The sequence below is a fragment of the Stenotrophomonas sp. YJH_SMC_81 genome, from assembly GCF_059370875.1.
Genome location: NZ_JCAFUB010000003.1, coordinates 169,928 through 226,226, shown reverse-complemented (window position 1 = coordinate 226,226; position 56,299 = coordinate 169,928). Strand labels below are relative to the sequence as shown.

The window sequence follows — 56,299 nt, the reverse complement described above, 5'->3', positions numbered from 1 at the left end:
CAGCAGAAGCCGGTTTCCTGTGGGGAGTCGGGGTGGGTCCGGTTGCGGGGGACGCCGTAAACCCGTCCCCGCAGTCCGACACCGCCCCGCCAAGCCACAGACAACCCAGAGCCGCTTTGGCTTTGGCTTTGGCTGTTGCCGGCCAGCGGCCGGCACTACCGCGGGTGCAGGGCGCAGCCCTGCCGACCCACACTCCCCTGCGCACGAAAACGATTTCACTGATTTCAGCAAACCGTCATCCCTTCGCCACGCCAGTACCATATTGCGCAGCAGCATGCGCCTGCGGGCGACCCGTGCTAAAAATCGCCCGCCCATCGCTTAGATCGATCCAAGACGACGCTGCGATGGCCGGGAGTTGGGGGAGCAGCAACAGGACGTACCAGGCCACGCGCGCGGCGCCACTGGCAGTTGCTTGGCGACAGCGACAAAGTCACTTCAAATTAGATCGATTCAAGTTGTCCGTGCCACGTCACCGGATCAATCCATGAGAGAGGGAGAGATGGGAATGAAGCATTCAACACGTACGCATGGCCAGGACGCATTGTCGTTGGCCATCGCGCTGGCCCTGGCCGCCGCCGTCATTCCGGCTGGCGCCGCCGCGCAACAGGCCACGTCCACCGGCGGGCAGGATGCCACCACCCTGGACAGCGTCCAGGTCACCGGCTACCGCTACGCCATTGAAAAGAGCCTCGAGCAGAAGCGCGACGCCAACGCGGTGGTCGAGGTGATCACCGCCGAGGACGTCGGCAAGTTCCCCGACAAGAACGTGGCCGACGCACTGCAGCGCGTGCCCGGCGTGGTCATCACCCGCAGCGGTGGCGAAGGCAAGAGCGTCAGTGTGCGCGGCCTTGCGCCGGACCTGACCCTGACCCAGTTGAACGGCAACTTCGTCGCCTCGTCAGAGACCAACAACGAAGCGACACGCTCCTTCAACTACACCCTGCTGCCATCGAACATGTTGTCCAGCGCGGAGCTGTTCAAGTCGCCGGAAGCACGCATCGACGAAGGCGGCATCGGCGGCACGGTCATCCTGCATACCCGTCGCCCGCTGGACATGGAATCCAACTCCGGCTATGTGAACCTGGAGGGCACCACCTCCGATACCAGCCACGATGTCGATCCGCAGGCGTCCGCGCTGTACTCGTGGCACAGCAAGGATGAGCGCTTCGGCGTCCTCGTCGGCGTGACCCAGCAGAAGCGCACCACCCGCACCATGGAAGCCAGCACCGAGGACTACCAGTGGTACGGCAATGGCACCACGGCCCGCGATGCCAACGGCAACCTGCTGGAGCAGGATGGCATCCACTACTGGTGGGGCCAGTCCGGCTTCAACAACCAGGCTGGCAAGAACTACAGCGAATTCTTCATGCCGACCTCGGTGAACTTCGCGGTGAAGGAAGAAAAGCGCGAGCGCAAGGGCGGCCAGCTGACCTTCCAGTTCAAGCCGGTCGACAACGTCACGATGACCGCGAACTACTTCCGCTTCGAGTTGCAGGGTGACTACACCCAGAACATGCTGAAGGTGCCGGAGTGGAACCTGGCCCGCTACAACCAGGACGGCAACTGGGCCGGCGGCCGCCTGCTCAACGGCCTGGATTTCGACCCGAGTGGCAGCATCGTCACGGGTGCGCAGTACCAGAAGCTGGCCGGAAAGACCTATTACTGCAGTGAGGAAGAAGCAGCGGCAGCCGGCCTGGAACCCGGTGGCTGGGGCCCGGACGACTGCACCATCCCCACTCCGCAGCTCACCGGTGGATACAGCAAGGAAAAGGCACTGTCGCAGACCGCCGACCTGACCATCGACTGGGATATCAGCCCGCTGTGGAAGGCCTCGTTCACCGGCGGCCGCACCTGGTCCGAAGGTGGTCCGTCGATGAATTTCCGCATGTCGGCCAAGCCGCGCCGCAAGGTTGGCAACCAGTGGCAGTCCGGCAACCAGTACACCGCCTGGGACCTGACCGGCACGCCGTCGGTGCAGTTCTCGCCGGACCTGCAGCAGCAGTTGATGGCGGGCGTGGCCGAAGTCGATACCGGCTCGACCGATTCGTCGTGGATGCAGACCGAGGTCAAGCAGAACTACTTCCAGGCCGACGTCACCAAGCTGTTCGAGGCCGGCTGGCTGGATTCGATCCAGTTCGGCGCCAAGTACCGCGATGGCAAGGTCCACCGCAACACCGGCAACACCTATTGGGTGTGCCCGGGCCTGGATCCGTCCGACTATGACAACAATCGCTACCAGGCCGGCTGCGATCCGACCGCAGGCGATGCGCAGCCGGGCTTCTTCCTGTCCAACCCGATCAGCAACATCACCGGCGCATTCAACGCCAACGTGTTCCCGGGCATCAACTACCCGGCCTACATCGACTACCTGAACAAGACCTACGGTGGCTCGCACAACCGTACCGAAGAAGACTTCGTCTACGACGTCAACGAGAAGATCCACTCCGGCTACTTCCAGGCCAACTTCCGCACTGAGCGGGTACGCGGCAACATCGGCGTGCGCGTGGTGCGGACCAAGCAGTTCGCCCAGTCCAGCGATTCGGTCGAGCGCTTCAACGACTATTTCGTCGACAACGCCAGCGGCGCGCCGATGAGCTGCGATGATCCGGCCGCCGACCCGAACCTGCGCTGCCAGGGTGGCTTCGTCCGCCTGCCCGACCCGCAGGTGCGCGACAAGGTGTATGCCCTTTCGTCGCTGGAAAAGACCTATACCGACGTGCTGCCCAGCTTCAACATTGCCTGGGACATCACCGACAACCTGGTGCTGCGTGGCGCGGCATCGAAGGTGGTCGCGCGCCCGAGCTACACCAGCATCGCCTATCCCGGTGGTCTGCGTTACATCAGCGAAGAGTACGCCAACGACCGCCGCGTCACCGGCGGCACCGACACGCCCGGCTGGTACGGCTCGGGCAGCAACAAGGCGCTGGAACCGTTCAAGGCGGTACAGTTCGACCTGGGCCTGGAGTGGTACTTCCAGCCGGGCGCGGTCGCAGGTGTTTCGCTGTTCCGCAAGAACGTGGACAACTTCACCGTGCCGGTGGTGCGCGACCAGCAGATGAACGTCGGCGGGCAGTCGGTCACCGTGCAGAAGTACGAGACCCAGGCCAATGGCCGCGATGGCGTGTCCCAGGGCGTGGAACTGTATGGCCAGTACACGTTCGACTTCGGACTGGGCGTGCAGGCCAACTACACCTACAACGACACCAACCTGGCCTCGATCGTGCTGGATGGCGAGGAAATCGGCTCCTCGCCGCTGGTCGGCAGTGCCAAGAACCAGGCCAACGTTACGGTGTTCTACGAGAACGACAAGTTCCTGGCGCGCGCCTCGTACAACCGTCGTGGTGAAGTGGTCGGCGGCCTGAACAATGGCATGACCACCTACACCAAGCCTTACAGCCAGCTTGACCTGAACGTGGCCTACAACCTCACTCCGGACTGGACGGTGACCGCCGCCGTACTGAACGCCACCAAGTCCGAGCTGCGCAGCTACATCGGCAACGACAGCCAGGCCCGCCTGCTGTCCAACCTGTACGCCGGCCGCCAGCTGTACTTCGGCGTGAACTGGAAGTTCTGAGGCAGCGCCGGGCCTGGCCCGGCGCAGTCTTGCCCGCCCCGGCGGGAATGGTCCTCCACGGCAGCCGCGCTGGTACAGGCGGCTGCCGTTTTCATGGGTGCCTGCGCCGCCGTTCAGCCACCTGCTTGACCCTGCCATCGTTGGAAGGTGCACACTGGTTTCATCTCACGAGCACCGAAGGAGCTACAGATGGAATTCCATGTTGACGGCATGACCTGCGGCGGCTGCGCGCGCAGCGCGACCCGCGCCATCCAGCAGATCGATCCGAACGCCAGTGTGGTGGCCGATCCGCCGACCGGCCTGGTCAAGGTGCAGACCACCGCATCACAGGAGCAGGTGTTCGCCGCGCTGAACGATGCGGGGTTCCCGCCGCGCACTGCCTGATCCCCTGCTTTCTGCCACAGAGGAGCCCGCCCCCTGCACTGTCACTGGGCGGGCTTTTCAGTGCATGCGAACATGAAAACTCAGTGCTTGCGTGCGCGGCGGCGCACCGCGCCGGTCTTGGCCGCTTCCACCGGCAGCGGAGCCTCATCGTCTTCACCCAGCCGCTGCAGGATCGGGCATTCCGGGCGCTCATCGCCGGCACAGCAGCGGATCAGCGATTTCAGCGTGTCGGCCATCTGCCGCATGTGCTCGATGCGCTGTTCCAGGTCGGCGATGTGCTGCTCGGCCAGCTGCTTGACGTCGGCACTGTGGCGCGACGTGTCGTTCCACAGGCCCAGCAGGTCGCCGATCTCGGCCACCTGGAAGCCGAGATCGCGCGCGCGGCGGATGAAGCGCAGGCGATGGATGTCGGCCTGCGAATACGCCCGATAGCCCGACTCCGTTCTATCCGCCGCAGGAATCAGGCCGATCTGTTCGTAGTAGCGGATCATCTTCGCCGACACGCTGGAGGCCTTGGCGGCGTCACCGATGTTCATGCGGTTCTCCTTCAATGGGTCGTGGCGTGGGCATCCGCCATCGGCGGCTGGAAGCGGCGCAGGCGCAGCGCGTTGCCCAGCACGAACACACTGGACAGCGCCATCGCACCGGCCGCGAACACCGGCGACAGCAGCACGCCCCAGGCCGGGTACAGCACGCCGGCAGCGACGGGAATCAATGCGGTGTTGTAGGCGAACGCCCAGAACAGGTTCTGCCGGATGTTGCCCAGCGTCGCCTTCGACAGCGCAATGGCATTGGGCACGCCCTGCAGGTTACCCGACATCAGCACCACGTCGGCCGACTCCACCGCGATATCGGTGCCGGTACCAATGGCCAGGCCGACATCGGCTTCAGCCAACGCAGGGGCATCGTTGATGCCGTCGCCGACGAAGGCGACGCGCCCATGCGTGGCCTTCAGCCGACGCACTGCCTCGACCTTGCCTTCCGGCAGCACCTCGGCCACCACTTCATCGATGCCGAGCTGGCGCGCGATCGCCTGTGCGGTCCCGGCGTTGTCGCCGGTGATCATCGCCACCTTCAGGCCCAACCGATGCAGCGCCGCGATCGCTGCGGGGGTGCTCGGCTTGATCGGATCGGATACCGCAATGATCGCGGCCAGGCGTCCATCGATGGCCACGTACATCGGTGACTTGCCCTGCGTGCCGAGTTCCGCCGCCAATGCTGCGAATGCGGTGATGTCCACGCCCAGGTCGCGCATGAAGCGATCGGCACCGACCTCCACGCGTGCACCCTCGACACTGGCCCGCACGCCCATGCCGGTGACCGATTCGAAGTCGACCATGCCCGGCAACGTGATGCCCTGCCCGGTCGCGGCATCAACAATCGCGCGGGCGATGGGATGCTCCGAGCGCGACTCCACCGCGGCCACTGCCGCCAGAACCCTGTTGCGATCGAAGCCGGCAGCAATCTCCAGATCGGTCAGGCGCGGGCGGCCTTCGGTCAGCGTGCCGGTCTTGTCCACCGCCACCACCTGCGCGTCCTTCAGCAGCTGCAGGGCCTCGCCCTTGCGGAACAGCACGCCCATTTCGGCGCCACGACCGGTTCCGACCATGATCGAGGTCGGCGTGGCCAGGCCCATCGCGCACGGGCAGGCAATGATCAGTACCGCCACCGCATTGACCAGCGCGAAGCTCAGTGCCGGCGATGGTCCGAAGATCAACCAGACCGCGAAGGTCGCCAGCGCGGCCAGCATCACCGCCGGCACAAACCACAACGTGACCTTGTCGACCACCGCCTGGATCGGCAGCTTCGAGCCCTGCGCCTGTTCGACCATGCGGATGATCTGCGCCAGCAGGGTCTGCGCGCCCACGGCCGTGGCCCGCACCGTCAGTGCGCCCTTCTGGTTGACCGTGCCACCCACCACGCTGCTGCCCGGCAGCTTCTCGACCGGAATCGGCTCGCCGCTGATCATCGATTCATCGATGTAGCTGCGGCCCTCAACCACCTCGCCGTCGACCGGCACGCGCTCGCCCGGGCGCACTTCCACCAGGTCGCCGCTCTGCACTTCATTGACCGGGATTTCGACCGCGCGGCCGTCACGGATCACATGGGCCACCTTGGCCTGCAGGTTGACCAGGCGCTTGATCGCTTCGGAGGTGCGGCCCTTGGCCCGGGCCTCGAGGAAGCGGCCGAGCAGGATCAGCGCGACGATCACCGCCGCCGCTTCGTAGTAGACGTTCACCGTGCCCGGCGGCAGCAGCCGCGGTGCAAAGGTCGCTACCACCGAATAGCCGAACGCCGCGGCGGTGCCCACCGCCACCAGTGAATTCATGTCCGGGGCCAACCGCAGCAGCGCCGGGAAGCCCTTCTGGTAGAAGCGGCGCCCGGGGATGGCCAGCACCAGGAGCGTCAGCACGAACTGCAGGTACCAGCTGGCCTGCATGCCGAGGGTGGACATCACCCATGCGTGCATGCCGGGGATCAGGTGCGAACCCATTTCCAGTACGAACACCGGCAGTGCCAGCGCGGTGGCCACGATCAGGTCGCGCTTCAGTCCGGCGCGCTCGGCATCCTTCTTTTCCGCAGCCTGATCATCGGACTGCACACCCGCCTCGATCACACGTGCGTCATAGCCGGCCTTGTCGATCGCGGCGACCAGCGCAGCCACGTCCGCCATGCCACGCACCGTGGCGCGCTCGGTGGCCAGGTTGACGCTGGCCTGGCTGACGCCGGGCACGGCCAACAGCGCGCGTTCGACACGGCCCACGCAGGAAGCGCAGGTCATGCCTTCGACCGCCAGCTCGGTGGTCGCCGCGGGCACGTCATAGCCCACCCGCTCCACCGCCTGGACAAGCGCCGCGCGATCCACCGGGCCCGACGGACGAATGTCCGCCCGCTCGGTGGCCAGGTTCACCGAGACACTGCCCACGCCCTCGACCCTGGACAGTGCTGCCTCGACCCGGCCCACGCAGCTGGCGCAGGTCATGCCCTCGATGGGCAGGCTGATGGTGGAGGGGCTGGCGGGGGCGGCAGCGGCGCGCGGCGTGCTCATGATCGGATTCCCGGGTTTCCTTCTGGATGCGGACAGGCTAAACCTTGCCATCGTGGGAAGGTCAAATCCAGCCTGTCCGCATGCCTGAAGGGAGCGCCGCCCCCGGCGTCCCGTTTCCGCATCCACGCATGGCGTGGATCCAGCGGCGGAGGTCGGTCTCCTCAGAAGGTGAACACATACTCCAATGCGAACTCGCGGCCGACCGCGCTCAGCAACCGGGTCGGGGCGAAGTCATAGTCCAGCTTGTACGGGTCCTTGTGGTTCCAGCTGGCCGAATTGAACACGTTGTTGACGTAGACATTGACCTTGGCGTGCTCGGTCACCTGGTAACCCACGTTGACGTTCCAGGTGATGAACGGGCCGACCCGGCCGAAGTAGCGCGAGGTCTGCTGGCCCGCGTTGGGGTTCGGGTTCACCGAGCCATCCGGCAGCTGTGCCGGTTCCAGGCAGTTCAGCGACGGGCTGTCACTGGGCACGTAGCCGTCGGCGAACGGCAGGCAGCCGCCGGGATTGTCCAGGCGGTCGGTGCCCCAGTGATAGCGCACGCCCGGCACCGAACCCACGCGGTCGGCATAGACGTTGGCGTTCCAGTTGCCGCGCTGCCAGGCCAGGCTCGCGCGCAGCTTGCTGCGCAGGTCCCGGTCGCGCCGTTCCGGGTTCGGGTCGTTGGCGTAGCGCTGTTCCTTGGTCGAGATCTGGTTGGTGTAGTTCAGGCCCAGCTGGAAGCTGCCCCACTGCGCGGTTTCCAGGCGATAGCGTGCAGTCAGGTCGATGCCGCGCACTTCCCGGCTGGCCAGGTTGAACGGGCCGCGCTCGATCGATACCAGGCGGCCGCTGCTGTCGCGGTTCACGCGGGCCAGGATGCCGGCGCAATAGTCGCCACCGGCCGGATTGGCCCACGGCGTGCCATCGATGTTCTTGCCGGTCAGGCAGCCGGCCTCGCTGGCCAGCACCTCGTCGGCGCCGACGTCGACGATCATGTCTTCCAGCTTGATCGCCCAGTAGTCGGCGCTGACCGACAGGTTCGGCATCACGTCCCAGACGAAGCCGACCGTCCACGAATCGCCGGTTTCCGAACGCAGCAGCGGCGTGCCACGCCGGTTCACGTCGAAGGTGTACCAGACATCGGTGTTGCCCACGCCACAGTTGTTGACCAGGTAGGCACCGCTCTGGATGCAGCGCAGGCGGTCATAGGTCTGCACTTCGGAACTGCTCGGCTGGCCCAGCAGGTAGTGCATGTCCGGCGCGTGGAAACTGGTGGCATACGAGCCACGCACCAGCAGCGATTCGACCGGGCGCCATTCCAGGCCGACGTTCCAGGTGGTCTCCTTCTGGCTGCCGATATCCAGCGCTTCACTGCTGTCATCGGCCTTGTAGTTGCCATAGCGGTCGTAGCGGGCGGCGGCGGTGGCCGTCACGCTCTCCAGCAGCGGGATCTTGAACTCGACGCCGGCCGAGTAACGGGTGCGCTCGCCGCCACCGCGATCGACGTTCTGCAGATCGAAGTCGATGCCGGCGCGCGGGTCCGGGCTGAGGTGATAGCCCTGCTGCGCGACTTCGGCCACGGCGGCGAACGAGATCGGGCCGGCCCAGCCCTGGAACAGCTCGCCGGTGATGTCCGCCGAGGCCTGGTTGACCCACGATGACGCGCGGTTCCTGGCGACCGTGCCCATCTGCCAGTACTGGTCCGGCGTGAGCGGATTCCACCAGCGCGATTCGTTCAACGCGTAGATCGCCTCGCCATCGGCGGTGGTACCCAGGCGCGGGCCGAGGAAGAAGTCGTACGACTTCTGCTCGTCCACCACGTTCTGCCGTTCTTCCACGCGATAGTAGGAACGCCCCACCGTGGCGCTCCAGTCGAAGCGGTCGGCAAGGCGGCCACGCAGGCCCGCGCTCCAGTCCCATGACAGCTCGCGGTTGGTGTTGCGCAGGGTGTCCAGGCCGCCGACTTCGTTCGGGGTGAACTGGCGCACGCCCAGGATCGGGCGGTTGCGGTTGGCATCCCGGTAATAGCCGTTGTCGTCGTCGATCAGCGAGACGCTGGGCGGGTTGGTGCCCCAGATCGCTTCGGAGCGGTACACCGCCAGGTTGGTCCAGGCCTGCAGGTCGCTGCTGAAATCGAAGGTGGCATACAGGTTGCCGGACACGTTCTCGGCACCACCGGTCAGCAGCCAGTTGGCGTAGTCGGCGCTCATGCCGCACAGGCGGCCGGTGTTGGTGATGGTGTTGGTAGCGTAGTTGTAGACCAGCCGATCGGCAGTGTAGTACTCGCGGTCGAACTTCTCGCAGGTGCCTGCAGGCGGTGCCAGGCGCTGGCCGTTGGTCGGGTCGATCAATGCCAGGCCCGAGGTGGGGCGGAAGCCGACCTTGCGCTGCTCCATGTTCCAGGAGGGATACGGTGCGTCGTCGGCGTCGTCCATCTGCGGTCGGTCGCGTCCGAACAGCGGATCGCGCTTGGTGTACTGCAGCGCGTAGGTCACGCTCCAGTTGTCGCCGGTCTTGCCGCCGGCCCAGGACAGGTCCCAAGTATCTCGCCCACCTTCTGTGGAGGTACCGCCACGCACGCGCACTTCGTCGCCGTCGTAGTTGGTCTTGAGGATGACGTTGACCACGCCGGCGATCGCATCCGAACCGTAGATCGCCGAGGCGCCGCCGGTCAGTACTTCGATGCGCTCGACCGCGGCAGCGGGAATGTTGCCGTAGTTGGAGAAGTTGGTTTCACCGCCATACGGCAGCGGGTAATCGGCCACGCGACGGCCGTTGACCAACAGCAGCGAGCGGTTCGGGCCCATGCCGCGCAGGTTCAGGCCACTGGCGTTGGGCGTGTGCGAGCCCCATTGCGAGGCGGCTTCAACGGTGCCGGTCGCTTCGGTGAGCGTCTTCAGCGCGTCATACACGCTGACGAAGCCCTCTTTCTGGATCTGCTGCGCGGTAATCACGTTGACCGGGGCCGGGCCTTCGACCGCGGCGCGCTTGATGCGCGAACCGGTAACGGTGACCGCATCCAAGTCCTTGGTGGACGAACTGGCCGCTTCCTGTGCACCCGCGGCCAGGGGCAACAGGGCCAGGACCAGTGCCTGGGACAGCAGGTGACGACGCTTGTGGACGATCTGAGCCATGGGTGGTTGCTCTTCGAAGATGTGGACGCACGGGCGGACGGTGGCGCGGCACTACGACGGATCCAGGCGCCTGGATCGGTTCACGACCGATATGGCACCTCCCCTGTGGATCGATCCAAACTAAAGCACAGCTGAACCACGCCGGGCATGCGGCGATGCAGCAACACCCTACGCAATGCCGCTATCAGCCGCAGGTATCAAGAACAATCAAAGGGTTGCGAAACATCGCTGAGAGAACAGCGCACACGTCAATGACACGATCGCGACAACCGCGCGCGGAACGGTTTTGTCCGCGTCGTCGCGTGCGACTGTAGAGCCGAGCCCGTGCTCGGCTGATGTCGTTTGCCGCAAAGCGCAGCCGAGCGTTGGCTCGGCTCTACAGCAGAAGCGGGCTACCTTGCGCCGTCCAGCGCCTGCCGCAGCGCGGCCACGGTCGCGGTGGCGGTCTGGCTCCAGTCCGGGTCCAGGCCGCGCAAAGCCGGGTTCTGGAACTGCATCGCCGAGCGGCGCAGGCCCTTGGCCGAGGCGTGCAGTTCGGTGCAGCCGGTCCGTCGCGCAACGGCGGCGATGTTGGCCGGGCCCAGCCCGGCGCCGGCCATCACCGTGATACGTCCCGCCGCCTGGGTGACCAGACCCGCCAGCACATCGGCGCCGGCCTCTGCGCTGACCTGGCCGCCCGAGGTCAGCACGCGCTGGCAACCCAGTCCGATCACCTGCTCCAGCGCCGCCGGCAGATCGCGGGCCGCGTCGAAGGCACGATGGAAAGTCACCTGCAGCGGCCCGGCGGCCTGCACCAGTTCACGGCACAACGCCAGGTCGATACCGCCCTGCACATCCAGCGCACCGATCACCACGCCATCGCAGCCCAGCGCGCGGCACTGCGCGATGTCACGCAGCATCAGTTCGGTTTCCAATGCGTCGTAGTGGAAATCACCCGGGCGCGGGCGCACCAGCACGAACAGCGGAATCGACAGGCGTTCGCGGGCGATCGCGATGGTGGCAAACGACGGCGTGGTGCCACCCTCGGCCAGGTTCTCGAACAGTTCGATGCGGTCGGCACCGCCGGCCTGCGCGGCCAGCGCCGAGGCCAGCGAGTTGCTGGCGATCTCCAGGGTCAGCCGCGTGCTCACGCCTGAGTGCTCATGTAGATCGACGGCGAGTCGCGCAGGTCGTCCTGGCGCTGTCCATCGCACACGGCGTAGACGAAGCCGCGGTGCAACGCGTAGGCACCCACCTCGCCCTGCTTGTTCATAGCCAGGAAGCACACCTGCAATGTTCTGCTCGCTTCGGGGCGCTTGCGCACCACGCGGTCGATGGCTTCGCGGCAGGCCTGCGCGGGCGAGCGCCCTTGGCGCATCAGCTCGACCACCAGGAACGAGGCGGCGTTGCGGATCATCTCCTCACCCACGCCCGAAGCAGTGGCCGCGCCCACTTCGTTGTCGACATACAGGCCGGCGCCGATGATCGGGCTGTCGCCGACCCGGCCGTGCAGCTTCCAGGCCATGCCGCTGGTGGTGCAGGCACCTGCAAGATGGCCCTTGGCATCCAGCGCCAGCATGCCGATGGTGTCGTGGTTGTCGCTGTTGCCGGGAATACCACGGCGCTCGGCATTGATCTGCGGCTGGTACTTCTCGGTCTTCAGCCACTCGCGCCAGGCCGCTTCGGCCTGCGGCGTCAGCAGGTGCCTGCGTTCAAAGCCCTGCTGCACCGCGAACTGCTGCGCGCCCTCGCCCACCAGCAGCACGTGCGGGCTGTTTTCCATCACTTTGCGGGCCACCGACACCGGATGCAGGATGTCGACCAGCGCGGCCACCGCACCACAACGGCCATCGCCATCCATGATGCTGGCGTCCAGGCTCAGCACGCCGTCGCGATCCGGGTTGCCGCAATGGCCGACGGTGGGGTTGCACAACTCGCTCTCGGCCCAGCGTGCACCGGCTTCAACTGCATCCAGTGCGCTGCCACCCTGCGCCAGCACCTTCCACGCGGCCTGGTTGGCCGGCACGCCGAAGTCCCAGGTCGAAACCACCCTGGCCCCACCCTGCGTGCGCGCCTGCACGCCCGGCAAGGCCACCATGCCTGCGGCCAGTGCGCCGGCCTGCAGGAACTGCCTGCGATCCACCATCTTCCCCTCCCAGTCTGCAATACACGGCCGGCCCGATGCCGGCCACGCCGATCAGTCGTGCGTGGGCTGCCGTGCGGCGTACCAGACCGCTGCGCCGAGAACGCCCAGCTGGCCATGCTCCACGCGCCATACCGGCACCTGGCGCAGCACCTCGGTCAGCACGCCCTTGTTGAGGAAGCGCTCACGGAAGCGACCATCGGCCAGGAAATCCTGCACATGCGCGGAAATGCCCCCGGCCAGGTACACCGAACGCGCACCCACCGCGATCGCTGCGTCGCCTACCAGGCTGCCCAGCCAGGCACAGAACACCTGCAGCGTTTCCACCGCCAGCGCATCCTCACCGCTGCGCGCGGCACCGATCAGTGCCTCGGTACTGCTCCACACCGGAGTGACGCCGCGCAATTCGCACAGGCACGGATACAGGTTCATCAGGCCACTGCCGGACAGCACGCGCTCGTTGTCCACGTGCGGCCAGCGCTGCAGCAGCTTGTCCAGCACCTGCAGTTCCAGCGCGTTGCCGGCGCCGAGCGCGGCATGGCCGATCTCGCTGGCCAGCACCGGACGCTCGCCGTCGGCAAAGCGCAATGCTGCACCCAGGCCGGTACCGGCGCCCAGCACCAGCGCCGGGAACGCCTGCGCCGGGTCAGCATCGCCATTGAGCGGCACCAGGGTGTCAGGCTGCAGGTAGGGAATGGCCAACGCCACCGCTTCAAAATCATTGATCAGCTGCAGCTCATGCAGCCCGGACTGCACCCGCGTGGCCGACAGCGAGACCGTCCACGGCAGGTTGGAATTGATCAGCACATCGCCATCGAGCAGGCCGGCGATGGCGACCACGGCGGCCTGTACCGGCTGGCCGAGGCCTGCGGTGAAATCAGCAAGGATCGCGGCCAGGCTGGGATGCTCGGCGCAGGCGTAGGTGCGATGGCTGCCCAGCAGTGGTGCCTGGCCGGGTTGCGTTTCAGCCAGCGCCAAACGGGCGAAAGTGCCGCCGACATCGGCGACAACGAGACTGCGCGGAAGACCGCCGCGGGCGGAGTCGGTGGAAACCGGGGACGCTGCTGCGATGGTCACGCTGGCCTGCTTGGATCGATTGAATCGCCCCGATTCTCAGGCATCGGAGCGGCTTTGCCTAGCGCGCCGGCGGTTCAGGTTGGCCTACATGCCTTCCTGTTCGGCTACCTGCACGCCATCAACCAGCACGCGCAGGCGCTGCGGGCGGAAGCCGGCGAACAACAGCGGCCGGGTGCGCTCGACCAGCACCTCATGGCCGGCGATGTGGCGCAGCCACGACTGTACCAGCGAGAACGAGAAGTGGGTGCCCGGATGCAGCGGATGCTGCACCCAGACCTTCTCGGTGGCGCTCTGCAGCAGCATCGCGCCGGTGAACCAGTGGCGGCTGAGGGTCACCGGCGTGGTGCCGGCCATGAAGCGGATATCCATGCGGGGTCCTTTCGCTGGAGAGGCCTTGCGGCGTGTCAGGGCTGGGCAGTCTGCAGGCTGTAGCGGGTGGTGGCGGTGAACACCACGCCATCGGGCTGGGTGGAGCGTACCTCTACCTTGTGGCTGCCCACGGCCAGGTCGGTCGGCAACGCCCCACGCCACAGGTGCGGCGAAGCGGTGGCCTCCGGCGAGCGGTCGTAGCCACGCAGGCTGTCAGCCAGATCGTCGGCCACGTTCTCTACCATCAGGCGCGGGTCGGGCTGGCTGACCTGCTTCATCGGCTGCCATGCGCCGCCATCAACGCGGTACTCGACCACGCTGGCGTCCTCGCCCATGTAGACGTTGGCGTACACACCCCACGCCGGATAGGCCCCCTGGCGCAGCACCTTCGGCGCATGCAGGCCGATCTGCTCGCTGGCCGGCTTGCCGGCCACCCGGTACTGCAGTCTGTAGCTGCCATTGGCGGCGATGTCCAGCAACGCGTAGCCCTTTGGCGTGCCATCACTCATGGTGCTGTCCGGCACGCCGGCGGCATCCTTCACCCCCGACCAGAACGCGCCGCAGTTGGCACCGACGTTGTATTCGTGCAGCGGCTTGTCACCGTTCCAGCCGTCGGCCTTGCCGTGGTAGACGTGCTGCTGGGTGTGGCTGTGGCCACTGAGCACCAGCACGTTGCGGAAGTCCTTCAGCAGGTCGAACAGGCGCTGGCGGTCAGCATGACGGAAGGTCTCGCGCCCCGGCGCGGCGTCGAACAGCGGGATGTGCATGCCCAGCACCAGCAGGCGGTCCTTGTGCAGGCCCTTCAGGTAGCCGGCAAGGAAAGCGAACTGGTCTTCGCGCAGGCCACCGACATACTTCGGCCTTGCGTTGGGGTCATACACCACGTCATCGAGGAACACGAAACTGGCACCGCCCTCTTCCACCGCGTAGGTATCCGGGCCGTAGATATTGCGCCAGCTGTCCAGCGAATGCTCATCGCTGGCGGCATCGAAATCGAGATCGTGATTGCCCGGCACATGGAACCACGGCACGCCCAGCGACGTAGTGACCTTGTTGATTGCCGGATACAGGGTCAGGTCATCGTTGACGATGTCACCCAAGGTGGTGCCCATGCGCGCCTTGGTCTGGCCGACCAGCGGCGACACGATCGACTGCTGGTAGTAGCCGATGTCCTTCAGGCTCGCGGTCTGGGAGTCGGTGAAGACCAGCATCTGGAAGCCGCGACGGCTGTCATGGCGATCCGGCTGCAGCGCGAAATCCCAGTTGCGGGTGACATCGCTGGTGGCGGCGATGCCGCCGTACTTCAGCGCCGGCGAGCCGTTCGGGCGGAAGTGGCGCCAGAACGAAGGCAGGCCGTCTGCCGCCTTCGGGAACGAATACGCATCGGGCTTGATCACGAACACGGTCTGGCCGTCACGCACCGGCAGGCTGTAGCTGCCGTCGGCGGCGGTCTTGACGATGGCCTCGCCGTTGGAGACCTGCACCCCGGCCAGGCCCGGATCGGTCGCACCGCGGCCCGGCTTGCCGTCACGCTCCAGATAGACCTTGCCGGTGACCACGGTGTCCGCAGCCCAGGCCGGCGAGGTCAGCAACAGGCAGCACAGCCAGGCGGCAGGCAGTTTCATGGGAGGCATCCGGCAGAAAGAGACGCGGTATTGTAGAGCCGAGCCACGCCCGGCTGCATTTCCAGCGGGTAGTGCCGGCCGCTGGCCGGCAGCCCCTCGATGCCCGAAGATGATGAGGTTGCCGGCCAGCGGCCGGCACTACCACGCTTCAACGATGGCGTTTTTCCAGCACCGCCCGCGCATCGTCCAGCGACAGACCGCGCGCGCGCAGCAGTACCAGCAGGTGGTACAGCAGGTCCGAAGCCTCACCGAGCAGTGCCTCGTCATCCTGCGCCACCGCCGCCAGCGCGGTCTCCACCCCCTCCTCACCCACCTTCTGTGCGATGCGGCGGATGCCGCCCTCGAACAGGCGGGTCGTATAGCTGCCCGGCGGGCGCTGCGCCTCACGCATCGCGACCAACTGGTCCAGCCCGCCCAGGAAGTCCTTCGGCGCCTGGTCGAAACAGCTCTCCGCACCCGTGTGGCAGGTTGGCCCCGCCGGGCGGGCCATCACCAGCAGCGTGTCGGCATCGCAGTCGACGCTGATCGACTGCACCACCAGCACGTTGCCGGACTGCTCGCCCTTGGTCCACAACCGCTGCTTGCTGCGGCTGAAGAACGTCATGTGGCCGATGGCCAGCGTGGCCGCCAGCGATTCTGCGCTGACATAGCCCAGCATCAGCACCTGCAGGGTATCGGCATCCTGCACCACGGCCGCCAGCAGGCCGTCGCCCTTGCCCCAGTCCAGCGCCTGCAGCGCATCCAGCGATGGCCTGACTTCAATAGACATCCCGCACCTCGATCTGCTGTGCGCGCAGGTAGCGCTTCAATTCCGGAATGGCGATGGCGCCGCTGTGGAACACGCTCGCCGCCAGCGCACCATCGACGTCGGCCTGGTCAAAGGCTTCGGCGAAGTGCTCCATCGCACCGGCGCCACCGGAGGCGATCAGTGGCACCTGGCACAGTGCCCGCGCCTGCTGCAACTGTGCGAGATCGTAGCCGCGGCGCACGCCATCGCTGTCCATGCAGTTCAGCACGATCTCACCGGCGCCCCGACGTTGCGCCTCGACAATCCAGTCAAGGGTGCGCAGTGGCACCGCCTGGGTCTTGTCCGGGTCTCCGCTGAAGCGGCGCACCCGCCATTGGCCATCCGCTTCGCGCACCGAATCGACACCGACCACCACGCATTGCACGCCGAACTCGTCGGCCAGTTCAGTGATCAGTTCCGGGCGGCCCAGCGCGGGGGAGTTGATCGACACCTTGTCGGCACCGGCGAACAACACGCGACGCGCGGTTTCCACGCTGTCGATGCCACCGGCCACGCAGAACGGAATGTCGATCAGCCGCGCGATGCGCTCGATCCAGGCAACGTCGACCGAACGCGCCTCGGGGCTGGCGCCGATGTCATAGAACACCAGCTCGTCCGCCCCTTGGTCGCGATAGCGCTGCGCCAACTCAGCGATGTCGCCCATGTCGACGTGGTCGCGGAAGCGCACGCCCTTGACCACGCGGCCATCGCGCACGTCGAGGCAGGGAATGATGCGGCGGCTCAACATGCCAGCGCCTCCGCCAGGTCCATGCGCTGCTCCAGCAGTGCCTTGCCGAGAATCGCACCACCGCAGCCAGCGGCACGCGCCTCGGCCACATCGGCCACGTCACGGATGCCGCCGGACGCCTGCACCGCCACCCCCGGCAGCAAGGCCGACAGGTGCTGGTAGAGGCCGATATTGGGCCCGGCCAGCATGCCGTCGCGGGCGATGTCGGTGCACAAGAGATGGCGCATACCGGCGCGCGCGTAGCGCTGGGCCAGGTCATCCAGGGTCACCCCGGCGTTCTCGGTCCAGCCGTGCACCGGCAGCTGCCACTGCCCCTGTGCGTCCTGGCGCGCGTCCAGCGCAATCGTGATGCGCTCGGCGCCGAATTCCTCCAGCCAGCCGACCACTTCATCGGGACGACGCACCGCCAGCGAACCGACCACCACGCGGCCGGCACCAGCATCAAGGATGCGCGCCACATCGTCGCGGCCACGCACGCCACCACCGGTCTGCACCTGCAGCGGCGCGTGCGCGCGGATCGCCGCCAGCAGCGGCGCCAGCGTATAGCCACCAGCGCGTGCAGCATCCAGGTCGACCAGATGCATCCACTGCGCGCCCTGCGCGGCGAAGGCCTGCGCGCGCGGCAGCGGATCGTCGCCGTAGGAGGTTTCCTGCGCGTAGTCGCCCTGGCGCAGCCGCACCACGCGGCCATCGCGGATATCCAGCGCGGGGTAGACGATGAAACTCATGCAGCAGTGCCCTCGAGGAAATTGCGCAGCATCAGCGAGCCGGTTTCGCCGGAACGTTCGGGATGGAACTGCGCGCCGTAGTAACGCCCCTGCTCCACCACGGCGGTGAACAGCCCGCCGTGGTCGCAGGCAGCGACGGTGTGGGTATTCAAGGGTGCCGCATAGCTGTGTACGAAGTAGGCGCTGGCGCGTTCCGGCACACCCTGCAACAGCAGCGACTCACGTAGCGGCAGCAGGCGGTTCCAGCCCATGTGCGGCACGCGGATGCCACAGGCCGGCACCAGCTTGCGCACCACGCCCGGAATCAGTCCCAGTGTCTCTACGCCCGCTTCCTCGGAGCGTTCGAACAGCAACTGCATGCCAAGACAGATGCCCATCAGCGGCACCTCCAGCCGCTGCAACGGCTCCACCAGGCCCTGCGCGTGCAATCGCTGCATGCCGGGACTGGCGGCGCCGACGCCGGGCAGGATCACCCGCCGCGCCCCCACCAGGCCGTCCGCGTCGCGCACCAGCCGCACCGTCGCGCCGAGCCGCTCCAGTGCGTAGCGCACCGAGCCCAGGTTGGCACCACCGGCATCGATCAGCGCGACGTCGCTCACAATGCCCCCTTGGTGCTCGGCAGTGCCGTGCCCTGCCGGGCCAGCGCCGGGCGCAGTGCGCGCGCCAGTGCCTTGAAGCAGGCCTCCACCTTGTGGTGATCGTTGTCGCCGCGTACCTGCAGGTTGAGGTTCAGGCCACTGGCATCGCACAGCGAACGGAAGAAGTGCGGCACCAGCTCAGTCGGCATGTCGCCCACCCGCTCGCGCTTGAACTCGCCCTCGAACACGAAGTACGGGCGGCCGCTGAAGTCCAGCGCGGCGCTGGCCAGGGTCTCGTCCATCGGCAGGGTGAAGCCGTAGCGGCCGATGCCGCGCTTGTCGCCCAGCGCCTCGCGCAGGGCCTGGCCCAGGGCCAGCCCGGTGTCCTCGATGGTGTGGTGCTCATCGATGTGCAGGTCACCCTCGGCCTGGATATCGAGGGCGAAGCCGCCGTGCTTGCCGATCTGTTCGAGCATGTGGTCGAAGAACGGCAGGCCGGTGGCGATGCGCGCATCACCGGCGCGATCCAGGTCCAGCTCAACGCGGATCTTCGTTTCTTTGGTGTTGCGCTGGACCACGGCGGTGCGCGGCGCGTCGGCCAGCGCGTGCGCGATGCCCGGCCAGTCCCATTCGCCACCGAACTGTTCGGTACGCAACTGGAAGCCCCGGATGTTGAGGTTGTCGGCGAACTGCAGGTCGGTGATGCGGTCGCCAACCATGGCCGAGCGTGCCCAGTCGATGCTGCGGTCCTGCAGGTAGCCAGTCATCAGGCCGATGCCCGGCTTGCGGGTCGGCGCATTGTCCTGCGGCCAGCTGCAGTCGATCAGCACGTCACGGAAGGTGATGCCCTGGCTCTCGAAGATCTGCAGCATCAGGTCGTTGGGGCCATCGAAGCTGGCGCGTGGGTAGCTGTCGCTGCCCAGGCCGTCCTGGTTGGTGACGATCACGAACTGGTAGCCGGCATCACGCAGCTTTAGCAGGGCCGGGATCACCTGCGGCACGAAGCGCAGCTTTTCGTAGGCGTCGATCTGGAAATCGGCCGGCTCCTCGATGAGGGTGCCGTCGCGATCGATGAACAGGATCGGGGTCATGCTGCGGCCCTCCGCGCCGACAGGGCCGCAAGCACGCGGTCGTTTTCTTCGGGGCTGCCGATGCTGATGCGCAGGGCATCGCCCAGCTGCGGCGCGGCGCGCTGGTCACGCACCACCACGCCCGCAGCCAGCAGCGTATCGAACGCGGCCTGGGCATCGGCGAAGCGGACCAGCAGGTAGTTGCCGGATGAGCGGTAGACGCGACGCACGCCGGGCAGGCCCAGCAGCGCCACGCGCAGGCGTTCGCGCTCGGCAATCACCGTGGCTACGCGTTCGGCGGTCCTGGCCAGCGTGGCGGGTTGCAGCGCCTGTACCGCCAGTTCCGCGCACGGCGTCGGCACCGGGTACGGCGCCTGGCAGCGGCGCAGCACAGCAATCAGCTCCGGGGCGGCCATCAGGGTGCCGATACGGGCAGCAGCCAGCGCGTGCGCCTTGGACAAGGTGCGCAGTACCGCCAGGTTGGCGTGTGCGGCCAGAAGCGTGGTGGCCGATGCGCGCCCTGCGTACTCCACATAGGCCTCGTCCACCACCACCAGCGCCTGCCCGCGCAGCGCAACCGCCACACGCTCGACCTCTTCCAAGGCGATGTCACTGCCGGCCGGGTTCGACGGTGCGCACAGGAACACCAGCTTGGCACCCTGCGCCTTGGCCGCATCGATCACCGCATCCAGATCGGCGCGCAGGCCATCCTCGCTGTCCACCAGCGGCACTTCAATCAATGCGGCACCCTGCAGGCGCGCGCAGACGGCGTACATGCCGAACACCGGCGGCGTGACCAGCACGCCATCGCGACCCGGCACGCACAGCGCGCGTACCAGCAGATCAATGGCCTCGTCGCTGCCGCGGCCGACCAGCAGCTGCTGCGGCGTCACGCCGTACAGCGCCGCCAAGCCTTCGCGCAACGCCAACGGTTGCGGCTCCGGATAGCGCCGGCTGCTGCCAGCCGCATCGGCCGGATTGGCCCAGGCCGACTCGTTGGCGTTCAACCAGACCTCGCCCTGCACCGCCGCACTGCGTGCCGAGCTGTAGCCGGCGAACGCCTGCAGATCCGGGCGTACCAGCGCCAGCACATCCTCGATAGCCGCGCTCATGCCGCCACCTCCATGCGCAATGCCACCGCACGCTCGTGGGCATCCAGGCCTTCGGCGCTGGCGATGATGCGCGCGCAGCCGCCGATCGCGGCCAGGCCGGCGGCACTGGCGCTCTGCACGCTGATCAGGTTCTGGAAGCTGGCAACACTCACGCCGCTGTAGGCACGTGCGGCACCGGCGGTGGGCAGTACGTGGTTGGTGCCGCTGCAGTAGTCACCCAGTGCTTCGGGGGTGTAATCACCCAGGAACACCGAGCCGGCCGCCTGCACCTTGTCCAGCCACGCACGCGGATCACGCAGCGCCAGGATCAGGTGCTCCGGCGCATAGCGGTTGCTGATCGCGAAGGCCTCGTCCAACGAATCAACCTGGATCAGGCGCGACGCTGACAGCGCCTGGCGCGCAATCTGCTCGCGCGGCAGCAGGGCCACCTGGCGCTCGACCTCAGCCTCGACCGCCGCCAGCATCCCGGCATCGTCGGTCAGCAGCAGCACCTGCGAATCCGGGCCGTGTTCGGCCTGCGACAGCAGGTCGGCGGCCACGAACGCCGGATTGGCACCGGCATCGGCAATCACCAGCACCTCCGAAGGACCGGCCGGCATGTCGATGGCGGCGGCGCCCTCCTGTGCGACCTGCTGCTTCGCTTCGGTCACGAAGCTGTTGCCCGGCCCGAACAGCTTGTCGCAGGCGGGAATGCTGGCGGTGCCATAGGCCATCGCGGCGATCGCCTGCGCGCCGCCCAGCTTGAACACGCGCTGCACGCCGGTCAGCCGCGCCGCCACCAGTACGGCCGGGTCTGCGCTGCCATCGGCTCGCGGCGGCGTGCACAGCACCACCTGCGGGCAGCCGGCCAGCTGTGCCGGAACGCCCAGCATCAGCGCGGTAGACGGCAGCGGCGCGCTGCCGGCCGGCACGTACAGGCCCACCCGCCCGATCGGACGCAGCATGCGTTCGCAGACCACGCCTGGTGCGGTTTCAACTGCGTATCCCTTGCCCATGCCGGCGGCGTGGAAGCGGGCGATGCGCTCGGCCGCGTCCACCATGGCCTGGCGCAGTTCGGCGGGGACAGCGGCTTCGGCCGCCGCGAACTCGGCTTCGCTCACTTCAAAGGACGACAGTTCGACACCATCGAAGCGTGCGGTGATCGCACGCAGCGCGTCGTCGCCCTGCGCGCGCACCTGTGCAATCAGCGTCGCCACCGCGTCGCGGGTCTGCTGCGCCACGGTCTGCACCGGGCGGGTCAATGCCGCGCTGCGCGCGGCCTCATCAAGTCGGGACCAGATCAGACGGTTCATGCCAGCGACCGCTCCACGCTCAGTACCATCAGGCCCTGCGCACCCGCGCGCTCGAGTTCCTCCATGCGCTGCCAGCTCAGCGGGCCAGGGCACATGGTCTGCAGGCGCAGCGCACCGCCATCGGCCGGCAACCGCACCAGCGGCTCGGCATCGGCCAGCAACTGCGCCAGCGCGTCGACGCGATCCTCGCTGGCGCGGAACATCAGCAGCTTGCGGTCCTGGCGCTGCACCACGCCATCGAGTCGGCGCAGCAGCATCGCGCGCAGCGAAGCGCGTGCATCATCCGGCACTCGTACTGCACCGGCCAGCACCGCCTCGCTGTCGAGCAGGTTGTGTACCGGGGTCAACTGGTTGGCGCGCAGCGTGGCACCGCTCGAGACCAGATCACAGATCAGGTCGGCAGTGCCCAGGCGCGGGGCGATTTCCACCGAACCGGACAATTCGACCACCTGCGCGTCCACGCCCTGCTCCGCCAGCCACTGCGTGAGGATGGCCGGGTAGCTGGTGGCGATGCGGGTACCGGCCAGCTGCGCCGGACCCTGCCACTGCCATTCCTCCGGCACCGCCAGCATCAGCCGGCACTGGCCGAAGCCCAGCCCGCGCAGCGCCTGATAGGCGTCAGGCAGGCCGATCTGGCGGCGTGCCGCGGCCTGCTCGTCCAGTTCATTGCGGCCGACGATGCCGAGGTCGCAGACGCCGTCGGCGATCAGGCCGGGGATGTCGTCGTCGCGCACCAGCAGGAGGTCTACCGGCAGCGATTCACCGTAGCAGAACAACTTGTCACGGCTTTCGCGCCAGCTCAGGCCACAGGCGCTGAGCAGGTTGCGGGCGGGCTCGGCCAGCCGGCCACTCTTCTGGATGGCGATACGCAGCCGGTCTCGTGCCGGCGCTGCCTGGGTTGCACTCATGGGGGAGGTCTCGAAGTTCGGAACGGGGCGCGGATCAGCGCGAAGCAAGGCGGTCGATGGCGGCGGCATAGCCTCGATGGCCATGCTCGAGCGTGCGCGCCACCCGTCCGGTGGTGGTCACGCTCACGCCGGTGCGCTCGTGGATCTCGCGATACGGCACGCCCTGCTGCAGCAACGGCACCACTTTCCAGCGGTCGGCCATGGCTTCCAGTTCGGCCGGCGTGCACAGATCGCGCAGGAAGGCTTCCACCTGCTCCGGCTCGCGCAGGGCGGCAAACGCCAGGGCCAGGGCTTCCAGGTCGGCCTTCGGGTCTTTGGCGGCAATCTCGGGGCGGGCTTTCACGGGGCTGTTTCCATGCATCAATGTAATAGCGCGTTAGTACATTAGCGCATTCTTGCGCAGTGCGTCAAATCGTCAGTTGGGGTACGGCAGGGCTGCTGCCCTGCACCCGCAGAGGCAAGAGCCAGAGCAACAGCAAAGCTGGTTTCCGAGGGTTGGCGGGATGGATCCGCTTGAGGGGGGCGCTGCAAGTACCCCTCCGGGGCCCGGCCCAGCCGCTGGCGGCTGGGCGTTCGGGCGCTTGCGAAGCAGTGCTTCGCAAGCAAAGCGCCCTCACCCATGTAAGCTCGGTCGCCGCATTTATGCGGCTCACGCCCCCTCAACCGGACCCACCCCGCCTTCGACGGTTGGCCGCGAGCTGTCGGGACGGCCGGGGCCCGGAAACGAAAACGCCCACCGGTTGGTGGGCGTTTCCTTGAAGTGTTGCATGCTGCCAGTGGCCGTTACATCACCTTGGACTGCTCCAGCTCCACCTGCAAAGTGCTCGCCAGCTCATCGCGGGAGACTTCAAACTGCTGCTCGCGCACCAGGTCCTTCACCGCCACCACGCCGCGCGCCAGCTCGTCCTCACCGGCCAGCACCACGAAGCGGATGCCCGCCTTGGCGGCATACTGGAACTGCTTGCCGATCTTCTTCGGCTCCATCTGCACTTCGGTATTGATGCCACCGGCGCGCAGGCGGCGGGCGATGTCCAGCGACTGCGGCATGCCCTGCTCGTCCATCAGCGCCACCAGCGCCTGCACGCTGCTGGCCTCGATGCCATCGATCAGGCCGGCCTCGCGCAGCTGCCAGAACAGGCGCGACAGGCCGATGGAAATGCCCACGCCCGGCAACTTGGACTTGCTGTAGTGGCTGGCCAGGTCTTCGTAGCGGCCGCCCGAGCAGATCGAGCCGATCTGCGGGTGGTCGGTCAACGTTGTCTCGTAGACGGTGCCGGTGTAGTAGTCCAGGCCGCGCGCAATGGAGAAGTTCAGGCAGTACGCGCTCTCCGGCACACCCAGCGCCTGCACCAGCTGCAGCACTTCGCGCAGCTCGGCCACGCCGGTGCGCAGGATTTCCGAAGAGCCGCCGTCGGCTTCAAGCGTGGCCAGCTGCGCCAGCGCATCGGCATGGCCCTGCGAACGCACGGCCACAAAGGCCAGGATCTTCTCGACCTGCTCGCCCGGGATGTTGAAGCCCTCGCCCACCAGCGTCTCGCGCACGTAATCGGCGCCGCGCTTGTCCAGCTTGTCCACTTCACGCAGCACCGCCAGCTGGCGCTCGCCTTCGGCCACGCCCAGGCTCTCGAAGAAGCCGCGCATGAGCTTGCGGTTGTTCAGCTGGATGCTGAAGTCACCGATGCGCAGTTCCGAGAACACGGCGTGGATGACCGCCAGCACTTCGGCATCATAGCGAACGCTCAGGCTGTCCTTGCCGATCACGTCGATGTCGCACTGGTAGAACTCGCGGAAACGGCCGCGCTGGGCACGCTCGCCGCGGTAAACGCGCTGCATCTGGTAGCGACGGAACGGGAAGGTGAGTTCGTGTTCGTGCTCGGCCACGTAGCGTGCCAGCGGCACGGTCAGGTCGAAGCGCAGCGCCATCTCCGGCAGCGAACGGTCGCCCGATTCGGCCGCATTGGCCAGCGCACCGGTGGACTGCACGAAGTACACCTGGCGCTCGGTCTCGCCGCCGGACTTGGTCAGCAGCACGTCGGACAGCTCGAACACCGGCGTCTCCACCGGCAGGAACCCGAAGCGCTCGTAGTTGCGGCGGATCACGTCCAGCATGCGCTGGAACGCAATCTGCTCGCGCGGCAGCAGTTCAAGGGTGCCGGGCGGGGTACGGGGCTTGATCACGGGTGGAACTCCTGCTGGAACGGGACGTGGGAGGGGGCGACATTCTAGCGCCCCCGCCTCGGGCAGGGTCGAACGGCCGCTTGAAGTATCATAAGGCCCTCCCCCGCCCGCGATACGCCCCCGCAACATGTCACGGCCTTCCGGCGCTCCGCCCGCCACCAACGATCCCGCCTCGCCGTCCTGCACCACGCTGGACTGCCTGCACTGCTCGGTTCGCCACCTTGCGGTGTGCTCGGCGCTGTCGCCCGATGAAGTGCAGGCGCTGGAACAGGTCACCGTTTCGCAGCAGGTCAGCATGGGCAGCACGCTGGCCCGCACGGGTGAAGAACGCGACCATGTCTATACATTGACTGCCGGCGCACTGCGCCTGGTACGCACCCTGGCCGACGGCCGCCGCCAGATCAACGGCTTCGTGCTGCCCGGCGACTACCTGGGCCTGAGCGGCAGCGACCATCACCGCTACGACATCGAAGCCATCGCCGACAGCCGTGTCTGCCGCGTCGCGCTGCCACAGATGAAGGCGCTCCGCAGCCGCTTCCCGCACCTGGAGCGCAAGCTGCTGCAGCGTGCCTGCCAGGAACTGGATGCCGCGCAGGACGCTGCACTGGCGCTGGCACGCCTGCAGCCGGCCGAGAAGCTGGCTGATTTCCTGCTGCGCCTGGCCGCGCGTGAAGCCAGGCTGGGCGGCGACGGCCTGCGCGTGTCGCTGCCGATGGGCCGAGGCGACATCGCCGACCATCTGGGCCTGACCATGGAAACGGTCAGCCGCACCTTCACCAAGCTGCGCCAGCAAGGGCTGATTGCCCTGCCCCACCTGAACGTAGTGGAGATCCTCGACGAGGACGGGCTGCGCACGCTGGCCGGTGAAGGGTTGATCTGACCGCACTGCGGTTGCTGGGATTGCCGGCCAGCGGCCGGCAATCCCATCCATCTCCGATCAACGCAACAACACCTCGCGCAACGCCGCGTAATCGGCGGCCAACGGTTCGGCGTGCGCCGCCCGTTGCAACAACGCATCCAATGCCGGCGGCACGGCCACAGGTTCGCCGATCAACGGCTCGACCACGGCCTCGAACTTGGCCGGATGCGCGGTGGCCACCACCGCCCAGTCGCCCTTGGCACCACGGGCGCGCAGGTCCTGCAGCACCTTCACCGCCGTAGCCGTATGCGGGCAGAACAGCTCGCCCCTGCTGGCATGCGCGGCGGCAATGGTGGCCCGGATGGTCACGTCATCCACCGCAAACGCCCGGAAGGCAGCACGCAGTTCGGCATCGTCACCCTGGTAGAGCCAGCGCAGGCGCTCGAAGTTGCTGGGCGCCCCCACATCCATGGCATTGGCCACGGTCGCCACGCTGGCCTGCGGGTGGTACTCGCCACCGTTGAAGTACGCCGGCAATACGGCGTTGGCATTGGTGGCCAGCACGATCTGTCCGATCGGCACGCCCAGCGCGCGCGCCAGCACTGCGGCCATTGCGTTGCCCAGGTTGCCGGTCGGTACCACCAGGTTGAGCCGGCGACGATGCAACGCGTAGTGGCTCAGTGCCGTATGTGCGTAGTAACTCATCTGCGGCAGCAGGCGACCGAGGCTGATGCTGTTGGCCGAGCTCAGCGGCACCTGTGCCTGCAGTTCGCGGTCGGCCAGCGCCTGCTTGACCATGGCCTGGCAGTCGTCGAAGGCACCGGCCACGCACAGCGCCTGGATGTTGTCACCGAAGCAGCCGAGCTGGTGCGCCTGGCGCGGTGACACGCGGCCATCCGGATACAGCACCACCACGCGTACGCCTGGCTGGCGATGGAAGGCCGCGGCAACGGCGGCGCCGGTATCGCCAGAGGTGGCGACGACGATGGTCAGTTCGCGGTCCTTGCCGGCCTGCAGCCGCGACAGCGTACCGGCCAGGAAACGCGCACCAATGTCCTTGAACGCCGCCGTCGGTCCATGGAACAGTTCCAGCACGTGGTCACCGTCACCGAGCGCGCGCAGCGGCACCGGGAAGTCGAACGCCTCGCGGCAGATCGACGGTAATGCGGCCTCCAGCGCATCCCCGGCGAAGAACGGTGCCAGCAGGTCTGCAGCGGTATCGGCCAGGGTCGCACCGGCTTCCAGCTCACGTGGCGCCGGCAGTGCCTGGGGCACGTACAGGCCACCATCGGGTGCCAAGCCTGCAGCGATGGCCGCGCTGAGGCCAACGGCCGGGGACCGGCCGCGGGTCGAAACGAATTGCATGGGTTCAGTATCCAAAGAGGGAGAAGGATTCAGCACAGCCGGGCTCCCGGCGCATCCAGCGGCGACACCCAGGCATCGCTGTCGAAGCCGGCAGCAGCGAATGCGGCCTGCACCGGCGCCGCGGCAGCGTGGGCCTGGTCGGCATCTTCGAACCAGGCGAATACGCTGGGGCCGGCACCGGAGATGCCCGCGCCCATTGCACGGGCTGACAACGCCGCATCGCGAGCCATCTCGAAGCCGCCGATCAGACCCGCCCGTCGCGGCTCCACCAGCACATCGCGCAGGCCAGCGCGCACCAGCGCCGCGTCGCTGCGATGGCAGCCGCTGAGCACCAGCGCAAGATTCGCACTCTGCGCCACGAATTCACCCAGCGCATAGCTGCCTTGCAGCGCCTGGCGTGCCAGACGGGTTTCCAGCACCGCGTGCGGGTGCACCAGCAGGCTGTGCCAACTGGCTGGCACAGGGATCGTCAGCAGGCGGTCAGCCGTGCACAACGCCAGCCCGCCGAGCAGCAGCGGCCCCACGTTGTCACCATGGCGGCCCCCACTGGCCACGGCCTCGCCATCCAGTGCAAACGGGTACAGCGCCTCGCGCGAGAGCGGCGCATCCAGCAATGCATTGGCAGCAACCAGCGCAGCGACGGACGAGGCTGCCGAGCCCCCCATGCCGGAGCCGAATGGAATGCCCTTGTCGATCTCCACCGCGAAGCCGAAGTGCAGGCCCAGCCCTGCGCGCAGCGACATCAACGCCGCACCTGCCGTGTTTCCGGCCGCCTCCAGCGGCAGTTCGACCGCACTGCCGCGGATCGCCTCGATGCGCACCACCGGCTCATCGATACGCCGCACGCTCACCGTATCGCCAACGCCTGCAATGGCATGCCCCAGTATGTCGAAGCCCACCGCCACATTGGCCACCGAGGCGGGCGCAAATGCACGTGCGATCACAGGCGTGCTCCCTCGCCAGCGGCTACCCGCAGCAGGTCGGCGAACACGCCCGCCGCCGTCACTTCCGGTCCAGCGCCCGGTCCCTGCACCACCAGCGGGTTGTCGCAGTAGCGGCGGGTACGGAACTGCACCACGTTGTCGGTCAGCCGCAGGTTGGCGAAGGCATGGTCGGCCGGCAGTTCCTGCAGGCCCACCGAGGCGCCGTCGGTGCCCAGCCGTGCCACGTAGCGCAGCACCGCGCCACGCGCCCGTGCATCCTGCAGGCGCTGCAGCAGGCTGGCGTCGGACTCGCCCAGCCGTGCCATGAAGTCATCCACGCTGCCGTCGCGCAGCAGTGCCGGCACCAGGCTTTCCACCTGTACCTGTTCCAGGCTGAGCGCGTGGCCGGCCTCGCGTGCAAGGATCACCAGCTTGCGTGCCACGTCCACACCGGACAGATCATCGCGCGGATCCGGCTCGGTATAGCCCATCGACCGCGCCTGCGCGACCAGCTGCGAGAACGGCTGGCTGCCATCGAAGCGGTTGAACAGCCAGGCCAGCGTGCCGGAGAAGATGCCCTCGATGGCCAGCACCTCGTCACCCGTATCGACCAGATCGCGCAGCGTGGTGATCACCGGCAGGCCCGCGCCCACCGTGGCCTCGTAGCGGAAGCGCGCACCACTGGCCGCTGCGGCGGCGCGGATGCGCTGGTAGCGCGGCAGCGGCCCGGCACCCGCCTGTTTGTTCGGGGTGACCACATGGATGCCTGCCGCCAGCCAGCCCTCGTAGCGCTCGGCCACCTCGGCACTGCCACTGCAGTCGATCACCACCGCATGCGGCAGGTGCGCAGCCAGCAGGTGCTCGGTGAAACGATCAAGATCGCTGGATTCACCCGCGTCCCGCAGGGCCTCGCGCCAGTCCGCATGCAGGCCGTCCACTTCCAGGCGCATGCGCGAACGCGAGGCCAGCGCACGCAGGCGAAGATCCACATTGGCCTTGGCCAGCAGCTGCGGGCGCGCGGCCAGCAACTGGTCCAGCAGTGCGGCGCCAACGTTGCCGGGCCCGATCACACCGACCGCGAAGGTCTGCGGCGACAGCCAGAAGCCTGCATGCGCCGCGCGCAACGCACGGGTGGCATCGGCACTATCCACGGCGACCGAGATGTTGCGTTCGGACGAGCCCTGCGCGATCGCCAGGATGTTCACCTGCGCACGCCCCAGTGCCTCGAACAGGCGCGCCGCCACACCTGGCTGCCCGGCCATGCCGTCACCGACCGCAGCCAGTACGCTGACGCCCTCACTGACCTGCACGCGCTGCACCTGTCCCGCTGACAGCTCGTGCGCAAATGCGTGCAGCAGTGCCTCGCGGCCGCGCGCAGCTTCGGCGGCGCGCACCACGCAGCAGATCGAATGTTCCGAGGAACCCTGCGAGATCATCACCACAGAGACCTGCGCCTGGCGCAGGGCGGCAAACACACGCTCGGCGGTACCCGGCACGCCGATCAGGCCAGTGCCCTCCAGGTTCAGCAGCGCCAGCCCGGGACTCAGGGTCAGGCCCTTCACCGGCCCGCGCGGCGAGCGCTCGGCGCTGATCCGCGTACCCGGATGCGCCGGCTGGAACGTATTGCGGATGAAGATCGGCAGGCCGAGTCGGATCGCCGGCGACATCGTCTGCGGATGCACCACCTTGGCGCCGAAGTACGCCAGTTCGCAGGCCTCGTCGTAGCTCAGCGCTTCCAGCTGCACCGCCTCGGGCACCAGCCGTGGGTCCGCCGACAGCACGCCATCGACATCGGTCCAGATGTGCAGCTCGTCAGCGTTGAACAGCGCGGCAAAGATCGCACCGGAATAGTCGCTGCCGTTGCGACCGAGGGTGGTGATGCGGTCATCGCGATCGCGTGCGACGAATCCGGTGGCAACCAGGCGCGACTGCGGATGCTGCAGGCGCCACTTGGCCAGGCGGTCGGCACTGGCTTCCCAGTCGACATCCACGCCGAGTTCGCCATGCCCGACCACCAGCACATCGCGCGCGTCGAGTACCGCGCAGTCTTCGCCCAGCGCGCGCAGATGCGTGCCGAGCAGCTGTGCGGAAAACACTTCGCCCAAGCCCTGCACACGGTCCAGCACCTCGCGCGGCAGCTCGCCGATCACTTCCAGCGCGGCCAGCACTTCGGCCAGCTGATCGAAGCGGGCGTCGATCCATTCGACCGTCTCGCCCACCTGCTCGCCCAGCAGCGCCACGGCAGCGCCGCGATGGCGTGCGCGCAGGGCATGCCAGGCCTCACGCCAGCCTCCATCGCCCTTGGCCGCCAGCTGGGCCAGTTCGATCAGCGCGTCGGTGACGCCCTTCATCGCCGAGACGACAGTGACCTGCAGCGATTCGGGACGGGCCAGCAACAGGCCGCCCACATGGCGATAGCGTTCGGCATCGGCCACCGAGGTGCCGCCGAACTTGTGCACGACGGTGAACGCGGCAGCCAGGTCGGCCGGGGCAACGGAATGAGCGGGGGCGTGGGGAGACATGCAGACCTCGGTAGGAGGCCCCGTCGCATGCAGGTGTCGAGTTTCCCCGCCACCTGTAGGGTGCGGGGCCGTGGTTTTCGGGAGTTACACGAAGACGACGGGCCGCACCAGGGCAGTGGTGGCGGTGGTGGTGGTAATGGTGGTGATGGTCGCGACCGGCGCAGTCGAACGGCCCGCAATGGCGGGGGCGATCAGGCTGGCGTGGGCGGCATCAAGAACCATGGCGCACAGAAAACACCGTGCGCCTGCCGCTGTCAAGTGCTGCGATGCAAAAAACCGATGCAGCGATCATCGGCCAACGTGCCGACATTTGGTTGCAACTGAGACAAAGCCGGCATCAGCACGCTTGACAACTGCATTCAGCCGGCATGTTCGGCGATCGCCCGTGGTGTGCGATGCGCATGCGCGCACAGCATCACACCGGCCACCAGGAACACGATCGCCAGTGCTTCCAGCAGCGAGGGCCAGCGCTGCTGCCAGGCGAAGGCATAAAGCAACGCGAACAAGGTCTCGAACACGATCATCTGGCCGGTCAGGGTCAGTGGCAGCAGGCGGCTGGCGCGGTTCCAGAATGCGTTGCCGAGGATCGAGGCCACCACTGCCACGCCGGCGCTGATCGCCCAGAACCCGCTCCATTGCGCCGCCGTATGGCTGCCGGTGTGCCCGCTGAAGGCCATCGGCACCAGCAGCAGGGCCAGGCCGCCAGTGGTGACGCCGGTCAGCAGCGACCAGTCATGGCTGGACAGGTCTGGCCTGCGCGCCAGCCAGCGGCTGTTGCCGATCGAGTACAGCGCCCACGAGAACAGCGCACCGAACGCGCACAGCAGCCCGATCAGGCGCTGCCGCCACGGGGTGACCAGGTGCTCGGACATCAGCGCTTCCCAACCCACCAGGGCGACCCCCAGCACGCACAGCCCCAGTGCCGGCAGCAGCTGTTTCAGTGGTACAGCGCCCGGCTCGCGCACGCCAACGAGGGTGACCACTACCGGTATCAGGCCGACGATCAGCGATGCCGCAGCGCCACCGGCCCACTGCACGGCGGTCGCCAGCAGCAGGAAATACACCAGGTTGCCTGCCAGGCTCAGCCACAGCAGGCCGATCCATTCGGCACGGCCCAGCCGCAGTGCCAGCCGCTTCCATCGCGGCAGCAGCAGGGCGACTGCCATCAGGCCATAGACCAGGTAGCGGCCGGCGGACAGTTGCAACGCATTGAACGACTGAAGCACGGCAGGCGCGAGAAAGACCACGCCCCACAGCGCGCCAGCGGCCACGCCATTGGCGATGCCCACGGCCATCGGGTTGTTGCGCATTCGGATTGTCCGGGCGGATGGAACGGGCCGCGCAGTGTAAGCGCTGGCCGCTGGGCGCTCTTGACCGAGGCTGCTGCCTTGTCACCTCTGTAGAGCCGAGCCCATGCTCGGCTGCGATTCACCGTTGTGCAGACAAGGGCAGCCGAGCATCGGCTCGGCTCTACAACTCAGCCGGCACCCCTGCGCCACGCAGCGGGGGTCTGGCCACATTCGCGGCGCAGCGCACGGGTCAGTGCGCTCTGCTCGGAATAACCTGCAGCCAGTGCGATATCGCTGATCGGCGCGGCAGTGGTGCGCAGCTGATGCTTGGCCCAACGCAAGCGGCACGCACTGAGCCAGGCCTGCGGGCTCAGCCCGAACTCGCGCTGGAACAATGCGTGCAACCGGCCCTCGCTGACACCGACAAATCCGGCCATCCGGGCAACCGGCCAGGCCCGGCCGGGATCGGCCTGCACCGCCGCGCACAGGCCCTGCATGCGCGCCCCACTGCCCGCCGGTGCAAATACCTGCAGCAACTGCGGCAGCAACGCCGGCATCGGCTGCCCTGCCTGCACCTCGGCCAGGCGCAGACGCAATGCCAGCGGCAGATGCAGCCAGCGCTGGCGGCACAGATGCTCCTGCGTGCCGTCATCCAGCACGCCTGGAGGACAATCAACGATCACGAAACCATTGGGGCCGTCCGCCATCTGGTCATGTGCTTCGCCGGCGGCCACAAATGCCCCCTGCAGCAGGTCCAGCCGGCCGCCGCGCCCTTCCATCTCGAACTGCAGTTCGCCCTGCAGCGGAAGCACCCACTGCGCGTAGTCATGGCGGTCCAGGCCGGTGGCCTGCCCGTAGTGCCGCAGATGGAAGATGGCGCCCATCCGGGCAGTGTGCGCGTGTAACAACGGCCGTGCAAACCGCTGCTATAGTCGATCCGTCATCCAACGCAGGGAGTGCAGGTCATGACCCATCAGCAGCTGTCCCTGGTGCTTGCCACCAGCCTCGGCCTGGCGCTCACCGCCTCGGCCTCCGCGCAGGAACGTACGCCACCGGCCCCGCACTGCATGGACGCGGTCGGCGTCCAGGAAGTGGAGCAGGCTTCATCGCGTTCAATCGCCCTGCGAGCCGCCTCGGGCCAGGCCTATCGGATCGACTTCAGCGAAGAGTGTCCCGGCGTCCGCGGTGCCACCACGCTGAAACTTGAAGCACCCGCCGGCTGGGCCTGCGGTCGCCCCAGCGAGCGTGTGGTGGTCGATGGCCGCAGCTGCGCGATCAGCGCGGTGACCCCCGTGCAGGATCGCGACTACGCCAGCGTTGCCCGCGACAGCGATCGCCTGCGCATGGCCACCCTGCCCGCCCTGACCATCCGCGAGCGCAGGGACATCCGCCGCAGTTTCGGTGGTTCGCCGTCGTACTGCTTTGCCACGCGCAACGTGCGCGCGTGGTCGTCCGACCCGCAGGGCATGCTGGTGGAGACCAATCCGCATCGCAATGGGGGTCACCGCTACTATCGCGTGGAGCTTGGCAGCCACTGCCGCCAGCTCGACCGTGCGCCACAGCTGAGCTTCCACTCCGGCATGCAGAACGGCCTGATCTGTGGCAATCCGGGCGATCGCATCCTCACCGCCGGATTCGAGAATGGTGACCTGCGCAACGACGCGCTGGCGCCGCTGCCGCAGTACACCCGCGGCGGCTGCACGATCCAGGCGGTCTATCCGGCTTCCAGCCAGGCGTCGAACTAACCGTCGACGCCGAGGAACGCAAACGGTGCGCTGGGCACGAAGTGGCCCAGCGCGTCGCCGGAAAAGGTATTGCGCTGGTCCGGACCGAGATCGAGCTTGAGCACCTTGCCGCCGAAATCGACCTTGTTCAGGTCGACCCAGAAGGTGTTCGGTGTCAGTGCCGATTCGAAGAAGTACAACCGCCGCTTGTGGTCGGCCACGGTGCGCCAGCGCGTGGATGAAATATTCGGTTCGCCCGGGGTGGTGATGCCATACGGTACCGAGGCGTTGCGGATCACGCTGAACACACTGGCCAGCGCCACCACCGGGTCTTCCGCCTTGGGAATGGCGTTGATGTAGAACGAGGCGCGCGCGAAACGGTCGGCTGAGCGGTTGGTGCCCGGCAGCATCACCGTGCCGCCGATCTGCTGCCAGTAGCTGTTGAGTGCCAGCTGCTGCTCGAAGATCGGTGAGTTGGTCATCACCTGGTAGCGCCGGTCATGGTGGATCACCTGGCGACCGCCGATGTATTCGACGATGGCGCTGTCGCCACTGGCATCTGACAGCGACAGGTGCAGCGTGGCCTGGCGGTCTTCGCCCGGCACCTTGTCGGTGACGATCGAGTACGGCTCGCGCTGCAGCGCCGCGACCGCCTCGTCTACGGTGGCGAAGTTGTCCAGCACATACTGCGCCCATAGTGAGATGGCCAGGCCCGGCTTGTTGCCGCGCTGCTTCGGATACTCCGATTCGACCAGCCACAGCAGGTTGGCCACCAGGCCTTTCTCGTTCATGCCATCGGTGGTCGATACGTCATAACCGGTGGCCACCACCGAGCCGTAGCGCGCCGTCCAGGCCAGCGACTTCGGCCCGGCCTGGCCGGTGCGCGCGATGCCGCGCGGCAGCACGTAGAGGTTGGTCGCCACATCAACCTTCCAGTCCATCGAGCGAGCGGTGATCACATCACCGTTGTCGCCCAGGTAGACCGCGCGCGTGCAGGCCAGCGCCGGTGCCACTGCGGCAGCCAGCGCGGCAGCCAGCGCGACCGCCAGCAGTGCCCTTTCCTTCCACTTCATCCGTGCCATGTCGTTGCGCTCCTTTCCCCGTGATCCGTGGATATGACCCGATTCAGGGTGACACAGCGGTGAAGCCCCGGCGAACCAGGCGATCGTGCAGCCAGAAACCTGCAAGCATCGCCGGCACGAACCAAAGCGCTTCGCGCGATCCCACCGCCAGCCCGGCGATGGCAGGGCCCGGGCAATAGCCTGCCCATCCCCAACCCATTCCGAACAATGCCGCGCCCAGCACGAGGCGTACATCGACACCGCGCGCAGCGGGCAGTTGGAAGCCCGTTGCGCATGACGGCCGCGGGCGCCGCAGCACCCAGCGCTGGCCGACCGCGCTGACCAGCAGTGCCGAGGCCAGTACCCAGGCCAAGGTGGGATCGAAACCGCCGGCGATGTCTAGGAAACCGAGGATGCGGCGCGGATCGGTCATGCCGGCCAGCGCCAGGCCCGCGCCGAACAGCGCCCCTGCCGCGCCGGCGGCCACCATCACGCGGCTCATGCGAAGCCCCCGCCATGACGGATCAGGAATGTGGTCAACATTGCGCAGGCCATGAACACCACCACCGCCAGCAGTGACCGCATTGAGCCGCGGGCCACGCCGCACACCCCATGACCACTGGTGCAGCCGTTGCCCAACCGCGTACCGAATCCGACCAGCAGGCCGGCGCCAACCAGCTGCCACGCCGGCAAGGCGTCACGCAACAGGTCGCGGGGCGCTTGGCCTGGCACGGCCTGCCAGTACAGCACACCCCCGCCAGCGGCAAGCAGGCCGAGCAGGAATGCCCAGCGCCAGCCGCGCTCGCCCGGCGTTGCGCGCACGCTGCCAGCGGCAATGCCGCTGATGCCGGCCACCCGGCCCGTGGTCGCCAGCAACACCACCGCCGCCGCACCGATCAACGCCCCCCCCGCGACGGCGGCCCACGGCACGGTCATGACCTGCCTCCAGTTGTTCCGTTCATTCGCTTGCCTTTTGAATTAGCTTTTTCTAAATTAGCTTCTTCTAAAACAAAAGGTCAACCATGACCCGCATCGAGCTCGACACTGCCGCGATGGCCGGGCATGCCGCCCAGGCCGCGGCGCTGCTCAAAAGCCTGGCCCATCCTGCACGGCTGCGCGTGCTGTGCCGGTTGGTTGAAGGCGAGGCGCCAGTACCGGAACTGCAGGCACTGACCGGGCTCAGCGCATCAGCGCTGTCCCAGCATCTGGCGGTGCTGCGCGGACTTGGCATCGTCGCGACCCGGCGCGAAGCGCAGGCGATCCACTACCGGGTGGTGGAAGGGCCGGCGCTGGGCGTATTGCAGGCGTTGCACGCCGCCTACTGCGGAAATGCAGCGCGCTGAACCTTCCACGCGGGTTCAACCTGCGTGCAGCACCGGTTGCACGACCTGATCGAGCAGATCCACCGGGGTCGGCGCCGACAGGTCACCATGCAACGCGCGGGTGAAACCTGACCAGTCGCTGGAAGACAGTTGCCGCAGCAGCGCCTCCTCCACCGGCAACGCGCGCATCGACCAGTACGGAAACTGGCGCTGGCCGAGGCGGCCACGCGCCAGTTCGATGATGTCGATATGGCTACCGGCCTGCAGGATGCGTTCGTACACCGAATCGATACCATCCGGCGGCCCTTCGATGTACTGCAGGAATCGCCCGCCGTCATGCAGCAGCACACCGGTCACGCCCGCCATCTTGTTGAAACGGGCTGCATCATCGACCAGCGCCCGCAGCCGTTCAGCGGAAAGATCCGGCAGCGCCTGGCTGACGTAGGCGATGGCACGCAGTGGCATGGCGCTTCCTTGACAAGATGTACAGCCACGGTAGCAGCTGCGGACGAGTCCGTCTCAGTGCCCGCGGGTGTTTCCTGAAGAATTCAGGTAGCGGCCGCCGGCAGCGCCTCTACGCGCCTCGGCAACCGGGCTTCGAACACCACCTGACCGGCTTCATTGCGCGCTGCGATATGCCCGCCGTGCGCGCGCACGAACTGATCGACGATATACAGGCCCAACCCCAGGCCATTGCTGGGATGGAAGCTGGCCTTGAACGGCTCGAACAGGCGCGGCAGCAACGCGTCGTCGATCCGTCCCGCGTTGCTCACCCGCAGCAGCACGCTGCGCGGATCACGGCCGTCCACCTCCACCCGCGCCTCACTGCCATGGGTGAGCGCATTGCCGATCAGGTTGGCGGCAACCTGTCCCAGCCGATCCAGATCACCCTGCAGGCGGGTATCGCCCAGCATATCCAGATGCACCCGTGCGTGGCCGTGGGCGCTGCCCGCTTCGGCCACCACCGCACGCGTGACCTCGGCAAGATCACAGGCGCTGGCCTGCAGGCGCAGCCCGCCGCTGCGGATCCGCGAAAAGTCCAGCAGCTGCTCGACCATGCGCGCCATGCGCAGCGTGCTGGCCTCCAGGTGCTTCAGGGTCTGCTGCGCGCCGTCATTGCCCGCAGGAAGCTCCAGCGCCAGCTTGTCGGCACACAGCAGGATCGCCGACAGCGGCGTGCGCAGATCGTGGGTGAGCACCGCCGCCATCGTTTCGTTGAGCTTGAGCGAGCGCTCCAGCGCCTCGTTGCGCGCCTTCAGCAGCTGCCGCTGCTGGTACAGCTCGATGAAGACATTGACCTTGCTCAGGATCACCTGCGGCGCCACCGGCTTGTGCAGGAAGTCGACCGCGCCGGTTTCGTAGCCCTTGAACGCGCGCAGCGGGTCGTCCGGCGAGGCGGTCAGGAAGATGATCGGCACATCCCGGCTGCGGTGTGAACCGCGCATCAGCTCGGCCAGGGTGAAGCCATCGATCTCCGGCATGTGCACGTCCAGCAGGGCAAGCGCCACCTCATGCTCGAGCAGCAGTTCCAGCGCCTGCGCGCCCGAGCCCGCCAGCAGCAGGTTCACGCCTTCGCGCTGCAGCAGCGCCTGCATGGCCACCAGGTTCTGCGGCACGTCATCGACGATCAGCAGGTTGACCGGGGTCTGCGACTGCGCAGGGTCCGGCGGCAACAGGTTCATGCAAACAGCTCCTTCAGGCGACGGCACATCAGTTCGAGGGGCAGCACGGCATCGGCGCCGGCGTGCTGCAGGGCGGAGGCCGGCATCATCGATGCCTCGGCCTCCTCGGGACATTGCAGCCAGGCGCGGCCGCCGGCGGCGCGCACCGCGGCCACCCCTTCACTACCATCGCTGCTGGCACCGGTCAGCAGCAGGGCCAGTACCTGCGCGCCGAACACGGCCGCAGCCGACTCGAACAATGGATCGATGGCCGGGCGGGAAAACAGCACCGGTGCGTCCACCGACAACGCCAGCGAACCGGCGTCTTCCACCAGCAGGTGATAGTCCGGTGGCGCAAAGGTCACCGTGCCAGGCTGCAGCGGCTGCTTGTCTTCGGCCTCGCGCACCGGCAGCGCGCAGTACGGCGCCAGCACGTCGGCGATGCGGCTGCTGCGATCGCGCGGAAGGTGCAGCACGGCCAGCACCGGCGCCGGCAGAGCCGCAGGCAGCGCGCCGAGCACCGCCTGCAGCGCCGCGACCCCACCCGCCGAGGCCCCGATCACCAGCACGGCCGGTCGTGTCGGCGGTGCCATCAGGCAACCTTCCGGTACAGGCGATGCTCCCGCGAGCAGGTCTCGAACGCGCCGTGGTGGCGCCCGAACTGCAGCGACTCCTTGCTGCCCAGGCCAAGGAAGCCGCGATGCACCAGCGCTTCACGGAACAGGCCCACCGCGCGATCCTGCAGATCGCGGTTGAAATAGATCAGCACATTGCGGCACGACACCAGATGCACCTCGGAGAACACGGTGTCGGTGGCCAAGCTGTGGTCGGCGAACACCACGTTGCGGCGCAACTGGCGATCGAACACCGCGCCATCGTAGGCTGTGGCGTAGTAGTCAGACAGCGAGGCGCTGCCACCGGCCGCCAGGTAGTTCCGGCTGAACTGGGCCATCCGGTCGATGCCATAGGCGCCGGCCTCGGCGGTGGCCAGGGCAGCCGGATTGATGTCGGTGGCGTAGACGATGCTGCGCTCCAGCAGGCCTTCCTCGTGCAACAGGATCGCCAGCGACCACACTTCCTCGCCGGTACTGCAACCGGCCACCCACAGCTTCACCGACGGGTAGGTGCGCAGCACCGGCACCACCTGCTCGCGCAGCTCACGGAAATAGGCCGGGTCGCGGAACATCTCCGAGACCTGCACGGTGAAGAACTGCATCGCCTGCGCGAACAGGTCCGGCTCGTGCAGCAGGCGGTGCTGCAGGTCGGCCAGCCGCTCGCACTCATAGCGCTGCATGGCCTGGCGGATCCGCCGACGCAGCGACGACACCGCATAACTGCGGAAATCGTAGTGGTAGCGCTGGTAAAGCGCTTCCAGCAGCACCTTCAGCTCGAGGTCGAACAGGGCCTGCTCGTTCATTGCCGCGAGCACCAGACCCGGCACAGCGAGACCAGCTTGTCGACGTCGATGGGTTTGGCGATGTAGTCGTTGGCGCCGGCCTGCAGGCAGCGCTCACGGTCGTCCGGCATGGCCTTGGCGGTCAGCGCGATGATCGGCAGGTCCCGCAGGTGGCGCTGCGCGCGGATTTCGCGCATCGCAGCAAGGCCATCCTTCTCCGGCATCATGATGTCCATCAGCACCAGGTCGACCTCGCGCTCGGCCAGGCGATCCACCGCTTCCTGGCCATTGCGCGCGATCTCCAGCGTGACGCCGAGGGGTTCGAGCACGCTGGACAGTGCGAAGATGTTGCGCACGTCGTCCTCGGCCAGCAGCACCGTCCGACCGTCGAGCACGGTGTCGCGACGGCGGGCCTCGCGCAGCAGGCGCTGCTGGTCGCTGGGCAGGTTGGCCTCCACGCTGTGCAGGAACAGGGTCACCTCGTCCAGCAGGCGCTCGGGCGAACGCGCGCCCTTGATGATGATGCTCTTGGAATAGCGGCGCAGTCGCTGCTCTTCCTCGCGGCTGAGTGCGCGGCCGGTATAGACGATCACCGGCGGGAAACCGACATCGTCGTTGCCGGCCATGTGCTCGAGCAGGTCGTAGCCACTGCCGTCGGGCAGCGACAGGTCCATCACCATGCAGTCGAACGTGACCGTACTGAGCTGTTCCAGTGCGCCGGCCAGGGTGCCTACGGCGACGATCTGCAGCTGGTCGCGGCCCAGCAACAGTTCCAGGTTGTGGCGCAGCTCGTTGTCGTCCTCCACGATCAGCAGCCGCCGCATGTCGCGCTGGCTGGTCTGTTCCAGCTGTTCGATGGCCGTCACCAGCCGCTCGCGCGTGGTCGGCTTGATCGCAAAACCGATCGCGCCCAGCTCACGCGCCACCTGGCTGCGGTCCGTGGCCGAGACCACATGCACCGGGATGTGGCGCGTGTCCGGGTTGCGCTTCAGGCGTTCCAGCACGCTCAGGCCCGACACGTCCGGCAGGCCGATATCGAGCAGGATGCCGTTCGGCCGCAGTTCGCTGGCCAGCGCCAGCGCCTCTTCCGCCGTGCCCGCCACCACGCAGTCGAAGTCCAGTTCATGGGCCAGCGCCACCAGCGCTTCGGCGAACGTGGCATCGTCCTCGACCGCCAGGATCAGGCGCCCGGCACGCTGGCGGCGACCGCGGTCGTCGGCTACGCCGGCCATCGCAGTGACCGGCGCTGCCGCGGTCGCAGCGCGTGCGGGCGCGGCCGGCAGCACGGCCGGCGCCGTCGGCGGCGCAGCCACGGGAACCTCGGCAGCGTCGGCTGCGCTCGCCGCGGGCGCACCCTGCAACGGCAGCTCCAGGATGAAGCAGCTGCCGCGCCCGGGCTCACTGTCGACCTGGATGCCGCCGCCCATGCGCTCGGCCAGATCGCGCGAGATCGACAGGCCCAGGCCGGTGCCGCCGTAGCGACGGCGGGTGCTGCCATCGGCCTGGCGGAACGCTTCGAAGATGACGTCCAGCTGCTCGCGGGCAATGCCGATGCCGGTGTCACAGACCTCGAACCGGATGCGACCGTTGCCGCCGGCACGCACGTGCAGGCTGACCTTGCCATGCTCGGTGAACTTCACCGCGTTGGCCAGCAGGTTCTTCAGGATCTGCTGCAGCCGCTGGCTGTCAACCACCATCTGGGTCGGTGCCAGGGCGTCGGCTTCGATCTGCAGGGCCAGGCCCTTCTGCCGCGCCATCGGCTCGAACGTCTCGCGCAGGCGCTGCAGCGCGCTCTCGACCACCACCACTTCATCGGACAGTTCGACATGACCGGCCTCGATGCGCGACAGGTCGAGGATGTCGTTGATCAGCGCCAGCAGGTCGTTGTTGGACGACAGGATCGCACGCGCGTACTTCACCTGTTCCTCGGTCAGCGTGCCGTCCTTGTTGTCGGCCAGCAGCTTGGCCAGGATCAGCGAGCTGTTCAGCGGCGTGCGCAGCTCATGCGACATGTTGGCCAGGAATTCGGACTTGTAGCGCGAGGTCGCCGCCAGCTCGTTGCTGTTGCGCACCAGCTGGCTCTGCGCAACCAGCAGTGCCTGCTTCTGCGCCTCCAGCTCGTGGGTGCGCTCTTCCAGCTGCACGTTGCTCTGTTCCAGCTCAGCCTGCTGTTCTTCCAGGTGGCTCTGCGACTGCAACAGGCTGCGGCTCTGCTCTTCCAGTTCCTCGTTGGCCACGCGCAGCTCTTCCTGCTGGGCCTGCAGCTCCTCGCCCTGGCGCTGCGACTCTTCCAGCAGCACCACCAGCTGCGCACGCAGCAGCGATGCGCGCAGTGCCATGCCGATGGTGTCGGCGCAGCGCTCAAGCAGCTCGCGATCCAGATCACGCTGTTCACCCGCCCGCGCGCGGCCCAGCTCGATGACACCGACCACCGTACCATCGCTGCTGATTGGCGCCAGGATGCGCTCGCGCACCGGCAGCCGGCCCAGGCTGGTCTGCAGTTCGAGCACGGCAGCGTCTTCGCCGTGCAGGTGGCGGATGCGTTCGTCCCGCGCAACCTGCCCGGCCAGTCCTTCGTGCAGGGCCAGGGAGGCTGGCGTCCCAGTGGGCAGCGCCACGCCACCGGTCAGCTGCAGCCGGCCGCCGTCCAGGCGATAGACCGCACCGACCTCTGCATCCAGCTGCCCGGCCAGGCTTGCTGCTGCCGCCTCGGCGATCTGCTCCGGCCCAAGGTCACCGCGCAGGCTCAGCGCCACCGCGTTCTCGGCCTCCTGCAGCCAAAGCGCGCGCATCGCCTGGCGCCGGGCCTGGATCGCGCGCGAGACGATCAGTGCGATCATCAGGAAGGCGCAGCCACCGACGGTACGGTTGACTAGCGAGAACGACGAATTGTTGCTGGCTGGCGCAACGTTGAAGCCGATCACCAGCAGGACACAGGCGATCATCGCGACCACGAACGGCGCGCGTGCACTGCGCTGGAACACCGTCACGCCGACCGCGAGGAAGTAGGCCAGCCATACCGCATAGCCGAGCGGGACGACCAGTTCCAACACGATGGTCGCGGCCAGCAGCACGGCGGACGTCATCCAGATCCAGCGGTCACGCGTAGTCGCACCAGGACGCATGCAGGTCGGTTCCAGAAGGCAAAGGGTGGAAGATGGTACTCCGTGTCGCATTCAGCCGCACAGGACAAATGGCACGTGTCAGGTGTGCACGCATCCTTCACACTTGAGTGCCTAGCTTCACGTCCCTCACAGGGGTAACACTTATTTACACGTGGACGCAGCCGCCTCTACGACGTCCGTGCTGACGGACCCTTCCCGACAACTGCGACTGCTGATCGACAGCGTGCGCGACCATGCGCTGTACCTGCTTGATCCTGAAGGCATCGTGTGCAGCTGGAACCCGGGCGCCGAACGTATCAAAGGCTATTCAGCCGATGAAGTGGTGGGAACGCACTTCAGCCGCTTCTACCTGGCCGCCGACCGCGAGGCCGGCGAACCGCAGCGCCTGCTTCGCGTCGCAGCGAAGCAGGGGCATGTCGCCAGTGAGGGCTGGCGCGTTCGCCGCGATGGATCGTCGTTCCGCGCCAGCGTGGTCATCGAACCGGTCGTGGAAGCCGGCGAACTGCTCGGCTTCGTCAAGATCACCCGTGACATCACCGAGCAGTGGCAAGCGCAGCGGCTGCTGCGCGATGCCCAGCGTGCGCTGCGCAATACCCAGCAGTTCGAGACGGTTGGCCGGCTCAGCCGCGGCCTCTCACATGAGTTCAACAACCTGCTGACCACCATCGGCAACGCACTTGACCTGCTGTCGCTGCGTGTCAGCAGTGACGATGCACGCGCAGCCGAGCTGCTGGATGCCGCGCAGGCAGCCACCGACCGCGGCGCGCTGCTGACCCGCCAGCTGCTGGCCTTCAGCACCGGCCAGACCCTGATCCGGGAATCGGTGGACATCAATGCACTGGTACGGCAGTGGCTGCCGGACCTGCAACGCGCCTGCCCGCCCACGGTGGTACTGGAAGCCCATCTCACCCCGGGCCTGCCGCAGGTGAGTACCGATGCGATGCAGCTCCAAACCGCCCTGGCGAACCTGGTGGCCAATGCCGTGGAGGCCACCGCCGATGGCGGCCGCATCCTGATCGGCACCGCGTTGGAACATCGCCTCGATCCGGATGCGGACACCATGCTGCAACGCGGCTATGTCACCCTCAGCGTCTGCGACGAAGGCCACGGCATGGCCGCCGACGTCGCCGAGCGGGCCAGCGAGCCCTTCTTCACCACCAAGGACATCGGCAAGGGCAGCGGCCTGGGCCTGAGCCAGGTGTTCGGATTCACTACCCAGAGCGGCGGCTTCGTCGATGTGTCCACCACGCCCGGTGTCGGCACCACGGTCAGCCTGCTGCTACCCGCAACCGAGGAATTTACCCATGACCGATGACCCGATCCGCGTACTGATGGTGGAGGACCAGAACGATCTGCGCGAGATGATCGGCATGGCCCTGCGCGATTTCGGCATCGAGGTGTCCACCACCGCCGACGGGCATGAAGCGGCTGCGTTGCTGAAGGGCGACGCACGCTTCGACGTGGTGTTCAGCGATGTCAGCATGCCCAACGGCATGTCCGGCATCGAACTCAGCGAGCACGTCGCGCGTGAGCAGCCGCATGCACGCATGATCCTGTCCTCCGGCTATGCGCGTTCGCAGCTGCCGCCGCTTCCGGAGCAGGTGGAGTTCCTGCCCAAGCCCTATCGCCTGCGCCAGCTGGTTGAACTGCTCAGGCAGGACTGAAGGCGTACCGGCCTGCGTGGCCATGCTCAGCGCCGGGCCCGCTGCATGAACAGCAGCGCCGGCGTTGATGCAGCGTCCACCGGCTCGAAGCCGAGGGTCCGGTACAACGCAAGCGCGGCGGCATTGTTCCGATAGACCCGCAAGGTCAGCCGTTCAACGGCATCAGACTGGAACGCCTGCTCGATCAGCGCGTGTACCAACGACCGCCCGAGGCCGCGGCCCCGCGCCTGCGGGGCAACCAGCAGACGGCCCAGATGCATCGTACCCGGCTGGGTGCGCCAGGCCTGGCCGAAACCCACGCGCTGGCCGCTTTCTGCCAGCAGCAGCCTTCCCGGGCGTTCGCGCAGCTGCAATACCTGCTCGAACTGCTCGGGTCGCAGTGGATAGGGCACGCCCGGTCCAGCCCAGCGCAGCGTGCCTGCGGCCGAATCCAGCCACCCGGCGATGAGCGCGTAGTCGTGGGGTTGCACGGGCTGCAGGCGGTGGTCCATGGCGGCCGGATCGCGAGGTGAGGCGCCAGCATATCCGAGTGACCTCGCGGGCAGCGCGCGGACGTGGCGCCGCGAACATGGTGACCCCGGCCCGATTCGAACGGGCGACCTTCCCCTTAGGAGGGGGACGCTCTATCCAGCTGAGCTACGGGGCCATGCAGCCGGGAAGTTTACAGGCAACGTGCCCTGCCCTCCAAGCATTCATGTTCCACCCGGTTCCCCTGGCGCGTTGCACCATGGCCGGTCGGGGCGCTCTGCTACCATCGGCGATTCAGTTCATCGCGTCCCCCACCTGCCCGCGATGGCGCCAAACAACGTAACGAAACACAGGAGTCTGCATGTCTTCCGAGCTGCTCAAGTCCCTTGGCCTGGACGCGATCAACGCTGGCACGTACCTGGGCAACGGGGAGTGGTCGAGCGCGACCAGCGGTGAGCTGATCACCCCAGTCAACCCGACCACTGGCGAGCCGATTGCGCAGGTCCGCGCCACCACTGAGGCCGAGTACGAGACCGTCGTCGCCCGCGCCCAGGAAGCCTTCAAGGTCTGGCGCACCACGCCGGCGCCGCGCCGCGGTGAAGCCGTGCGCCTGTGCGGTGAAGCACTGCGCAGGCACAAGGACGCCCTGGGTTCGCTGGTTGCCCTGGAAATGGGCAAGAGCAAGCCGGAAGGCGATGGCGAGGTGCAGGAGATGATCGACATCGCCGATTTCGCCGTGGGCCAGAGCCGCATGCTGTACGGCTACACCATGCATTCCGAGCGCCCCGGCCACCGCATGTACGAGCAATACCACCCGCTGGGCCTGGTCGGCATCATCTCGGCCTTCAACTTCCCGGTCGCGGTGTGGAGCTGGAACTCGTTCCTGGCGGCGATCTGTGGCGACGTGTGCATCTGGAAGCCGTCCAACAAGACGCCGCTGACCGCCATCGCCTCGCTGAAGATCTGCAACGATGCCCTGCGCGAAGCGGGCTTCCCGGACATCTTCTTCCTGATCAACGATGCCGGCACCGCGCTGTCGGAAAAGATGGTCGATGACCGCCGCGTGCCGCTGATCAGCTTCACCGGCTCGACCCAGGTCGGCCGCACCGTCAACGAGAAGGTCGCACGCCGCCTCGGCCGCTGCCTGCTGGAACTGGGCGGCAACAACGCGATCATCCTGGACGAAACCGCCGACCTGAAGCTGGCGGTGCCGGGCATCGTGTTCGGCGCCGTGGGTACCGCCGGCCAGCGCTGCACCACCACCCGCCGCCTGATCGTGCACCGCTCGATCTACGCCGACGTGCTGGCCACCCTGGTCAAGGCCTACAAGCAGGTGGAAGGCAAGATCGGCGACCCGACCGATGCCGCCAACCTGATGGGCCCGCTGAACAGCGAAGGCGCCGTGCAGCAGTTCCTCGATGCCATCGCCCAGGCCAAGGCGGCCGGCGGCACCATCGAGACCGGCGGCACCCGCATCGACCGCGCCGGCAACTTCGTGCTGCCTGCAATCGTCACGGGCCTGAAGAACAGCGACGCCGTGGTCCAGCACGAGACCTTCGCACCGATCCTGTACGTGATGCCGTACGACACCCTCGACGAAGCCATCGAGATGCAGAACGGCGTGCCGCAGGGCCTGTCGTCCTCGATCTTCACCCAGAACCTGAAGACCGCCGAGAAGTTCCTGTCGGCCGCCGGCAGCGACTGCGGCATCGCCAACATCAACATCGGCACGTCCGGTGCGGAGATCGGCGGCGCCTTCGGTGGCGAGAAGGACACCGGCGGTGGCCGCGAGTCCGGTTCGGATGCCTGGAAGGTCTACATGCGCCGCCAGACCAACACCATCAACTATTCGGATTCGCTGCCGCTGGCGCAGGGCATCAAGTTCGACCTGTGATGGCAAACGACGCGGACACGTCTGTGGGTCAGAGTCCCTCCGGGGATCTGACCCGTGCCCAGGGTCGGATCCCCGCAGGGGCTCCGATCCTCGATCTCAGCGGCCGCCGCGTGCTCATTGCCGGCGGCAGCAAGGGCATTGGTCGTGAAATGGCACTGGCCTTTGCTGGTGCCGGTGCACAGGTCTCGGTCTGCGCGCGCGGCCAGGCCGGCCTGGAGGCCCTGCGCGCCGATGCACAGGCGCAGGGCACGCCATTGCATGCGTTTTCCACCGATCTGGCCGATCCCGGCCAGATCCAGGCCTGGCTGCAGGCCGCCGCCGATGCCCTCGGCGGCATCGATGTGCTCGTCAACAATGCCACCGGCTACGGCATGGCCGACAATGAGGAGGGCTGGGCCGCCAGCCTGCAGATCGACCTGATGGCGGCCGTGCGTGCCTCGCGCCTGGCCCTGCCCTGGCTGCGTGCGTCCGGCGATGCCTGCATCCTCAATCTGTCGTCGATTGCCGCGCAGCAGCCGCGTCCCGGCGGCGCACCCTACGCCGCTGCCAAGGCCGCGCTTTCGCACTACACCACCTCGCAGGCGCTGGCACTGGCCAAGGACCGGATCCGGGTCAACGCCATCGCACCGGGCTCGATCGAGTTCGATGACGGGCTCTGGGACCGTCGCCGCATCGAGGATCCAGCGCTGTACCACGGCACCCTGGCGAAGATCCCGTTCGGCCGCTTCGGCCATCCGCGCGAGATAGCCGACGCGGCCCTGTTCCTGTGCTCGCCACTGGCGCGCTGGGTTACCGGCAGTGTGCTCAACGTGGATGGCGGTCAGGTGTTGATGGGCTGAATTTGTAAAGCCGAGCCCATGCTCGGCTTGCACGCAAGACGCGGTCGATCCCGCATCAGCCCAAGGGGGCAGCCGAGCATGGGCTCGGCTCTACAGGGCACTGCCCATGGGATTGCCCGGGCAGAGGCACTATCATGTGCACACTGCCAAGGAGGACCCGATGAGCGTGGCACCCCGACAGACAAGCGCCCTGGCCGTGGTCAGCCTGGTCATGGGCATCGCCAGCTGGACCGTCCTGCCCTTCGTGGCCAGCATCGTCGCCATCATCACCGGCCACATGGCCCGCGCCGAGATCCGCCGCCGCCCGCATGAACTGGAAGGCGACGGCCTGGCCGTTACCGGCCTGGTGCTGGGCTGGGTCATGGTCGGCGCCGTGCTTGCCGCCATCCTGGTCTTCATCCTGTTCTTCGGCGGCCTGGCATGGCTGGCGGCAGTGTCGAACTGACGCCATGACCGCCTCCGACAGCACTGAACGCTTCAGCAGCCGCGTCGCCGACTACGTCCGCTATCGGCCCGATTATCCGCCCGCCCTGTTGGAGTGGCTGCATGGCCCGATGGGCGTCAGCCGCGAGGCCGTGGTCGCCGACATCGGCGCCGGCACCGGTATTTCCAGTCGCCTGTTTCTGGCCAGCGGTCATCCGCTGGTGGCGGTCGAGCCCAACGCTGCCATGCGCGCCGCCGCCGAACAGTGGCTGGCGCCGCAGTATCCGGACTTCTCCGCTGTCGATGGCCGTGCCGAGGCCACCGGCTTGGAGGACGCCAGCATCGATCTGGTCAGCGTCGCGCAGGCCTTCCATTGGTTCGACACCGTGGCGGTGCGCGCCGAGTGGCAGCGCATCCTGCGCCCCGGTGGCCAGGCACTGATCTACTGGAACTCGCGCCTGCTCGATGCCAGCCCGTTCCTGATCGGCTACGAACAGTTGCTGCTGGACTACGGCACCGACTACACCGCTGTGGCCGAGCGCTACCAGGACGATGCCACCATGCAGGCCTGGTTCGGCCCCGGCCTGCGCGGCAGGGTAGAGCTGCCGAACGTGCAGCATCTGGACTTCGACGCCCTGCGCGGGCGCCTGCTGTCCTCCTCCTACGCACCCCAATCCGGTCATCCCCGCCACGCGGCGATGATCGACGCTCTGCAGGACCTGTTCGCCGCCCATGCGGTGGACGGCCAGGTCGCTTTTGAATATCGAACCCGAGCCTTCCTCGGCACGCTGGACTGAACCGACGCATGTATTCGCTTGCCCGCCCCTTCCTGTTCTCGCTCGACGCCGAGCGCGCCCACGGCCTCGGCCTGTCCGCACTGGACCTGGCCTATCGCACCGGCACCACGCCGCTGCTGGCCGCACGCATCGCGCCGATGCCCAGCACGGTGTTCGGGCTGACCTTCCCCAATCCGGTCGGCCTGGCCGCCGGCCTGGACAAGAACGGCGAGCACATCGATGCACTGTTCGCGCTCGGCTTCGGCTTCGTCGAAATCGGCACCATCACCCCGCGCCCGCAGGCCGGCAATCCGCAACCGCGCCTGTTCCGCCTGCCGGAACACAACGCGATCATCAACCGCATGGGCTTCAACAATGCGGGCGTGGACGCGCTGGTGCGCAACGTCGAGCGCGCGCGCAACCGCCGCGGCCTGCTCGGCATCAACATCGGCAAGAACAAGGACACCCCCAACGAACAGGCCGTGGACGATTACATCGCCTGCCTGGACAAGGTCTACCCGCTGGCCGATTACATCACCGTCAACATCTCCTCGCCCAACACCGCCGGCCTGCGTGAGCTGCAGGAAGAGACCGCGCTGCGCCAGCTGGTCAGCCAGCTGCGCGACCGCCAGGAAGACCTTGCTGCCCGCCACGGCCGACGCGTGCCGATGCTGGTGAAGGTGGCGCCGGACCTCAGCGAACGCGATATCGACGCCGCCGCCCGCGTGCTGGGCGAACTGCAGGTGGACGGCGTGATCGCCACCAACACCACCATCGACCACAGCAAGGTGGCCGGCGACCCGCTGGCCAATGAGGCTGGCGGCCTGTCCGGTGCACCGGTGCTGGAGCAGTCCACGTTGGTGCTGCGCCGCCTGCGCGCGCGCCTGCCCGAATCGGTGCCGCTGGTCGGCGTCGGCGGCATCCTGTCCGGCGCCGATGCGGTAGCCAAGATGGCGGCCGGTGCCGCACTGGTGCAGTGCTACAGCGGCCTGATCTTCCGTGGACCGGCGCTGGTTTCCGAATGCGTGGAGGCGATCCGTCGCCGCCGTGAAGCGCCGAGCCGCGGCGCGGTGGCCCCGCTGTGAGCGCGCCCATGGATACCATCGACGGCAACGCCCCGCTGCGCTGGACGCTCACCCGCAATGCGCCGCTGCAGGCGCTGAATACCTTCCATGTGCAGGCCAGCGCCGCGCAGCTGCTGGAACTGCACGATGCCGCGCTGCTGCCGGACGTGCTGGCCTTGCCCGAGGTGGCCAGCGGCCCGATGCTGGTGCTGGGCAGCGGCAGCAACGTTCTGATCGCCGAGGACCTGCCCGGCACCGTGCTGGTGTTCGGCAACCGTGACATCAGTTTCCTTGAACACCGCGCCGACCATGCGGTGATCCGTGCCGGTGCCGGCGTGCCGTGGCATGGCCTGGTGATGTGGTCGCTGCAGGAAGGCCTGTCTGGCCTCGAAAACCTGGCCCTGATTCCCGGCACGGCCGGTGCCGCGCCGATCCAGAACATCGGTGCCTATGGCGCGCAGGTCGGCGAGTTCATCCAGGCGGTCGAAGCGTGGGACTGCCAGGAGCAGGCCTGGGTGCGGCTGGACAACGAACAGTGTGGCTTCGCCTACCGCGACAGCGTGTTCAAGCAGCAACCCGATCGCTATCTGATCTCCGCCATCGAACTGAAGCTGCCACTGCTGCATGATCTGCGCATGGACTACGCCGGCATCCGCGAGGAACTGCAGGCACAGGGCGTGGAGCTGCCGAGCGCAGTGGACGTGGCCAATGCCGTGATCGCGATCCGCCGCCGCAAGCTGCCCGACCCGGATGTACTGGGCAACGCCGGCAGCTTCTTCAAGAACCCGGTACTGCCGCTGGAACAGGTCGACGTGCTGCTGCAGCACTTCCCCGACCTGCCGGTGTTCCCGGCCGAGCAGGACGACAAGCGCAAGGTCTCCGCTGCCTGGATGATCGAATCCTGCGGCTGGAAGGGCTTCCGCGAAGGTGATGCCGGCGTGGCGCCAAGCCACGCGCTGGTGCTGGTCAACCACGGCAATGCCAGCGGTGCTGAGCTGCTGGCGCTGGCGCGCCGCATTTCGGCCTCGGTGCTGGAGAAGTTCGGCGTGCCGATCGAACCGGAGCCCCGCCTGCTCGGCGCACAGTGGTGAACACCCCCGCCCTTTCCCCAAGCGCCCCGATGCGGGCGGCGCTGCTGATGCTTGGCAGCACGATGGCATTCGGCCTGATGGCGGTCGCGATCCGCTACGCCACCCGGTACGTGCCAACCCAGGAAGTGGCGTTCTTCCGCAATGCCTTCGGCTTGCTGGCGTTGCTGCCGATGCTGCTGCGGCCGGGCCGTGCTCCGCTGAAGACGCAACAGCTGCCGCGCTATTTCGTGCGCAGTGCGATTGGCCTGGGCTCGATGCTATGCGCGTTCTGGGCACTGGGCCACCTGCCGTTGGCGCAGGCGGTGTCGCTGTCGTACTCCACGCCGCTGTTCGTCACGATTGCCGCCGTGCTGTGGCTGGGTGAAACCGTGCGCGTGCGCCGCTGGGCCGCGGTCGTGGTCGGCTTCATCGGTGTGCTGGTGATCGTGCGACCCGGTACCGCCGGCTTCACCGCGGGCAGCCTGGTCGCCGTGGCCGCAGCGGTGCTCAGTTCGCTGGTGGCGATCCAGATCAAGCAGCTGACCCGCGTCGACAGCGCCGATACCGTGGTGCTCTACACCTACGTGTTCTGGGTGCCGCTGTCGCTGGTTCCGGCGCTGTTCGTCTGGGTCTGGCCGAGCGGCATGGCCTGGCTGTGGCTGCTGGCCACCGGCGTGCTCGGCACCATCGGCCAGCTGTTGTGGACGCGGGCGCTGCGCCTGGGTGAAGTCTCGGCGCTGACCCCGATCAGCTTCCTGCAGCTGCCGCTGGTGACGCTGTTCGGCTGGCTGCTGTTCAACGAAAGCGTGGACCGCTGGACGATCATCGGCGCCGGCATCATCCTCGCCGCCAACGCCTACATTGCCCACCGCGAGGCCGTACTTTCGCGCCGCGCCGCCAGCGCAGCCGCCTCGTCAGCGGCGAAGCCCGCCGAATGAGAACCGCCTCGATGGACAAGCCCTGGGTAGAGTCGACTGTTAGTCGGCTGCTTTCCGTTCGGAGCTGGAAAATCCCCCGCTGCGCGCAATAGCCGACCAGCAGTCGCCCCTACCCGGGCGATCCTGGCAACGGCGCAGAACCTAATCCAGCGCGCGATACACCCGCTCGGCCGCGTCGAACACATTGCCCGGGGCGAACTGTTCGCTGAGGAAATGCAGCGACTGCCGGCGCAGCTGCGGCGACCGGTCCTCTCCATCGCTGCCCAGCAGGACCTGCTGGAACTCGATCAGGTCCTGCAGGATGCGCCAGTGACGGTACCAGGCGATCCAGCGAGGGTCGCCGCGGTCGCTGCCATAGCCTTCCTCGAATCCCAACGGGTTCTCGCGGCCCCAGCGCCCGCCGACAGCGCCACCGATGAACATCAGGTCGCGCTCGCGCGGTGCCAGCGACAGGCCATCCCAGTCGATCAGGTGCAGGCCGCCGTCATTGCCCATCAGCAGATTGCCGGCATGAAGGTCGGTGTGGCACAGGTGCAGCCGCACCGGCACATCCTGCAACGCCGCGTGCAGCTGCAGTGCCTGCGCGTGCAGCGCCGCGATGCGCGCGTGCTGCTGGTCCCAGACGGAAACGAAGGCACGGCCCAGCCCATCCTTGGCAGCCGCCAAGCCTTCGCCGGCCAGCCACTGCCCGACGGTATCAAGCGCTGCGGTTTCCATCCGCAGGCTAGGCAGCGCCTCCTGCAGCTCCGGTGGCGGGCACGCGTCGTGCAGGCGCCGCAGCACTTCGCCCAACCGTTGCCATTGCGTGCGGCTCAATGCCGCCTCGAAACCGGACTGGCCTTCCACATACGGGAACAGGGTGAACTGCAGGCCCCAGCGCTGCACCGATGCCCCGCCGGTCAACGCCGGCCAGGGCGCAACGATCTCCTCGATACCCAGCGTGCCGCGCAGCCAATGCAGGGTGTCCCAGACGGCAGGCGCCACCTGGTAACTGCGGCATTTCAACCACCACTGCCCGCGCCGTGCATCGATGCGATACACGCTGGCGTTGGCATCGGCGCCAACCGGGCGTGGCACCACGGCGGTCGCGGTGATGCCATAGGATTGCTGGAGGACTTCGCCGAGATGCTGCGCCGAAGCGGATGACATGGATGCAAGCGGAAAGTGTTATCTGCGACAACTATCGCAGATGTGCCCGCCACGACACAGACATGTCCGTCACAACATCGTGCCTGCGCGACCAACGTGCTAGCCGGCGACGCGACGCATCACCGCTTCCAATGGCCCCCGGGTGAACCGCCACGACCACAGCCACGCTGCGCCCGTGGCCAGCATCAGGAACAACAGCGCCCACAGCAGCACGGTCGGTAGCGACGCGCTGCCATCGAGCAGCCCCAACCATTCCAGCGTACCCATGCCCAGCAGGATGTGGCCGACGTAGAGGGTCAGGGTCATTCGCCCTGCTGCAGTCAGCGGTTCCAGCCAATCCCCCGGATAACGGCGGCTGATCCAGAGGCACGCGGCAATCGCGCTGCAGGCTGCCCCCGCACCGGTCAACACGTAGGCCGGTCCCGGCGGCATCGGCTGCGTTCCCAGCCACGGCTGCCAGGGCGTTCCCTGCGCAAGGTGCTGCACGGCCTGGCCTGCGCCGATCAGCAGCAGGCCCACCAGCAGCAACGCACGCTGCACCCGCGGTTGTGACAACGGCAGGCGCGCCAGCAGCATGCCCAGCAGGAAGAAGCACATCCAGGGCAGCAAGGGATGGAAGCCGTTGAACAACAGGTTGCGCGCGGCACCCGGCCATTGCCAGAGACCGGCATACTCCAGCGTCTGCCAGTTCCAGCCCTGGCTGTAATTCCAGTGCAGCAGTGCCCGGAACGACCCGGTCGCGAGGACGGCGATGCTGGCCAGCAGCACCCGTGGCGACGCACGCAGCCACAGCACCGCCAGCGCGAAATACACCGCGTAGTAGTGCAGGATGTCGGCCGGGAACAGGGTCAGGTTGAGCAGGCCCAGCACCAGCAGGAACAGCGCGCGCCGCCAGGTCTGCGCGCTGGCCGGTATCCAGCCAAGGTGCTGCGTGGCCAGTACCAGGCCAAGTCCGGCCAGGGTGACGAAGGTCGCAGAGGCCTTGCCTTCCAGCAGATGGAAGAAGCCGGCCAGCCAACTCGCACCCTCTGCCGGCACGGCCATCGCCAGGCGGAAATTGACCAGCACCATGCCTGCCAGCGCCAGATACCGTGCCAGATCAAGGCCGTGCAATCGCCGCTCAACCGCGCTCATGCGCGTGCACCGAGCAGCAGCGCGAGCAGGCCTGGGTCCAACGGAGCCTCATCGGTGCCACCGGCTTCGCCCAGCCCCCGGCGCAGCGCATCGCTTTCGATGGCATCCAGCAGCACCTGCGCCTGCAGTGCCGGGGCCAGTACGGGACGCCGACGTTCACGCTGTGCCACCTGCTGCAGGGCTTCGGCCAGCACAGCCTGCAATTGCCTGCGATTGGCCGCAAATGCCTCGGCCACGGCCCGATTGCGTGCGCTCTCGGCCAGCACTTCGACGGCGAGCGTCGCCCATTCCGGCTGGCTGCACAGTGCGTGGAAGTCCTGCAGGAACGCCAGCACCTGCGTGCGATCACCGTCGGCCGCGGCCAGTCGCTGCAGCAACGGCGCCACTTCTTCGCCCTCGGCCACGGCCACTGCAAGGATGATCGCTTCCTTGCCGGGGAAGTGATTGTAGAGATTGCCCAGGCTGACGCCGGCCGCCTGCGCGATGTCACGCATGCTGGTCTGGTGGAATCCCTTGGCGAGGAAGCACTGCAGGGCGGCCTGCAGGATCTGCTCGATGCGTTGCGCGTTGCGGTCGGCTCGGTTCATGGCGCCAATAGTGAACGAACGTTCGTCCAACTTGAAGATGGCAACCCGTTCATCAGCGAGTTCCGTTCAGCCGGCCCTTGACCTCAACTGCGGTTGAGGCCCGATGCTGCGTGGCCCGTTCCAAGCCCAACCCGGAGAGACTTCATGCCACGGATGATCACCGCCCTGCTCGACAGCCGCCTGCTGTGGTTCCTGGCCCGACTGCTGCTGGCGGTGGTGTTCCTGTCATCGGGTCTGGCCAAGCTGCTGGCGTGGGACAACAGCGTGGCCGAAATGCAGGCGGCCGGGCTGCAACCGCCTGTGCTGTTCAACCTCGCCAGCGCCGTGGTGCTGCTGGGTGGCTCACTGTGCCTGCTGCTTGATCGCCTGCTCTGGCTGGGCAGCGGCGCGCTGGCGGTATTCATGCTGCTGACCATTGCCATCGTGCATGCCTTCTGGACCAAGCACGGCGCGGAACAGCAGCTGGCCCTGTTCTTCGCACTGGAACACCTGAGCGTGGTCGGTGGCCTGATCTGCGCGGCCATCGCCAGCCGCGCGCGGGCTCAGAAGAACTCGTCGAGCAGCCGGTAGAACGCCAACCGGCGCTCGTCGGCCACAGCGCCGTAGCATTGGAACAACGGCGTGACCCAACGCGTATCTCCGAAGTTGTGGACCAGGCTGCGCGCGGCCAGCGCCAGGTCCTGGTAACGGTCGGCCACGCCCAGCCGCCCACAGTCGATGAACCCGCTGAAACGCCCCTCGGACACCATCAGATTCGGAAGGCAGGCATCGCCATGACTGACCACCAGATCTTCATGATCGGGACGGGTGCTGCACAGTTGGGCGAAGACCTGCTGTGGACTCTGTCCCAGGCGTTCGTCATCGAAGTCATCGGCATCCACGCGCCCCGCCTCGACCCGTGCCTGCGCGGCCGGCAGGCGCGAGGCCAGCCGCTGATCGAACGGACAGGCTGCTACCGGCAACGCATGCAGCCCGCGCAGCGCGTCGGCCAGTATCTCCACCCGTTGCTGCGGCGCGAGTTCCGGCGACGAAGCCAGATCGCGGCCAGGCAGCGCGCTCATCAGCAACCAGTGCCGGCCCGCTTCTTCGGCCGTGGCAATCACCGTTGGCGCCGGTTGTCCCTGTGCCTGCAACCAGCGCAGGCGCGCGATCTCATCGCCCAGCTCACTGAAGGCGTCGATCAGTTCCGACTTGAGGAAGGCATCGGGGCGGCCCGGCCGCAGCACGCGGGCAACGTCGGCCCGCGAGACACCCATCGACTGCCGCTCGATGCGCGCATCGGCCAACGCCTTCTGCCACGCCAACGGCAGCGGCATGCCATCAGGGGTGGCGTTGTGCTCGTCCATGCCAGGAGATTCCTGTTGCCGGTGACCCTGTGCATTCTCGCTCATCCTGGCGCACATCGACCCGCGGGCGGCCGGCAGCCACTACGCCCCAGCGCCTGCAGCAGCGACGGCTGCTGCCACGGTGCCGGTGCCAGTTCGACGACACGGCCTCGACCCTTACCGCCGAACGCGGCGGCCTGCGCGCGTTCGCCAAGTGGGGCACCGTTCTGGCAGCCGATCGTGGCTGCCGCAGTACAACGAGGAAGCAACATGAAATTGATGGTCATCGGCGCCAGCAAGGGCCTGGGACGCGCGTTCGTGGAAGGCCTCTGTGCTAGGGGTGACACTGTGATTGGTGTCTCGCGCAACCGCCCGTGCGGCATCGCCTGCGCTGACGGCGTCACCCTGCAATGGATCGAAGCAGACCTGTCCCGGCCGACCGTGGCTGCCGACCACATCGCAGCGCAGGCACCGGCCGATATCGATGTGCTGATCCACAACCTGGGTATCTGGGAAGACAAGGCCTTCAGCGACGAGTACGCCTTCCTCGATGAAAGCGATGCTGCACTCACGAAGCTGGTCGACGTCAACATCACCGCGACCCTTTTACTGCTGCAACGCCTGCTGCCCCGCGTACTGGGCGCAGCGCGCCCGCAGCTGGTGCTGACCGGTTCGACCTCGGCCCTGCCTCGCAGTGGCCGCCCGGAAGTGGCGTTCGGCGCCTCGAAGTTCGCCCTCAACGGCATCGCCGATGCGCTGCGCGAAGGCTTCCGCGATCGCCGGCTGGCGGTGACCAGCCTGCAGTTGGGCTACCTCAACACCGACGACGCCTTGTCGGTGCCGGTGGCCGAGGCCGCAGCGCGCGGCGACGGTGAGCAGGTGCCGGTCCACGATGTCGTGGCCATGGTAAGCGCCCTGTTGCAGCTGTCATCCTCCGGCTTCGTGCGCGAACTGGTGCTGCCCGCCATCGCCGACCCGCGCTACTGACCTTGCCGGCCGCG

Annotated in this window: 52 protein-coding genes, 1 tRNA gene and 1 pseudogene; 16 read left to right on the top strand and 38 right to left on the bottom strand. The window is 67.4% G+C overall.

Annotated features, from left to right (window positions below; genetic code table 11):
• Positions 1-499 precede the first annotated feature (499 nt).
• Together AC5P8U_RS07550 and AC5P8U_RS07545 are read left to right on the top strand one after the other, a co-directional pair.
• The gene (locus AC5P8U_RS07550; RefSeq protein WP_447897280.1) at positions 500-3,574 is read left to right on the top strand and encodes a TonB-dependent receptor; all 3,075 of its coding nucleotides are present in this window, start codon (positions 500-502) and stop codon (positions 3,572-3,574) included.
• A gap of 189 nt (positions 3,575-3,763) precedes the next feature.
• Positions 3,764-3,958 carry a heavy-metal-associated domain-containing protein gene (locus tag AC5P8U_RS07545; protein ID WP_447897278.1) on the top strand — a complete coding sequence of 65 codons (195 nt, stop codon included), beginning with the start codon at positions 3,764-3,766 and terminating at the stop codon, positions 3,956-3,958.
• 80 nt (positions 3,959-4,038) lie between these two features.
• Here the strand turns inward: AC5P8U_RS07545 and cueR are convergent, their stop codons facing one another.
• The 18 genes from cueR to hisS form a co-directional block, all read right to left on the bottom strand.
• Complete coding sequence (gene cueR / locus AC5P8U_RS07540) at positions 4,039-4,494, bottom strand: Cu(I)-responsive transcriptional regulator (protein WP_065177589.1); 456 nt, start codon at positions 4,492-4,494, stop codon at positions 4,039-4,041.
• An 11-nt stretch (positions 4,495-4,505) separates the two neighbouring features.
• Positions 4,506-7,007 carry a heavy metal translocating P-type ATPase gene (locus AC5P8U_RS07535; protein WP_447897277.1) on the bottom strand — a complete coding sequence of 834 codons (2,502 nt, stop codon included), beginning with the start codon at positions 7,005-7,007 and terminating at the stop codon, positions 4,506-4,508.
• A 161-nt stretch (positions 7,008-7,168) separates the two neighbouring features.
• Entirely contained in the window at positions 7,169-10,126 is a 2,958-nt protein-coding gene (locus AC5P8U_RS07530; protein WP_447897276.1) for a TonB-dependent receptor plug domain-containing protein, read from the bottom strand.
• Positions 10,127-10,518: 392 nt separating this feature from the next.
• The gene (locus AC5P8U_RS07525) at positions 10,519-11,256 is read right to left on the bottom strand and encodes a copper homeostasis protein CutC (RefSeq protein ID WP_088497322.1); all 738 of its coding nucleotides are present in this window, start codon (positions 11,254-11,256) and stop codon (positions 10,519-10,521) included.
• Entirely contained in the window at positions 11,253-12,251 is a 999-nt protein-coding gene (locus tag AC5P8U_RS07520; RefSeq protein WP_072169076.1) for a glycosylasparaginase, read from the bottom strand. Before AC5P8U_RS07520 ends, AC5P8U_RS07525 begins: the two co-directional genes overlap by 4 nt.
• Positions 12,252-12,302: 51 nt before the next feature.
• Positions 12,303-13,325, bottom strand: coding sequence for a glucokinase (locus tag AC5P8U_RS07515; protein ID WP_088497321.1), 1,023 nt, complete (start codon positions 13,323-13,325; stop codon positions 12,303-12,305).
• 84 nt (positions 13,326-13,409) lie between these two features.
• On the bottom strand, positions 13,410-13,694 hold the full coding sequence (locus tag AC5P8U_RS07510; RefSeq protein ID WP_005409434.1) for a hypothetical protein: 285 nt from the start codon (positions 13,692-13,694) through the stop codon (positions 13,410-13,412).
• Between the two features lie 35 nt (positions 13,695-13,729).
• On the bottom strand, positions 13,730-15,319 hold the full coding sequence (locus AC5P8U_RS07505; RefSeq protein ID WP_447897275.1) for a calcineurin-like phosphoesterase C-terminal domain-containing protein: 1,590 nt from the start codon (positions 15,317-15,319) through the stop codon (positions 13,730-13,732).
• Between the two features lie 148 nt (positions 15,320-15,467).
• Positions 15,468-16,088 (bottom strand): bifunctional phosphoribosyl-AMP cyclohydrolase/phosphoribosyl-ATP diphosphatase HisIE, encoded by a 621-nt coding sequence (hisIE, locus tag AC5P8U_RS07500; protein WP_334271750.1) that lies wholly within the window; start codon positions 16,086-16,088, stop codon positions 15,468-15,470.
• A complete protein-coding gene (gene hisF / locus AC5P8U_RS07495) occupies positions 16,078-16,854 on the bottom strand; it encodes an imidazole glycerol phosphate synthase subunit HisF (RefSeq protein WP_151355491.1) in 777 nt (258 codons plus the stop codon). The genes hisIE and hisF overlap by 11 nt, the downstream gene beginning before the upstream one ends.
• The gene (hisA, locus tag AC5P8U_RS07490) at positions 16,848-17,582 is read right to left on the bottom strand and encodes a 1-(5-phosphoribosyl)-5-[(5-phosphoribosylamino)methylideneamino]imidazole-4-carboxamide isomerase (RefSeq protein WP_447897273.1); all 735 of its coding nucleotides are present in this window, start codon (positions 17,580-17,582) and stop codon (positions 16,848-16,850) included. Before hisA ends, hisF begins: the two co-directional genes overlap by 7 nt.
• Positions 17,579-18,181 (bottom strand): imidazole glycerol phosphate synthase subunit HisH, encoded by a 603-nt coding sequence (gene hisH / locus AC5P8U_RS07485; RefSeq protein ID WP_072169069.1) that lies wholly within the window; start codon positions 18,179-18,181, stop codon positions 17,579-17,581. Before hisH ends, hisA begins: the two co-directional genes overlap by 4 nt.
• Positions 18,178-19,251, bottom strand: a complete 1,074-nt coding sequence (hisB, locus tag AC5P8U_RS07480; protein WP_088497318.1) for a bifunctional histidinol-phosphatase/imidazoleglycerol-phosphate dehydratase HisB — start codon at positions 19,249-19,251, stop codon at positions 18,178-18,180. The genes hisH and hisB overlap by 4 nt, the downstream gene beginning before the upstream one ends.
• Positions 19,248-20,342, bottom strand: coding sequence for a histidinol-phosphate transaminase (gene hisC, locus AC5P8U_RS07475; protein WP_088497317.1), 1,095 nt, complete (start codon positions 20,340-20,342; stop codon positions 19,248-19,250). Before hisC ends, hisB begins: the two co-directional genes overlap by 4 nt.
• Positions 20,339-21,634 carry a histidinol dehydrogenase gene (hisD, locus tag AC5P8U_RS07470; RefSeq protein ID WP_353080032.1) on the bottom strand — a complete coding sequence of 432 codons (1,296 nt, stop codon included), beginning with the start codon at positions 21,632-21,634 and terminating at the stop codon, positions 20,339-20,341. Before hisD ends, hisC begins: the two co-directional genes overlap by 4 nt.
• Positions 21,631-22,542, bottom strand: coding sequence for an ATP phosphoribosyltransferase (gene hisG / locus AC5P8U_RS07465; RefSeq protein ID WP_049438529.1), 912 nt, complete (start codon positions 22,540-22,542; stop codon positions 21,631-21,633). Before hisG ends, hisD begins: the two co-directional genes overlap by 4 nt.
• A gap of 34 nt (positions 22,543-22,576) precedes the next feature.
• A complete protein-coding gene (locus AC5P8U_RS07460) occupies positions 22,577-22,885 on the bottom strand; it encodes a YerC/YecD family TrpR-related protein (RefSeq protein ID WP_088497315.1) in 309 nt (102 codons plus the stop codon).
• Between the two features lie 440 nt (positions 22,886-23,325).
• Positions 23,326-24,720: a histidine--tRNA ligase gene (gene hisS / locus AC5P8U_RS07455; protein WP_072169064.1), complete on the bottom strand. Its 1,395-nt coding sequence runs from the start codon at positions 24,718-24,720 to the stop codon at positions 23,326-23,328.
• Between the two features lie 127 nt (positions 24,721-24,847).
• Here hisS and AC5P8U_RS07450 point away from each other — a divergent pair, with 127 nt between their 5' ends.
• The gene (locus AC5P8U_RS07450) at positions 24,848-25,600 is read left to right on the top strand and encodes a Crp/Fnr family transcriptional regulator (RefSeq protein WP_005416324.1); all 753 of its coding nucleotides are present in this window, start codon (positions 24,848-24,850) and stop codon (positions 25,598-25,600) included.
• A 57-nt stretch (positions 25,601-25,657) separates the two neighbouring features.
• On the opposite strand, the gene thrC is transcribed toward AC5P8U_RS07450, so the two are convergent.
• The 6 genes from thrC to AC5P8U_RS07420 form a co-directional block, all read right to left on the bottom strand.
• Positions 25,658-26,944 (bottom strand): threonine synthase, encoded by a 1,287-nt coding sequence (gene thrC, locus AC5P8U_RS07445; RefSeq protein WP_072169063.1) that lies wholly within the window; start codon positions 26,942-26,944, stop codon positions 25,658-25,660.
• Between the two features lie 29 nt (positions 26,945-26,973).
• A complete protein-coding gene (locus AC5P8U_RS07440) occupies positions 26,974-27,888 on the bottom strand; it encodes a homoserine kinase (RefSeq protein ID WP_072169062.1) in 915 nt (304 codons plus the stop codon).
• The gene (thrA, locus tag AC5P8U_RS07435; protein ID WP_072169061.1) at positions 27,885-30,389 is read right to left on the bottom strand and encodes a bifunctional aspartate kinase/homoserine dehydrogenase I; all 2,505 of its coding nucleotides are present in this window, start codon (positions 30,387-30,389) and stop codon (positions 27,885-27,887) included. The genes AC5P8U_RS07440 and thrA overlap by 4 nt, the downstream gene beginning before the upstream one ends.
• 84 nt (positions 30,390-30,473) lie before the next feature.
• On the bottom strand, positions 30,474-30,611 hold the full coding sequence (locus AC5P8U_RS07430; protein ID WP_172412145.1) for a hypothetical protein: 138 nt from the start codon (positions 30,609-30,611) through the stop codon (positions 30,474-30,476).
• A gap of 137 nt (positions 30,612-30,748) precedes the next feature.
• Entirely contained in the window at positions 30,749-31,699 is a 951-nt protein-coding gene (locus AC5P8U_RS07425) for a DMT family transporter (RefSeq protein ID WP_180890605.1), read from the bottom strand.
• Positions 31,700-31,866: 167 nt separating this feature from the next.
• Positions 31,867-32,562, bottom strand: a complete 696-nt coding sequence (locus AC5P8U_RS07420; protein WP_072169059.1) for a helix-turn-helix transcriptional regulator — start codon at positions 32,560-32,562, stop codon at positions 31,867-31,869.
• A gap of 81 nt (positions 32,563-32,643) precedes the next feature.
• Here AC5P8U_RS07420 and AC5P8U_RS07415 point away from each other — a divergent pair, with 81 nt between their 5' ends.
• Positions 32,644-33,423: a DUF6491 family protein gene (locus AC5P8U_RS07415; protein ID WP_005416318.1), complete on the top strand. Its 780-nt coding sequence runs from the start codon at positions 32,644-32,646 to the stop codon at positions 33,421-33,423.
• Here AC5P8U_RS07415 and AC5P8U_RS07410 read toward each other — a convergent pair.
• The 3 genes and pseudogenes from AC5P8U_RS07410 to AC5P8U_RS07400 form a co-directional block, all read right to left on the bottom strand.
• Positions 33,420-34,484: a linear amide C-N hydrolase gene (locus AC5P8U_RS07410; RefSeq protein ID WP_252744532.1), complete on the bottom strand. Its 1,065-nt coding sequence runs from the start codon at positions 34,482-34,484 to the stop codon at positions 33,420-33,422. The genes AC5P8U_RS07415 and AC5P8U_RS07410 overlap by 4 nt on opposite strands.
• A 43-nt stretch (positions 34,485-34,527) precedes the next feature.
• Entirely contained in the window at positions 34,528-34,965 is a 438-nt protein-coding gene (locus tag AC5P8U_RS07405; RefSeq protein ID WP_447897272.1) for a DUF6691 family protein, read from the bottom strand.
• Positions 34,962-35,411 (bottom strand): annotated as a pseudogene (locus AC5P8U_RS07400) (YeeE/YedE family protein); the annotation flags it as partial. The pseudogene AC5P8U_RS07400 and the gene AC5P8U_RS07405, both read right to left, overlap by 4 nt.
• 74 nt (positions 35,412-35,485) lie before the next feature.
• On the opposite strand from AC5P8U_RS07400, the gene AC5P8U_RS07395 reads away from it, so the two are divergent.
• Entirely contained in the window at positions 35,486-35,806 is a 321-nt protein-coding gene (locus tag AC5P8U_RS07395; RefSeq protein ID WP_088497310.1) for an ArsR/SmtB family transcription factor, read from the top strand.
• 15 nt (positions 35,807-35,821) lie between these two features.
• Here the strand turns inward: AC5P8U_RS07395 and AC5P8U_RS07390 are convergent, their stop codons facing one another.
• From AC5P8U_RS07390 to AC5P8U_RS07370, 5 genes are all read right to left on the bottom strand, one after another.
• Positions 35,822-36,250 (bottom strand): BLUF domain-containing protein, encoded by a 429-nt coding sequence (locus tag AC5P8U_RS07390; protein ID WP_005416313.1) that lies wholly within the window; start codon positions 36,248-36,250, stop codon positions 35,822-35,824.
• An 83-nt stretch (positions 36,251-36,333) separates the two neighbouring features.
• Positions 36,334-37,467, bottom strand: a complete 1,134-nt coding sequence (locus tag AC5P8U_RS07385) for a hybrid sensor histidine kinase/response regulator (protein ID WP_072169055.1) — start codon at positions 37,465-37,467, stop codon at positions 36,334-36,336.
• Positions 37,464-38,039 carry a chemotaxis protein CheB gene (locus AC5P8U_RS07380; RefSeq protein ID WP_053499917.1) on the bottom strand — a complete coding sequence of 192 codons (576 nt, stop codon included), beginning with the start codon at positions 38,037-38,039 and terminating at the stop codon, positions 37,464-37,466. The genes AC5P8U_RS07385 and AC5P8U_RS07380 overlap by 4 nt, the downstream gene beginning before the upstream one ends.
• The gene (locus AC5P8U_RS07375; protein ID WP_053499919.1) at positions 38,039-38,863 is read right to left on the bottom strand and encodes a CheR family methyltransferase; all 825 of its coding nucleotides are present in this window, start codon (positions 38,861-38,863) and stop codon (positions 38,039-38,041) included. Before AC5P8U_RS07375 ends, AC5P8U_RS07380 begins: the two co-directional genes overlap by 1 nt.
• Positions 38,860-41,967: a response regulator gene (locus AC5P8U_RS07370; protein ID WP_088497308.1), complete on the bottom strand. Its 3,108-nt coding sequence runs from the start codon at positions 41,965-41,967 to the stop codon at positions 38,860-38,862. Before AC5P8U_RS07370 ends, AC5P8U_RS07375 begins: the two co-directional genes overlap by 4 nt.
• A 151-nt stretch (positions 41,968-42,118) precedes the next feature.
• Here AC5P8U_RS07370 and AC5P8U_RS07365 point away from each other — a divergent pair, with 151 nt between their 5' ends.
• Both AC5P8U_RS07365 and AC5P8U_RS07360 read left to right on the top strand, forming a co-directional pair.
• Positions 42,119-43,282 carry a two-component system sensor histidine kinase NtrB gene (locus AC5P8U_RS07365; RefSeq protein ID WP_409349635.1) on the top strand — a complete coding sequence of 388 codons (1,164 nt, stop codon included), beginning with the start codon at positions 42,119-42,121 and terminating at the stop codon, positions 43,280-43,282.
• Positions 43,272-43,631 carry a response regulator gene (locus AC5P8U_RS07360; protein WP_069139920.1) on the top strand — a complete coding sequence of 120 codons (360 nt, stop codon included), beginning with the start codon at positions 43,272-43,274 and terminating at the stop codon, positions 43,629-43,631. Before AC5P8U_RS07365 ends, AC5P8U_RS07360 begins: the two co-directional genes overlap by 11 nt.
• A gap of 26 nt (positions 43,632-43,657) precedes the next feature.
• On the opposite strand, the gene AC5P8U_RS07355 is transcribed toward AC5P8U_RS07360, so the two are convergent.
• Positions 43,658-44,122: a GNAT family N-acetyltransferase gene (locus AC5P8U_RS07355; protein WP_088497306.1), complete on the bottom strand. Its 465-nt coding sequence runs from the start codon at positions 44,120-44,122 to the stop codon at positions 43,658-43,660.
• A 78-nt stretch (positions 44,123-44,200) separates the two neighbouring features.
• Positions 44,201-44,277: transfer RNA gene (locus AC5P8U_RS07350), tRNA-Arg, on the bottom strand.
• 183 nt (positions 44,278-44,460) lie between these two features.
• Here AC5P8U_RS07350 and amaB point away from each other — a divergent pair.
• The 7 genes from amaB to AC5P8U_RS07315 all read left to right on the top strand — a co-directional run bounded on the left by amaB (position 44,461) and on the right by AC5P8U_RS07315 (position 51,103).
• Positions 44,461-45,993, top strand: coding sequence for an L-piperidine-6-carboxylate dehydrogenase (gene amaB, locus AC5P8U_RS07345; RefSeq protein WP_447897146.1), 1,533 nt, complete (start codon positions 44,461-44,463; stop codon positions 45,991-45,993).
• Positions 45,993-46,832 carry an SDR family NAD(P)-dependent oxidoreductase gene (locus tag AC5P8U_RS07340; protein WP_072168929.1) on the top strand — a complete coding sequence of 280 codons (840 nt, stop codon included), beginning with the start codon at positions 45,993-45,995 and terminating at the stop codon, positions 46,830-46,832. The genes amaB and AC5P8U_RS07340 overlap by 1 nt, the downstream gene beginning before the upstream one ends.
• A gap of 160 nt (positions 46,833-46,992) precedes the next feature.
• Positions 46,993-47,277, top strand: coding sequence for a DUF4190 domain-containing protein (locus AC5P8U_RS07335; RefSeq protein ID WP_005413144.1), 285 nt, complete (start codon positions 46,993-46,995; stop codon positions 47,275-47,277).
• A 4-nt stretch (positions 47,278-47,281) separates the two neighbouring features.
• Positions 47,282-48,052, top strand: coding sequence for a class I SAM-dependent methyltransferase (locus AC5P8U_RS07330; RefSeq protein WP_065197022.1), 771 nt, complete (start codon positions 47,282-47,284; stop codon positions 48,050-48,052).
• 8 nt (positions 48,053-48,060) lie between these two features.
• Complete coding sequence (locus tag AC5P8U_RS07325; RefSeq protein ID WP_061477858.1) at positions 48,061-49,116, top strand: quinone-dependent dihydroorotate dehydrogenase; 1,056 nt, start codon at positions 48,061-48,063, stop codon at positions 49,114-49,116.
• An 8-nt stretch (positions 49,117-49,124) separates the two neighbouring features.
• Entirely contained in the window at positions 49,125-50,186 is a 1,062-nt protein-coding gene (murB, locus tag AC5P8U_RS07320) for a UDP-N-acetylmuramate dehydrogenase (RefSeq protein WP_072168930.1), read from the top strand.
• A gap of 29 nt (positions 50,187-50,215) precedes the next feature.
• Positions 50,216-51,103, top strand: a complete 888-nt coding sequence (locus tag AC5P8U_RS07315) for a DMT family transporter (protein ID WP_005416295.1) — start codon at positions 50,216-50,218, stop codon at positions 51,101-51,103.
• Between the two features lie 141 nt (positions 51,104-51,244).
• Here AC5P8U_RS07315 and AC5P8U_RS07310 read toward each other — a convergent pair whose 3' ends face one another.
• From AC5P8U_RS07310 to AC5P8U_RS07300, 3 genes are all read right to left on the bottom strand, one after another.
• Positions 51,245-52,252, bottom strand: coding sequence for a phosphotransferase (locus AC5P8U_RS07310; RefSeq protein ID WP_447897147.1), 1,008 nt, complete (start codon positions 52,250-52,252; stop codon positions 51,245-51,247).
• A gap of 99 nt (positions 52,253-52,351) precedes the next feature.
• Positions 52,352-53,386: a heparan-alpha-glucosaminide N-acetyltransferase domain-containing protein gene (locus AC5P8U_RS07305; RefSeq protein ID WP_447897148.1), complete on the bottom strand. Its 1,035-nt coding sequence runs from the start codon at positions 53,384-53,386 to the stop codon at positions 52,352-52,354.
• Positions 53,383-53,973 carry a TetR/AcrR family transcriptional regulator gene (locus tag AC5P8U_RS07300; RefSeq protein WP_072168972.1) on the bottom strand — a complete coding sequence of 197 codons (591 nt, stop codon included), beginning with the start codon at positions 53,971-53,973 and terminating at the stop codon, positions 53,383-53,385. Before AC5P8U_RS07300 ends, AC5P8U_RS07305 begins: the two co-directional genes overlap by 4 nt.
• Before the next feature lie 144 nt (positions 53,974-54,117).
• Here AC5P8U_RS07300 and AC5P8U_RS07295 point away from each other — a divergent pair, with 144 nt between their 5' ends.
• Positions 54,118-54,543, top strand: a complete 426-nt coding sequence (locus AC5P8U_RS07295) for a DoxX family protein (RefSeq protein ID WP_072168934.1) — start codon at positions 54,118-54,120, stop codon at positions 54,541-54,543.
• Here the strand turns inward: AC5P8U_RS07295 and AC5P8U_RS07290 are convergent.
• Positions 54,516-55,319 carry an APH(3')-II family aminoglycoside O-phosphotransferase gene (locus tag AC5P8U_RS07290; RefSeq protein ID WP_447897149.1) on the bottom strand — a complete coding sequence of 268 codons (804 nt, stop codon included), beginning with the start codon at positions 55,317-55,319 and terminating at the stop codon, positions 54,516-54,518. The genes AC5P8U_RS07295 and AC5P8U_RS07290 overlap by 28 nt on opposite strands.
• Positions 55,320-55,568: 249 nt before the next feature.
• Between AC5P8U_RS07290 and AC5P8U_RS07285 the strand changes: the two genes are divergently transcribed.
• Positions 55,569-56,285 (top strand): SDR family NAD(P)-dependent oxidoreductase, encoded by a 717-nt coding sequence (locus AC5P8U_RS07285; RefSeq protein WP_072168936.1) that lies wholly within the window; start codon positions 55,569-55,571, stop codon positions 56,283-56,285.
• Positions 56,286-56,299 lie beyond the last annotated feature (14 nt).

Coding starts and splice junctions, on each gene's coding strand:
- AC5P8U_RS07390 (WP_005416313.1), bottom strand. CDS start 36,250: ATGCCACTGCGTGCCATCGCCTACGTCAGCCAGGCGCTGCCGGATCTT.
- AC5P8U_RS07415 (WP_005416318.1), top strand. CDS start 32,644: ATGACCCATCAGCAGCTGTCCCTGGTGCTTGCCACCAGCCTCGGCCTG.
- AC5P8U_RS07295 (WP_072168934.1), top strand. CDS start 54,118: ATGCCACGGATGATCACCGCCCTGCTCGACAGCCGCCTGCTGTGGTTC.
- hisA (WP_447897273.1), bottom strand. CDS start 17,582: ATGAGTTTCATCGTCTACCCCGCGCTGGATATCCGCGATGGCCGCGTG.
- cueR (WP_065177589.1), bottom strand. CDS start 4,494: ATGAACATCGGTGACGCCGCCAAGGCCTCCAGCGTGTCGGCGAAGATG.
- hisIE (WP_334271750.1), bottom strand. CDS start 16,088: ATGTCTATTGAAGTCAGGCCATCGCTGGATGCGCTGCAGGCGCTGGAC.
- AC5P8U_RS07330 (WP_065197022.1), top strand. CDS start 47,282: ATGACCGCCTCCGACAGCACTGAACGCTTCAGCAGCCGCGTCGCCGAC.
- AC5P8U_RS07360 (WP_069139920.1), top strand. CDS start 43,272: ATGACCGATGACCCGATCCGCGTACTGATGGTGGAGGACCAGAACGAT.
- AC5P8U_RS07355 (WP_088497306.1), bottom strand. CDS start 44,122: ATGGACCACCGCCTGCAGCCCGTGCAACCCCACGACTACGCGCTCATC.
- AC5P8U_RS07510 (WP_005409434.1), bottom strand. CDS start 13,694: ATGGATATCCGCTTCATGGCCGGCACCACGCCGGTGACCCTCAGCCGC.
- AC5P8U_RS07530 (WP_447897276.1), bottom strand. CDS start 10,126: ATGGCTCAGATCGTCCACAAGCGTCGTCACCTGCTGTCCCAGGCACTG.
- AC5P8U_RS07285 (WP_072168936.1), top strand. CDS start 55,569: ATGAAATTGATGGTCATCGGCGCCAGCAAGGGCCTGGGACGCGCGTTC.
- AC5P8U_RS07385 (WP_072169055.1), bottom strand. CDS start 37,467: ATGAACCTGTTGCCGCCGGACCCTGCGCAGTCGCAGACCCCGGTCAAC.
- hisB (WP_088497318.1), bottom strand. CDS start 19,251: ATGACCCCGATCCTGTTCATCGATCGCGACGGCACCCTCATCGAGGAG.
- thrC (WP_072169063.1), bottom strand. CDS start 26,944: ATGCAATTCGTTTCGACCCGCGGCCGGTCCCCGGCCGTTGGCCTCAGC.
- AC5P8U_RS07430 (WP_172412145.1), bottom strand. CDS start 30,611: ATGGTTCTTGATGCCGCCCACGCCAGCCTGATCGCCCCCGCCATTGCG.
- AC5P8U_RS07380 (WP_053499917.1), bottom strand. CDS start 38,039: ATGGCACCGCCGACACGACCGGCCGTGCTGGTGATCGGGGCCTCGGCG.
- AC5P8U_RS07315 (WP_005416295.1), top strand. CDS start 50,216: ATGCGGGCGGCGCTGCTGATGCTTGGCAGCACGATGGCATTCGGCCTG.
- AC5P8U_RS07325 (WP_061477858.1), top strand. CDS start 48,061: ATGTATTCGCTTGCCCGCCCCTTCCTGTTCTCGCTCGACGCCGAGCGC.
- hisD (WP_353080032.1), bottom strand. CDS start 21,634: ATGAACCGTCTGATCTGGTCCCGACTTGATGAGGCCGCGCGCAGCGCG.
- AC5P8U_RS07420 (WP_072169059.1), bottom strand. CDS start 32,562: ATGGGCGCCATCTTCCATCTGCGGCACTACGGGCAGGCCACCGGCCTG.
- AC5P8U_RS07535 (WP_447897277.1), bottom strand. CDS start 7,007: ATGAGCACGCCGCGCGCCGCTGCCGCCCCCGCCAGCCCCTCCACCATC.
- AC5P8U_RS07405 (WP_447897272.1), bottom strand. CDS start 34,965: ATGAGCCGCGTGATGGTGGCCGCCGGCGCGGCAGGGGCGCTGTTCGGC.
- AC5P8U_RS07395 (WP_088497310.1), top strand. CDS start 35,486: ATGACCCGCATCGAGCTCGACACTGCCGCGATGGCCGGGCATGCCGCC.
- AC5P8U_RS07370 (WP_088497308.1), bottom strand. CDS start 41,967: ATGCGTCCTGGTGCGACTACGCGTGACCGCTGGATCTGGATGACGTCC.
- AC5P8U_RS07335 (WP_005413144.1), top strand. CDS start 46,993: ATGAGCGTGGCACCCCGACAGACAAGCGCCCTGGCCGTGGTCAGCCTG.
- hisG (WP_049438529.1), bottom strand. CDS start 22,542: ATGAGTGCAACCCAGGCAGCGCCGGCACGAGACCGGCTGCGTATCGCC.
- AC5P8U_RS07290 (WP_447897149.1), bottom strand. CDS start 55,319: ATGGACGAGCACAACGCCACCCCTGATGGCATGCCGCTGCCGTTGGCG.
- AC5P8U_RS07450 (WP_005416324.1), top strand. CDS start 24,848: ATGTCACGGCCTTCCGGCGCTCCGCCCGCCACCAACGATCCCGCCTCG.
- amaB (WP_447897146.1), top strand. CDS start 44,461: ATGTCTTCCGAGCTGCTCAAGTCCCTTGGCCTGGACGCGATCAACGCT.
- AC5P8U_RS07410 (WP_252744532.1), bottom strand. CDS start 34,484: ATGGCACGGATGAAGTGGAAGGAAAGGGCACTGCTGGCGGTCGCGCTG.
- AC5P8U_RS07310 (WP_447897147.1), bottom strand. CDS start 52,252: ATGTCATCCGCTTCGGCGCAGCATCTCGGCGAAGTCCTCCAGCAATCC.
- AC5P8U_RS07520 (WP_072169076.1), bottom strand. CDS start 12,251: ATGGTGGATCGCAGGCAGTTCCTGCAGGCCGGCGCACTGGCCGCAGGC.
- murB (WP_072168930.1), top strand. CDS start 49,125: ATGGATACCATCGACGGCAACGCCCCGCTGCGCTGGACGCTCACCCGC.
- AC5P8U_RS07305 (WP_447897148.1), bottom strand. CDS start 53,386: ATGAGCGCGGTTGAGCGGCGATTGCACGGCCTTGATCTGGCACGGTAT.
- AC5P8U_RS07425 (WP_180890605.1), bottom strand. CDS start 31,699: ATGCGCAACAACCCGATGGCCGTGGGCATCGCCAATGGCGTGGCCGCT.
- AC5P8U_RS07340 (WP_072168929.1), top strand. CDS start 45,993: ATGGCAAACGACGCGGACACGTCTGTGGGTCAGAGTCCCTCCGGGGAT.
- hisC (WP_088497317.1), bottom strand. CDS start 20,342: ATGAGCGCGGCTATCGAGGATGTGCTGGCGCTGGTACGCCCGGATCTG.
- AC5P8U_RS07300 (WP_072168972.1), bottom strand. CDS start 53,973: ATGAACCGAGCCGACCGCAACGCGCAACGCATCGAGCAGATCCTGCAG.
- AC5P8U_RS07545 (WP_447897278.1), top strand. CDS start 3,764: ATGGAATTCCATGTTGACGGCATGACCTGCGGCGGCTGCGCGCGCAGC.
- AC5P8U_RS07505 (WP_447897275.1), bottom strand. CDS start 15,319: ATGAAACTGCCTGCCGCCTGGCTGTGCTGCCTGTTGCTGACCTCGCCG.
- AC5P8U_RS07550 (WP_447897280.1), top strand. CDS start 500: ATGGGAATGAAGCATTCAACACGTACGCATGGCCAGGACGCATTGTCG.
- hisF (WP_151355491.1), bottom strand. CDS start 16,854: ATGTTGAGCCGCCGCATCATTCCCTGCCTCGACGTGCGCGATGGCCGC.
- thrA (WP_072169061.1), bottom strand. CDS start 30,389: ATGTCTCCCCACGCCCCCGCTCATTCCGTTGCCCCGGCCGACCTGGCT.
- AC5P8U_RS07375 (WP_053499919.1), bottom strand. CDS start 38,863: ATGAACGAGCAGGCCCTGTTCGACCTCGAGCTGAAGGTGCTGCTGGAA.